48 protein-coding genes and 6 pseudogenes (1 of these 54 running past the window's edge) are annotated in these 57,305 nt (G+C 67.3%); 28 read left to right on the top strand and 26 right to left on the bottom strand.

Features of this window, described 5'->3' with window-relative positions; genetic code table 11:
• From IE118_RS32340 to IE118_RS32330, 3 genes are all read left to right on the top strand, one after another.
• Nucleotides 1-749, top strand: the 3' portion of a protein-coding gene (locus IE118_RS32340) for a cytochrome P450 family protein (protein WP_229847053.1). Its footprint begins 457 nt before the window's first position; only the last 749 of its 1,206 coding nucleotides appear in the window; its start codon lies off the left edge, out of view; its stop codon occupies nt 747-749.
• A gap of 191 nt (nt 750-940) precedes the next feature.
• Nucleotides 941-1,597: a TetR/AcrR family transcriptional regulator gene (locus tag IE118_RS32335; RefSeq protein ID WP_189561662.1), complete on the top strand. Its 657-nt coding sequence runs from the start codon at nt 941-943 to the stop codon at nt 1,595-1,597.
• Between the two features lie 91 nt (nt 1,598-1,688).
• Nucleotides 1,689-2,186, top strand: a complete 498-nt coding sequence (locus tag IE118_RS32330) for a hypothetical protein (protein WP_189561661.1) — start codon at nt 1,689-1,691, stop codon at nt 2,184-2,186.
• Nucleotides 2,187-2,218: 32 nt separating this feature from the next.
• Here IE118_RS32330 and IE118_RS32325 read toward each other — a convergent pair.
• A pseudogene (locus IE118_RS32325) lies at nt 2,219-2,702 on the bottom strand (transposase); the annotation flags it as partial.
• Between the two features lie 222 nt (nt 2,703-2,924).
• A complete protein-coding gene (locus tag IE118_RS32320; protein ID WP_189561660.1) occupies nt 2,925-4,271 on the bottom strand; it encodes a hypothetical protein in 1,347 nt (448 codons plus the stop codon).
• A 596-nt stretch (nt 4,272-4,867) separates the two neighbouring features.
• Here IE118_RS32320 and IE118_RS32315 point away from each other — a divergent pair.
• Nucleotides 4,868-5,164, top strand: a complete 297-nt coding sequence (locus IE118_RS32315; protein WP_189561659.1) for a hypothetical protein — start codon at nt 4,868-4,870, stop codon at nt 5,162-5,164.
• A gap of 162 nt (nt 5,165-5,326) precedes the next feature.
• Here IE118_RS32315 and IE118_RS32310 read toward each other — a convergent pair whose 3' ends face one another.
• Nucleotides 5,327-5,635, bottom strand: a complete 309-nt coding sequence (locus IE118_RS32310; protein ID WP_189561658.1) for a hypothetical protein — start codon at nt 5,633-5,635, stop codon at nt 5,327-5,329.
• 702 nt (nt 5,636-6,337) lie between these two features.
• Here IE118_RS32310 and IE118_RS32305 point away from each other — a divergent pair.
• The 3 genes from IE118_RS32305 to IE118_RS32295 all read left to right on the top strand — a co-directional run bounded on the left by IE118_RS32305 (nt 6,338) and on the right by IE118_RS32295 (nt 8,176).
• Complete coding sequence (locus tag IE118_RS32305; protein ID WP_189561657.1) at nt 6,338-6,643, top strand: WhiB family transcriptional regulator; 306 nt, start codon at nt 6,338-6,340, stop codon at nt 6,641-6,643.
• A gap of 42 nt (nt 6,644-6,685) precedes the next feature.
• Nucleotides 6,686-7,237 (top strand): YciI family protein, encoded by a 552-nt coding sequence (locus IE118_RS32300; protein ID WP_189561656.1) that lies wholly within the window; start codon nt 6,686-6,688, stop codon nt 7,235-7,237.
• Between the two features lie 315 nt (nt 7,238-7,552).
• Complete coding sequence (locus tag IE118_RS32295) at nt 7,553-8,176, top strand: hypothetical protein (protein ID WP_189561655.1); 624 nt, start codon at nt 7,553-7,555, stop codon at nt 8,174-8,176.
• Nucleotides 8,177-8,286: 110 nt separating this feature from the next.
• Here the strand turns inward: IE118_RS32295 and IE118_RS34285 are convergent, their stop codons facing one another.
• Nucleotides 8,287-8,454 (bottom strand): dihydrofolate reductase family protein, encoded by a 168-nt coding sequence (locus IE118_RS34285; protein WP_229847061.1) that lies wholly within the window; start codon nt 8,452-8,454, stop codon nt 8,287-8,289.
• A 397-nt stretch (nt 8,455-8,851) separates the two neighbouring features.
• On the bottom strand, nt 8,852-9,655 hold the full coding sequence (locus IE118_RS32285; RefSeq protein WP_189561654.1) for an alpha/beta fold hydrolase: 804 nt from the start codon (nt 9,653-9,655) through the stop codon (nt 8,852-8,854).
• A gap of 139 nt (nt 9,656-9,794) precedes the next feature.
• Between IE118_RS32285 and IE118_RS32280 the strand changes: the two genes are divergently transcribed.
• Nucleotides 9,795-10,403, top strand: coding sequence for a TetR/AcrR family transcriptional regulator (locus IE118_RS32280; RefSeq protein ID WP_229847052.1), 609 nt, complete (start codon nt 9,795-9,797; stop codon nt 10,401-10,403).
• Between the two features lie 670 nt (nt 10,404-11,073).
• Nucleotides 11,074-12,132, top strand: a complete 1,059-nt coding sequence (locus IE118_RS32275; RefSeq protein WP_229847051.1) for an esterase-like activity of phytase family protein — start codon at nt 11,074-11,076, stop codon at nt 12,130-12,132.
• A 266-nt stretch (nt 12,133-12,398) separates the two neighbouring features.
• On the opposite strand, the gene arsM is transcribed toward IE118_RS32275, so the two are convergent.
• Entirely contained in the window at nt 12,399-13,292 is an 894-nt protein-coding gene (arsM, locus tag IE118_RS32270; RefSeq protein WP_189561652.1) for an arsenite methyltransferase, read from the bottom strand.
• Nucleotides 13,293-13,397: 105 nt separating this feature from the next.
• On the opposite strand from arsM, the gene IE118_RS32265 reads away from it, so the two are divergent.
• From IE118_RS32265 to IE118_RS32230, 8 genes are all read left to right on the top strand, one after another.
• Nucleotides 13,398-13,772 carry an ArsR/SmtB family transcription factor gene (locus IE118_RS32265; protein ID WP_189561651.1) on the top strand — a complete coding sequence of 125 codons (375 nt, stop codon included), beginning with the start codon at nt 13,398-13,400 and terminating at the stop codon, nt 13,770-13,772.
• Nucleotides 13,769-14,503, top strand: a complete 735-nt coding sequence (locus tag IE118_RS32260) for an aquaporin (protein ID WP_189561650.1) — start codon at nt 13,769-13,771, stop codon at nt 14,501-14,503. Before IE118_RS32265 ends, IE118_RS32260 begins: the two co-directional genes overlap by 4 nt.
• A gap of 30 nt (nt 14,504-14,533) precedes the next feature.
• A complete protein-coding gene (locus IE118_RS32255; protein WP_189561649.1) occupies nt 14,534-14,956 on the top strand; it encodes an arsenate reductase ArsC in 423 nt (140 codons plus the stop codon).
• A 51-nt stretch (nt 14,957-15,007) separates the two neighbouring features.
• Nucleotides 15,008-15,373, top strand: a complete 366-nt coding sequence (locus tag IE118_RS32250; protein ID WP_229847050.1) for a hypothetical protein — start codon at nt 15,008-15,010, stop codon at nt 15,371-15,373.
• Nucleotides 15,374-15,386: 13 nt separating this feature from the next.
• Nucleotides 15,387-16,469: a hypothetical protein gene (locus IE118_RS32245; protein ID WP_189561648.1), complete on the top strand. Its 1,083-nt coding sequence runs from the start codon at nt 15,387-15,389 to the stop codon at nt 16,467-16,469.
• 2,017 nt (nt 16,470-18,486) lie between these two features.
• Nucleotides 18,487-18,720, top strand: a complete 234-nt coding sequence (locus tag IE118_RS32240; protein ID WP_031051338.1) for a hypothetical protein — start codon at nt 18,487-18,489, stop codon at nt 18,718-18,720.
• A gap of 118 nt (nt 18,721-18,838) precedes the next feature.
• Nucleotides 18,839-21,397 (top strand): tetratricopeptide repeat protein, encoded by a 2,559-nt coding sequence (locus IE118_RS32235; RefSeq protein WP_189561647.1) that lies wholly within the window; start codon nt 18,839-18,841, stop codon nt 21,395-21,397.
• Between the two features lie 169 nt (nt 21,398-21,566).
• Nucleotides 21,567-21,923, top strand: a complete 357-nt coding sequence (locus IE118_RS32230) for a hypothetical protein (protein WP_189561705.1) — start codon at nt 21,567-21,569, stop codon at nt 21,921-21,923.
• 18 nt (nt 21,924-21,941) lie between these two features.
• Here IE118_RS32230 and IE118_RS34805 read toward each other — a convergent pair.
• Nucleotides 21,942-22,040 (bottom strand): annotated as a pseudogene (locus IE118_RS34805) (transposase); the annotation flags it as partial.
• 202 nt (nt 22,041-22,242) lie between these two features.
• Between IE118_RS34805 and IE118_RS32220 the strand changes: the two are divergent.
• On the top strand, nt 22,243-22,944 hold the full coding sequence (locus IE118_RS32220; protein ID WP_189561645.1) for a hypothetical protein: 702 nt from the start codon (nt 22,243-22,245) through the stop codon (nt 22,942-22,944).
• 94 nt (nt 22,945-23,038) lie between these two features.
• On the opposite strand, the gene IE118_RS32215 is transcribed toward IE118_RS32220, so the two are convergent.
• From IE118_RS32215 to IE118_RS32200, 4 genes are all read right to left on the bottom strand, one after another.
• Complete coding sequence (locus IE118_RS32215) at nt 23,039-23,581, bottom strand: hypothetical protein (RefSeq protein ID WP_189561644.1); 543 nt, start codon at nt 23,579-23,581, stop codon at nt 23,039-23,041.
• Nucleotides 23,582-23,852: 271 nt separating this feature from the next.
• Complete coding sequence (locus tag IE118_RS32210; RefSeq protein ID WP_189561643.1) at nt 23,853-24,302, bottom strand: excalibur calcium-binding domain-containing protein; 450 nt, start codon at nt 24,300-24,302, stop codon at nt 23,853-23,855.
• A 226-nt stretch (nt 24,303-24,528) separates the two neighbouring features.
• Nucleotides 24,529-25,758: a hypothetical protein gene (locus IE118_RS32205; RefSeq protein WP_189561642.1), complete on the bottom strand. Its 1,230-nt coding sequence runs from the start codon at nt 25,756-25,758 to the stop codon at nt 24,529-24,531.
• 1,321 nt (nt 25,759-27,079) lie between these two features.
• The gene (locus tag IE118_RS32200) at nt 27,080-27,919 is read right to left on the bottom strand and encodes a patatin-like phospholipase family protein (protein ID WP_189561641.1); all 840 of its coding nucleotides are present in this window, start codon (nt 27,917-27,919) and stop codon (nt 27,080-27,082) included.
• Nucleotides 27,920-28,058: 139 nt separating this feature from the next.
• Between IE118_RS32200 and IE118_RS32195 the strand changes: the two genes are divergently transcribed.
• Nucleotides 28,059-28,715, top strand: a complete 657-nt coding sequence (locus IE118_RS32195; protein ID WP_189561640.1) for a TetR/AcrR family transcriptional regulator — start codon at nt 28,059-28,061, stop codon at nt 28,713-28,715.
• Nucleotides 28,716-29,009: 294 nt separating this feature from the next.
• On the opposite strand, the pseudogene IE118_RS34660 reads toward IE118_RS32195, so the two are convergent.
• The 4 genes and pseudogenes from IE118_RS34660 to IE118_RS32180 all read right to left on the bottom strand — a co-directional run.
• A pseudogene (locus IE118_RS34660) lies at nt 29,010-29,153 on the bottom strand (IS982 family transposase); the annotation flags it as partial.
• 262 nt (nt 29,154-29,415) lie between these two features.
• Nucleotides 29,416-30,357 carry a hypothetical protein gene (locus tag IE118_RS32190; protein ID WP_189561639.1) on the bottom strand — a complete coding sequence of 314 codons (942 nt, stop codon included), beginning with the start codon at nt 30,355-30,357 and terminating at the stop codon, nt 29,416-29,418.
• Nucleotides 30,358-31,103: 746 nt separating this feature from the next.
• Nucleotides 31,104-31,484: an antibiotic biosynthesis monooxygenase family protein gene (locus tag IE118_RS32185; protein WP_189561638.1), complete on the bottom strand. Its 381-nt coding sequence runs from the start codon at nt 31,482-31,484 to the stop codon at nt 31,104-31,106.
• Between the two features lie 34 nt (nt 31,485-31,518).
• Nucleotides 31,519-34,062, bottom strand: coding sequence for an MMPL family transporter (locus tag IE118_RS32180; protein ID WP_189561637.1), 2,544 nt, complete (start codon nt 34,060-34,062; stop codon nt 31,519-31,521).
• Between the two features lie 153 nt (nt 34,063-34,215).
• Between IE118_RS32180 and IE118_RS32175 the strand changes: the two genes are divergently transcribed.
• Both IE118_RS32175 and IE118_RS32170 read left to right on the top strand, forming a co-directional pair.
• Complete coding sequence (locus tag IE118_RS32175) at nt 34,216-34,812, top strand: TetR/AcrR family transcriptional regulator (protein WP_189561636.1); 597 nt, start codon at nt 34,216-34,218, stop codon at nt 34,810-34,812.
• Nucleotides 34,813-35,249: 437 nt separating this feature from the next.
• Nucleotides 35,250-36,131, top strand: coding sequence for a phosphotransferase family protein (locus tag IE118_RS32170; protein ID WP_308431863.1), 882 nt, complete (start codon nt 35,250-35,252; stop codon nt 36,129-36,131).
• Between the two features lie 169 nt (nt 36,132-36,300).
• On the opposite strand, the gene IE118_RS32165 is transcribed toward IE118_RS32170, so the two are convergent.
• Entirely contained in the window at nt 36,301-37,176 is an 876-nt protein-coding gene (locus IE118_RS32165; protein ID WP_189561635.1) for a DUF3800 domain-containing protein, read from the bottom strand.
• Nucleotides 37,177-37,348: 172 nt separating this feature from the next.
• On the opposite strand from IE118_RS32165, the gene IE118_RS32160 reads away from it, so the two are divergent.
• A complete protein-coding gene (locus IE118_RS32160) occupies nt 37,349-39,442 on the top strand; it encodes an ATP-binding protein (RefSeq protein ID WP_229847049.1) in 2,094 nt (697 codons plus the stop codon).
• A 540-nt stretch (nt 39,443-39,982) separates the two neighbouring features.
• On the opposite strand, the gene IE118_RS32155 is transcribed toward IE118_RS32160, so the two are convergent.
• Nucleotides 39,983-40,588 carry a hypothetical protein gene (locus tag IE118_RS32155; protein WP_189561634.1) on the bottom strand — a complete coding sequence of 202 codons (606 nt, stop codon included), beginning with the start codon at nt 40,586-40,588 and terminating at the stop codon, nt 39,983-39,985.
• A gap of 167 nt (nt 40,589-40,755) precedes the next feature.
• On the opposite strand from IE118_RS32155, the gene IE118_RS32150 reads away from it, so the two are divergent.
• Complete coding sequence (locus tag IE118_RS32150; RefSeq protein WP_189561633.1) at nt 40,756-41,943, top strand: helix-turn-helix domain-containing protein; 1,188 nt, start codon at nt 40,756-40,758, stop codon at nt 41,941-41,943.
• 42 nt (nt 41,944-41,985) lie between these two features.
• Here IE118_RS32150 and IE118_RS32145 read toward each other — a convergent pair.
• Nucleotides 41,986-42,163, bottom strand: a pseudogene (locus tag IE118_RS32145) (transposase); the annotation flags it as partial.
• A 38-nt stretch (nt 42,164-42,201) separates the two neighbouring features.
• Nucleotides 42,202-42,393 (bottom strand): annotated as a pseudogene (locus tag IE118_RS32140) (SAV_6107 family HEPN domain-containing protein); the annotation flags it as partial.
• A 441-nt stretch (nt 42,394-42,834) separates the two neighbouring features.
• On the opposite strand from IE118_RS32140, the gene IE118_RS32135 reads away from it, so the two are divergent.
• Together IE118_RS32135 and IE118_RS32130 are read left to right on the top strand one after the other, a co-directional pair.
• Nucleotides 42,835-43,065 carry a DUF8691 family protein gene (locus IE118_RS32135; protein ID WP_189561632.1) on the top strand — a complete coding sequence of 77 codons (231 nt, stop codon included), beginning with the start codon at nt 42,835-42,837 and terminating at the stop codon, nt 43,063-43,065.
• Between the two features lie 110 nt (nt 43,066-43,175).
• Nucleotides 43,176-43,331 carry a DUF6131 family protein gene (locus tag IE118_RS32130; protein ID WP_086173352.1) on the top strand — a complete coding sequence of 52 codons (156 nt, stop codon included), beginning with the start codon at nt 43,176-43,178 and terminating at the stop codon, nt 43,329-43,331.
• Between the two features lie 461 nt (nt 43,332-43,792).
• On the opposite strand, the gene IE118_RS32125 is transcribed toward IE118_RS32130, so the two are convergent.
• Together IE118_RS32125 and IE118_RS32120 are read right to left on the bottom strand one after the other, a co-directional pair.
• On the bottom strand, nt 43,793-44,614 hold the full coding sequence (locus IE118_RS32125; protein ID WP_229847048.1) for a hypothetical protein: 822 nt from the start codon (nt 44,612-44,614) through the stop codon (nt 43,793-43,795).
• Nucleotides 44,611-45,153, bottom strand: coding sequence for a SigE family RNA polymerase sigma factor (locus IE118_RS32120; RefSeq protein ID WP_189561631.1), 543 nt, complete (start codon nt 45,151-45,153; stop codon nt 44,611-44,613). Before IE118_RS32120 ends, IE118_RS32125 begins: the two co-directional genes overlap by 4 nt.
• A 177-nt stretch (nt 45,154-45,330) precedes the next feature.
• Here IE118_RS32120 and IE118_RS32115 point away from each other — a divergent pair, with 177 nt between their 5' ends.
• Nucleotides 45,331-45,888, top strand: a complete 558-nt coding sequence (locus IE118_RS32115; RefSeq protein WP_229847047.1) for a hypothetical protein — start codon at nt 45,331-45,333, stop codon at nt 45,886-45,888.
• 153 nt (nt 45,889-46,041) lie between these two features.
• On the opposite strand, the pseudogene IE118_RS32110 reads toward IE118_RS32115, so the two are convergent.
• The 3 genes and pseudogenes from IE118_RS32110 to IE118_RS32100 all read right to left on the bottom strand — a co-directional run.
• Nucleotides 46,042-46,570: pseudogene (locus tag IE118_RS32110) on the bottom strand (IS6 family transposase); the annotation flags it as partial.
• 220 nt (nt 46,571-46,790) lie between these two features.
• A complete protein-coding gene (locus IE118_RS32105; RefSeq protein WP_189561630.1) occupies nt 46,791-47,843 on the bottom strand; it encodes a tetratricopeptide repeat protein in 1,053 nt (350 codons plus the stop codon).
• A gap of 96 nt (nt 47,844-47,939) precedes the next feature.
• Complete coding sequence (locus tag IE118_RS32100; protein ID WP_373303258.1) at nt 47,940-54,011, bottom strand: DNRLRE domain-containing protein; 6,072 nt, start codon at nt 54,009-54,011, stop codon at nt 47,940-47,942.
• Between IE118_RS32100 and IE118_RS34280 the strand changes: the two genes are divergently transcribed.
• Nucleotides 53,971-54,294 carry a hypothetical protein gene (locus IE118_RS34280; protein ID WP_229847045.1) on the top strand — a complete coding sequence of 108 codons (324 nt, stop codon included), beginning with the start codon at nt 53,971-53,973 and terminating at the stop codon, nt 54,292-54,294. The two genes, IE118_RS32100 and IE118_RS34280, sit on opposite strands and share 41 nt — an antisense overlap.
• 1,004 nt (nt 54,295-55,298) lie before the next feature.
• Here the strand turns inward: IE118_RS34280 and IE118_RS32095 are convergent.
• Nucleotides 55,299-55,871 (bottom strand): hypothetical protein, encoded by a 573-nt coding sequence (locus IE118_RS32095; RefSeq protein ID WP_189561629.1) that lies wholly within the window; start codon nt 55,869-55,871, stop codon nt 55,299-55,301.
• Nucleotides 55,872-56,135: 264 nt separating this feature from the next.
• Entirely contained in the window at nt 56,136-56,345 is a 210-nt protein-coding gene (locus IE118_RS32090) for a DUF6207 family protein (protein ID WP_189561696.1), read from the bottom strand.
• Nucleotides 56,346-56,628: 283 nt separating this feature from the next.
• Here IE118_RS32090 and IE118_RS32085 point away from each other — a divergent pair, with 283 nt between their 5' ends.
• The gene (locus tag IE118_RS32085; protein WP_189561628.1) at nt 56,629-57,294 is read left to right on the top strand and encodes an HNH endonuclease family protein; all 666 of its coding nucleotides are present in this window, start codon (nt 56,629-56,631) and stop codon (nt 57,292-57,294) included.
• Nucleotides 57,295-57,305 lie beyond the last annotated feature (11 nt).

Below are 57,305 nucleotides of genomic sequence, written 5' to 3'. Positions count from 1 at the left end.
GCGTACCGGACGTGGACCGGGATGTCTTCCGGGCGTGGTCCACGAAGGTGGTCGCCCTTGACGATGCGGAGCAGTCGGCCCGCGCCAGCCAGGAGATGGCCGCGTACCTCGCAGGGCTGGCAGAAGAGAAGCGGCGGTTTCGGGACGCCGCGGAGAGTGATCTGCTGCATGCCCTTGTCCGCGCGCACGACGGGGACGGCGGCGACCGGCTCACCCCGGAGGAACTCCTCGGAATGGCCTTCCTGCTGCTCGTCGCAGGGCACGAGACCACCGTCAATCTCATCGCCAACGCCGTCCACCTGCTGCTCGGCCATCCCGAGCAGCTTGCCGCCGTCCGTGCCGACTCCGGGTTGCTCAAGGGTGCCGTGGAGGAGACGCTCCGGTTCGAGTCGCCCGCGCCGGCGGGCACTTACCGCTACGCCGCCGAACCGGTCACTCTCGGCGGCGTCCGAATACCGGCGGGTGCGCGTGTCGTGCTCTCCATCGCCGCCGCGAACCGCGACCCCGCGCGCTTCCCCGCCCCCGAACAGTTCAACATCCGCCGCGATCCGACCGAGACCCGTGCTCACCTTGCCTTCGGGTACGGCCTGCACCACTGCCTTGGCGCCCCGCTGGCGCGGCTGGAGGCGGCTCTGGCCCTGCGCATCCTGCTGGAACGCTTCCCCCGCCTGGCCTTCGACGGTGACGGCACACCACGGTGGCGCCCGAGCCTCATGCGGAGCCTGCGAGAACTACCGGTCCGCTGGTAGACACGGCCCCGCCTCCGAGCACGAACAAGGCACGCGCCGATCTGCGCACCAAGCCTCCCTTGCAACGCCGGATGCCCTCGCGCCCACAGCGCAGCTTGCAGGGGATTCCTGCTCACCCACCCGATCGTCGGTAGCATCCGTGCCGGAGAGCACTCTCCGGCACGACGGCGGACGAGCAGGAAGGAGACCCGATGGGCGGCCATGCGCCGGCGGGGCGCCGCGACGCGGTGCGCAACCGGGAACTGTTGAGGCAGTCGGCCCGTGAGGTCTTCGCCGAACAGGGACTGGACGCTCCGCTCGACGTCATCGCTCGGCGCGCGGGGATCGGCAACGCGACCCTCTATCGCCACTTCCCGACCCGCGCCGCACTCGTTGACGAGGTCTTCCAAGACGCCCTCACGGAGACCATGGCCGCCGGAGCGCAAGCACGTGCCACTGAGGACGCCTGGACAGGGCTGACGCGCTACCTGCACACGGTGTTCGCGACGCTTGCCGCAGACCGCGGCACCAACGACCTCATGACCACGAGTCTGGAAGGCGTGACCTCCCTGGACGCCATCCACGCTCATAACCGCGAGACGATCGCAGACCTGCTCCGCCGCGGTCAGGCCCAGGGCACCGTCCGTCCGGACCTCACCACCGAGGATGTCCTCCTCACCCTGGCGGCGCTGGGCCGGGTCGTGCCTGCACTGAGCACCGTCGCCCCGGGTGCGTGGACCCGCCCGCTTGCCGTGCTTCTCGACGGCTTCCGCGCGAATCCGGCCATGGCCACCCTGCCTACGCCCAGCTTGACCTCCGCCCAACTGGGCAACGTGCTCCTCGAGCTCGGCCCGCACCGGCGGCATTGAAGTAGTCCCCAGGGAAGATCGGCTGAGTCACCCCCGGAAGCGACCCGCCCCTGTACGGCGTCGGCGCGTTCGGCATCACCAGCCGGCCGCCATGGGCGACATCGTGCAGCACTCGCCCCGGTTCCTGCTGGCAGACTGCGCCGACGCGATCGCGGACTTCAGCGAGCTGCTGGACCGGCACCTGCAAGCGCGGCCGGGCGACTACCTCGCGACCTTCCGCGATCTGCTCGCGGCAAGGGAGCAGTACCACTGGAGTGCCGCCCTGGGGGACTTCACGGACGACTTCTACCACCTGGCCTGCCCCCACTGCGCCGTGGAGGTGACGATCGCCATCGGGGACCACGGGCGGTACTCGGCGATCCGGGACTGGCACCTGGGCGACGTGGCCCGTCTCGGTCTGCGGCCGGCGGCCCACGAGGAGCTCTCCGGCATCGGCCGGTGGATGCATGAGACTGCCGTCCGCGACGGGCACGGGGCGCTCGCCGACGGTATCGCCCACCTCTTCGGTGAGGCCGAATGCCCGCGCTGTGCGAGCGTGTTCAACATCGCGGACGAGTACACATCCGCCAACTGCCCCATCCTGCGGTAGGCCGGGGCGAATCAGAAGTCAGTGGGAAGGGCTCAGGAGCGAAGCCACAGCCGGATCCCGGTGACGGTCACCGTGCCGTGGAAGACGTAAGCCCGTTTGGCAGATCGAGTGGCCCCAGCGCGGGAGCCTTCGAGGGCGTTGATCGTTCGTTCGCCCTGGGGCCTGCGGGCATATCGAGTTCGGTCGAAGCCGACGGGCCGACCGCCCTTGCTGCCGTGCCTTTCTTCTGTGGGCCCGCTGCTCGCGGCGCTCGGGGATGGTGTGCCTGATGTGCCGGCGTCGTAGATGGTGACGGTTGCGGCTGGTGCTGTACGCCTTGTCGTCACTGAAGTGCTCTGGCCGAGTGCGAGGACGCCCGCCTGCCGGGCGGGGCACACGGAGGCGCTCCAGCGCCGCCGGGATCAGCCGCGGCCCATCACCCGTCTGCCCCGGTGTGATCAGTACGGCCAGCGGACGCCGCCCGCCATTACCCACCAGATGGATTTTGGTGGTCAGCCCTCCCCAGGAGCGGCCCACACCAGTCAGGTTTCACGCGACCCCTCGGACAGCACACCTAGTCCGCACCGGGTGCGTCGTGCTGGTCCTAAGAATTCTGCGCAGGTCATGATGCGTCGTTCTTGCCAAGCACGTATGACAAGTGGCTCGGCTGAAGAAGCTGTGTGAGACCTCCATGACGTGGCCGGGGCGACTCGAGCTAGAGCGCCCGTCTCACGACGCGAGCTCGGCCGCGCTGCGCGATCAGAGGCGGTGCAGGGGAGCGGTGCAGTCGGTCCAGTGCCAATTCACCGGTTGCCACTGCCGCTTGAGGAGAGTTCGTTCTTTGGCATAGGAGCGCAGCGCGTCCTCCACCACCTGGCCGAGGCCGCCGAGAGAGGCGGGGCAGGGGAGGCGGAGCATCAGGTGCTGCGTGCGGTGAACCAGGATCAGCTCACCCGCAGGGCTGCAGTCCACGAGCCTGAAGTGCTTGAGCAGCTTGTACCGCTTGTCCTCCAGGTCGAGGCGTTGGGCGCGCACGCCCGTGGCCGTCCAGGCGAACAGCCCGTACCGGTTGAGGTGGTAGATCCGCTCGCGTGCGGGGTCAGCGGCGATCTCGAAGCAGAAGCCGGTGAAGGGGCTGTCGCGGTACAGGTGCATGCCTCCGAGCTGGCCGACGATCTCGCCCTTGTCGTTGACCAGGACGAAGGCGAACCGCTGGCCGCGGCTGCCACCCCGGAAGATGTGCCCGAAGACCGGGACGACGAACAGGTCCTCCCGCACCACTGCGGGCCGACCGAGCCGGGCGTTGCGCCAGTCCCACTGATGCGCGGTCTGTTCGAGCTCGGTGAGGTGCTCGGTCAGTGAGGGCCGCGGCCGGTGGTCCATGCCGACCGGCTCGCCGTTGAACAGGACGTCCGGCCGCAGGTCGGCTTCGGTGTGCTTGACGGGTTCCGCCTCCATGGACGCCAGGGCCCGCAGCGTCGGCTTCGAGGTGGGGGTGAGGGGCTCGTCGGTGATCGACACGATGTTGTCGAGCAGGTTGGCGTAGTTGTAGAGCCCGTACTCGCCGGTCGTGCACAGCATGCGGCCGGCCGGGGTCGTGCTGATCCAGGAGGCGAAGGGGTTGCGCGGGCCGTCGTCGTAGCTTCTGAGGGGCATGCGGTGGCGGGCGGTCACCGCCGTGAGATCCGCGGTGATCAGATGGGTCTGGTCCCCCGGCCCGGTGGCTGCGAGTGTTCCGTTGGGCAGGACGCACAGGCCCTTGGCCCACCACAGGTCCTCGCCCAGTCCGGTCGTGGGGCCGCCGAACGTGGCGTCCTGGCGCAGGTACTCGCTCTGCCCCGAGACCGCGGTGGCGAGCGGAGTGCCGTCGGGGGCGTACCTGGTCAACAACGAGTAGCCGAAGTGCGCCTTCGCCGGGTCGGCTTCATCATCAGCCACGCCGTAGGTGTGACGGTGGACACCGTAGAGGGCGTAAATCTCACCTGTGGACGTGGTGGTGACGTCGTCAACCGCCACGCCCCAGCCGTCGGTGTTCTTGCGCTTCAGGTCGACCGCATGGTGATCGACGAGCGCGGACGGCAGCGGCACGGGTATGGCGTGAGTCATCACGCCATTCTCACAGGCTCCACTGACAACAAGTGCTGACTGGGGGCAGGCATGTACGGGCAGGTCAGGGCGAGGATCGACCCATCTGAACGTCGTGAACAGCATCAGCGGCTCCGAGTCTTGGGCCGTGCCGGCCGTGACGGACAAACAGCATCAGCAGGCGTGGTTGCGGTGGGTGGTGGGTCCCGCCGCCCGGCCCTAGGGGTCGGACTTCCCTGATCGGAGGTTCCGTTCTGTGACTGAGGCGTCTGGTGGCGGCGCCGCATTGCGGCTGGCAGCGTCCATCAGCTGGTGGGCGAGACTGGACCACACCCGTGAGGCCCGGCTCGTTACGGAGGCCGCTGTCGACCGGGTACGCGACACGTTCGGCCGAGGCATCATCGGCCCCGCCGCGGTCATCCGCCGCGCCTGCTGAGTCCCGACCACGACCGTGTCGTCGAGACGGGCCGACCGCAATTGCGTTCCGGCACTGAAACAGACTGCGGCAGGCTGCCCGGCTAAGCGGGGCGCGAGCAGGTCGGTGAGCAGGTGCAGGGTGAGGCGTACAGCCAGATACTCGTTGAAGGTCGCGTGCAGAACTCGTAGGTGGCGAGTATGTGGCCGTCCCGCACGGACCGGGCTCGCTGGACGAAGAAGAAACGGCCGAGGGCCGTTTCGGCGGCGGTGAGCGGGGTGCAGAATCCCGGTGGCCGTACCGGTTGCCTGCCCAGTACGGCGGTGAGGTCTTGCTCGAGTTCGTCGGCCGATACCCACTGGCGGCCCCGGTTCAGCTGGGCGAAGGCCACGAGCGACAGGCGCTGCAGTTCCTGCTCGACGAGGGCGGCCGTGGCCTCGTCGGGGACTGCGTGAAGAGTCGGCTTGCCGACTTCGCGCCGAGCGAAGCCCGCCGATGACGAAGCGCGGGTCGTCCGCCGTCAGCCGGTCCGACCCGTACCGGCCGGATCCCGACGGGCGGAACGCCCATCGGCGGCTCCGGTCGGATGAGAGAGCCCGGCGCCGGGACGCGGCGTTACAGGTCCCCGTGTCGTCGGCTGGATCGCCGTCGCCGCGGTCGGTCAGACTGAGTGGCCCCGCGACCGCAGCCAGCGGTGCATGGTGTCCTTATCGGCCGGTGTGATCCGGACGTTGCTTTCGACGTGTGGGCCCTCGTCCTCGTTGAACGCCGTGTTTGTGACGCGTGCGGTGACCCACGTGGCCAGGTCCTGTGCAGCCGGTTCAGACAGGGAGCCTTGCTCCCAGCCGGCACGGGCCTCGCTGGCGGCGTCATGGTCATGATGTTCGGTCTCGGCCAGCCATGCCCTCACCAGCCGTTCCACCGTCCCGCGCTGCTGGTCGTCACTCTGCTGGCTGTCATTGTCATCCATACCGTCCCGAGTGCCCACCCTCGCTGCCGCCTCCCCTGTGCATTCCGGATGTTCCCTCACGAGGCGTACCACCCTGTCACCACTGGATCCCTGGTACTGGGCACGCAGTGCGTCAGCTGCCCTCCAGGGGCGACGCTATCGAGGTGGTTACCGGTGACGGTTAATGGTCGGGGTGGACGGCTTGGAGGCGGGTGCCGGCGCAGGCCGTAGGCGTCAAGGGCGAGCAGGTACCGGCCAGCGGGGTGAGCGGGGGAGGGGTGGGCGGCGTGGATTGGTGGACGGCGGCCCGGGAGTACCGAATCGCAGCAGCTCTGTGGCGGTGACCGCGGCGTCGGTGTCGAACGCCTCGATGTAAGCGTCAGGGCGACGTCGACGCCGACTCCACCACCAGCTCGGGCTCCAAGGGCGTGCCCGTCAGCGTTTCCCGGCTGCCCACCCGGCGAAGAACGACCGTGGTGCCCGCTCGGGGCTCCGCGTGTCGGGGCGGCCGGGCCGCCCCCGCGGTTGCACCGGCGCGCTCGACGGCCGCCCGGCCGACTCCTTCCCCCATGGACATGTCCACGATCAACCATGTTGCCGGGAAAATCCAGGTATAGCCACGAGGCCATCTCCGGCATTAGCATGGCGCTCACCTCTGCCGGGACCGCGGCTCGTGCTGCCGCGGGCGACACCGACGTGCCGGTCGGCTGCTGGAGGTGCGGTATGGCGCGCTCACTCGCGTCCTGGAACGTTGATATCGGCTGGCACGCGCAGGCGTCGTGCGTGGGCGAGGATCCCGAGCTGTTCTTCCCCCTGGGGGAGACGGACACGGCCGCGGCCCCGGCCCGCACGGGGTGCAGACGCTGCCCGGTGCTGAACGACTGCCGCGACTGGGCCGTCCGCCACGGTGAGACGGACGGCGTCTGGGGCGCTACCACTCCCAGCCAACGTCGTGCGCTCCGCCGTGCCGTCCTTGCGGCATCCGCACGTGCCCTGCTGGAGCAGGCCGCCGAGCAGCAATCGCCATGAAACCCGCTCGACCTGGTCACCTCCTTGCAGAGATCGTTGGGCATGGAGTTTTTCTGCTACCACCGAGACCGGCCCGCGTCCCTGCCACTGCGCTACGAGCTGGTGGAAGAGCATTGGTCCTACATGGACCAGTACGCGAAGGAGATGATCGCCAGGGGCCCGACTCTCGCCGACGACGGCGACACACCCACCGGCAGCGTGCACATCCTCGACCTGCCCGGCCCCTCTGCCGCCCGCACATTCGCCTTCGACGAGCCCAACTACCAGGCCGGCGTCTACCGGGACGTGCTGCTACGACGGTGGAGCAACATGCTGGGGCGCACGATGTGGGACTTCCCCGGCGGCCGGACCGGTGGGAACCGGTATCTGGTGATCGGCCTCGGCACGGGACAGGCCGCCGACTGCGAAGTGCCGCCCGACCGGGATGAACTGATCGCCTACGGACCGCTGCTGTCCGACAACGGCGCCACCTGGCTGGGCACCGCGGCGGTGGTCCGAGCGCCGGACTCGGATAGGGCACGCGCCATCCTGACCCCGGACCGGTACGCCGACATCGAGGTGCACAACTGGCAGTTCGGCGGGCGACCGTCATAGCCAAAAACCTCCGGCCCACGTCATCGCCGAGAGCCCTTCGGAGCGCCCAGCAACCTCGTGCTTCCCCGAACCCACGAATGCATCGGCCTGACGCACACCGGTGACATCCGTGGGTTCGCGCTGAAGAACGCCGTCCTGAGCCGGGCAGTCTGCAGCGATCTCTGCCTTCTGCCCCTCGTGGTCGACCTTGAGGGCGTTTCTCTCAGTGCCGCAGCGTCTTGTCATGGAGCTTGGCATAGAGGGTGGTCATGGTCGGCGACATGTGATCGAGCAGGGTCGGGAACCGCGCGCTCAGGGCCGCACGTCACCCCGTACATGCTGTACGTCCTGGGGATACTCTTCGCCGTCGCGCCCGCCGTCGTCTGGATGACGATCGCCCGCACCCGCCCTGTCGGCTTCGCGATCGGCGGCACACTTCTCGCTGGCGCCGGCCTGCTGATCAGTGTCCAGCAGGGATGGATCCACGCCCCCGGGCCCGACGCCCATCTGCTGTTCACGGCCCTGGCGCCTCTGCTCATCGCCTGCGGCGCGGGACTGGAAGGCCGACACGAGAACTCCCCTCCCGCGGAATGGGTGCCCCGCCGCAATGGAGCGATCGGCTTCCTGGGGATGCAGTTCGCCCTCACCCTCGTCGTCGGTCTTCTGTATGCGCTGATGCTCAGCGAAGGCTCGGACGCCCCGCCGTCCGAGGCCCTCCCCTCAGTGCCGCAAGGCATCAGCATGGTCGACGAGGGCATCGGCTGCGGTTCCGGTGGCTGCTGGCGTACCGCGACGGTCATCAGCACGGACGGCCTGTCCCGCCCGGAGATCATCCGCGAACTGGGCCTCCAGCAGGAGAGCTGCCGCTCCAGCGGCTGGCTGCTCGACTGGCGTGACGTGTGCGTCGGAGCCAGGGACAATGGCAAAAACGTTACCGTTTACGCCAGCTGGGGATACTAAGAGGCCGCTTCCGGTCGGTCACGGCAGTCCTGAATGAGGACCTGTCACAAGCCGCCTGCCTCGCTCGTGAGGAGTGCGGCAGTTACGCCATGCGGCGTCGGGGTTGGACTCTAGGACGGTGTGATGCGGTCTGTGAGGTGAGCGACCTGGGGGTAGTCGACCACCCGTGTGGGTTCGCGACCGAGACCGGGTGAGACGCCGTCGAAGAGCCGGACGCCCGAGCCGAGTATGAGGGGCGCGAGGTGGGTCTGGAGTTCGTCTAGCAGTCTGGCGTCGATGAACTGTCGTATGGTGTTTGCGCCGCCGGAGATCTGGACGTCTTTGTCCCCTGCGGCGTGACGAGCCTGGGTCGGTGCGCCGTCAATCCCCTTCGGTCATGAAGGTGAAGGTAGTGCCGCCTTGCCGGACCCATGGTTCCCGTGGGGCGTGGGTGAGGACGAAGACGGCGGCGCGGAAGGGCGGGGGGCAGGCCAGCCGGCCCCTCCTTCGGCCCACATCTGCCGCCCCACGATGCAGGCGCCGGCGCGTGAAGAGTTTTCCTGGACGATGTCGTTGTCCTGGTTGGTCTGCCCGCCGTGGTGCGCGTTCCGCCGTCACCGAGTGGGTTGTCGGGACGGGAGTTTAGGCCGGCGATGAAACCGTCCAGAGACATGCCCAGACTGGCGAAGACCTTGCTCACACCTGCTTCCCGGTGGTGAAGAAGTCGGTCAGGACGGGGGCGAGGAGCTCTGGGGCGATGTTGTGTTCCTGGCCGGAGAAGAGGTGCAGGGTGAAGTTGTCGCCCAGTGCAACGAGTTCCCGCGCGCCGGTGAGCATGTGCGGGGCTCCTGCGTCCCCGCAGCCGACGAGGACGGGGACGGTCACGGACTGCCAGCGGTCGGTGGGCAGCGGGCGGCCGGACATGGTGTCGCCCATGATCTGGCCGTCATAGGGCAGGGTGCGGGCGGTGGATTCCATACCGGCCCAGAAGGGGGCCTGCCGCATCCCGGCGACGGCCTCGGCGGGCATGCCCACGGCTGCGGTCATGAAGTAGGCCGCAGCGTCGCCGTAGGCCCCCTCCTTCACGAGGTTCGTCAGGTGGGCGACGTAGTCGTCGGGCAGCGGTGGGCGGCTGGAGTCGGTGATGAAGGGCGGCTCGTAGACGGCCAGTCGGGAGACGGCGCTGCCCCGGGCGACGGCCTCCAGCGCCAGTACGGCGCCGGAGGACATGCCGAAGACCATCGCCTCGCCACCCACGCGTTCGATCAGGGCGTCCAGGTCCTCGACCTCGCGCAGTACGTCGTACTTGGGGCTGTCCCCACTGTCGCCGCGGCCCCGGCGGTCGTACGTAAGGACGGTGCAGTGCTCGGCCAGCAGGCCGGCGAGTGCGGCGGAATCGCCGCGCGTCATGAAAGCGCCGCCGACGAGCACCACCGCGGGGCCGGAGCCCTGCTGCTCGTAGGCGATGGCCGTGCCGTCGGCAGAGAACACCTTGTTCATGAGCCACTCCCTGTGTCTGCGGGGTGCGCAGGGCCGGAAGCCCTGCGCTTTGGAACTGGACGGTACAGTACTCATACGAGTACTGGTCAGTCCAGTACTCTGCTGGGGAAGGGACAAGCGGATGAAGGAGGAGTCGGTTATGGACAGCCGTTCAGCGCGCAAGCACGAGGCGATCCTGGAGGCCGCGACCAGCGTTTTCCTGGACAAGGGGTACGCGGGAACGAGCATGGACGACATCGCGAAACTGGCCGCGGTGTCCAAGCAGACCGTCTACAAGCACTTCTCCGACAAGGAGAAGCTCTTCGCTGACATCGTCCTGGCCACCACCGAGCGGCTCGACACCACGATCGACCTGCTGGCCGACCTCCCCACCGACGACGCCGGCCTGGAAGAGAACCTGACCCGGCTCGCCCGTCAGTTTCTGACCGCCCTCACCGCCCCCAGAGTGATCCAGTTGCGGCGCCTGATCATCGCCAACGCTGACGTCTTCCCCGACCTGGGAACCGAGTGGTACGAGCGGGGCTTCCAGCGAGGGCTCGCCACGCTGGCGGCGACGTTCCAGCGCCTGGCCGACCAGGGGCTCCTCCGCATCGACGACGCACTCCTGGCCGCGAACCACTTCTCCGGACTGCTGCTGTGGATCCCGGTGAACAAGGCCATGTTCACCGGCCGCGCCCAGCACACCGAGGCCGAACTCGACCACTACGCCGCTGCTGGCGCCCGCGTCTTCCTCGCCGCCTACCGCTGACCACCGTCCCTCCCACCGCCGGCAGCCCCGAGACCATCACGTATCGGTGTGCGTTGACGAGGCCCCCGAGGGCTCGGGTGCGCGGCAGTTTGTGCGGCCGTTGTCTGCAGCGGTGGGCTGTTTGTAGGTTTCGGGCGCTGGCTGACTACGTGCCTGATGGTGCCGATGCTGGTCGTGGCCATTCTGCCTCCTACATTGACCACAACGCCCGTAGCGGAGGCGATCAGGTGGCGGTCAAGTCTCTCGGTCCTGGTCACAGGACCGGCCAGAGCAGGGGCGATGTCCTCCGACAGTTGCCTTGGGGGCAGCCAGCGCTGAGCCGGAGCCCGTCGCGTCGACTGAGCAGACCAACTTTTCGAGCCGAGCCGACCTGACGAGAACAGGACAGTCCACCGGGGGCATGCGTCCGGGCTCCGATCTGAAGTCGATCAATAACCGGTCTGCGCTCTCGCTCATACCGCATCTGGATAGTCATGCCGATTTGCTCGGGCGCGTTAGGTGCGGCCCGGAGCCCCACCCGATTGGGTGACTGCGCTCCCAGCCCGCCACGGGCCAAGATCTTCCGGTGAGTTCTTCTCTGACGCGCCGCGCGTGCGCTGTAGCCCTGCTTCTGGCCTCAACCCTGGCCCCCACCGCGGCTACCGCTCAACCTGGCGACCCAGCACCGGGGTTGGGCCGAGCCGTACAGGCCCGCCTGCTCGGCGAAAAGACCGTTCCGCACAAATTCGCTTTCCAGGCCACCACGGTCGGCGGGCTCTCCGGCATCGACCGCAACCCGTGCACCGGCGAGTACGTCTTCATCAGCGACGACCGCTCGTACCTCCAGCCCGCCCGTTTCTACACGGCCAGGCTGGACGTGGACGCCAGCGGTGTGCACGCCGTCGACTTCACCGGCACCCATCCCTTCCTCCAGCCCGACGGTTCGCTCTACCCGGCCCCGACCCTGGACGACGGCAAGGCCGTCGACCCGGAAGAGATCCGGGTCGACCCGCGCAGCTGCACCTACTGGTGGGCGCAGGAGGGCGACCGGCCCAAGATGGCCGGCCCGCCAGTCATCCAGCCGTCCATCCAGTACGCCTCCCTCACCGGCGGCTACCTCGGACAGCTGCGGCTACCGGAGAACTACGAGATCACGACGGAAGAGCGCGGCCCGCGGCGGAACCAGGCGATCGAGGCGATCACCTTCGGCTCCAAGGGCAAGGTGGTGACGAGCGCGATCGAGGGCCCGCTCCTCCAGGACGGCCCGGAGCCCGACGTGAACAACGGCGCGCTGATCCGTGTCACACAGCACAACCGCGACGGGCGGGTGCTCGGACAGTTCGCCTACCCGCTGGAGAAGATCTTCGCAGAGAACGACCCGGACAGCCCGTGGGGACCGGATACCGGAGTTCCGTCCATCCTCGCCTTCCCCGACCAGCCCAACCGCTACCTGGTGCTCGAGCGTACCTGGGTCGCCGGCGCGGGCTACAAGATCCGCCTCTTCGACGCCACCACGCGCGGGGCGACCGACGTGCAGGCGATCGACTCCCTGGCGGGACGGCCCGTCGTGCCGATGCGCAAGAAGCTCGTGGCGGACTTCGACACGTTGGGCCTGTCCGCCGTCGACAACACCGAGGGCATGACGTGGGGGCCTGACCTGCCCTCCGGCGAGCGGCTGTTGATCCTCGTCAGTGATGACAACTTCGCCCAGGAGGCGATCACCCAGATCGTTGCCCTCGGCATCCGCTGACCGCAGTCCCAGCCATCCGTCCCACCCGCCGCCAAAGGGCGCAGATGTGCCCTTGGAGGTCTCGGTCTGCCGTGGTTTGAGCGGTGGCTGCGCCATCAGATCATCCGAGCCACCGCAGCGCGCCGCCGGTAGCCGCTGACAGGGAGACCCCGGCCTCGAGGGGTCCGGGGTCTCGCTGTCGGCTGGGGTGACTGGCGCCGCGCTGGTCGGCGTGCCGGGCCGTGATGGGCAGGGCTCGTGGCGTGGCACCCTGTTCTCGCGTGGCTTTAGTGCTGGCAGCCGCAGCCGGATGCCGTCTTGGCCTCGGTGATGGTCAGGGCGGGGTCGGCGGAGGTTTCGCCGGGGGTGCAGCAGGCGTTGACGCCGCAGCACGCGTCGGCCGACTTGGTGGCCTCGGTGGGTGGCTCAGGGGTCGTCGGCTTGGTTGCTCGGACGATGGCGGAGTGCATGCCGTCGGCGACCTGGTGGGTGGGGGTGATCTCGACGTCCGTGAAGCCGGCTGCTTCCAGGCCCTGGCGGTATTCGGCGAAGGACAGGGCGCCTGCTATGCAGCCGACGTGGTCACCGCGTTCGGCCCGCTGCTCCGGGGTGAGGCTGTCGTCGGCGACGACATCGGAGACGCCGATCCGGCCGCCGGGCCTGAGGACGCGGAAGGTTTCGGCGAAGACGGCGGGCTTGTCGACGGACAGGTTGATCACGCAGTTGGAGATCACGACGTCGATGGTGTGTGCGGGCAGCGGGATGGATTCGATGGTGCCCTTCAGGAACTCGACGTTCGTCGCGCCCGCCTTGGCGGCGTTGGCGAGGGCGAGGGCGAGCATCTCGTCGGTCATGTCCAGCCCGTACGCCTTGCCGGTGGGTCCGACGCGGCGGGCGGAGAGCAGGACGTCGATGCCGCCGCCGGAGCCGAGGTCCAGAACGCGCTCGCCTTCGCGCAGTTCGGCGACGGCGGTGGGGTTGCCGCAGCCGAGGGAGGCGGCGACGGCTTCGGCGGGCAGGACGTCGCGTTCGTCGGCGGCGTAGAGGGTGGAGCCGAAGTTGTCGTCGACCTCGACGGTCTGCGGCCCGCAACAGGCGGTGCTGCCCTCGGTGACCTTCATGGCCGCCGCGGCGTAGCGCTCGCGGACGGTTTCCCGCAGGTCGGTGGTCTGCTCGCTCATGACTCACTCCTGGGTGACGGGGCATGGCGGTGCCCCGGAACGGCTTGTATTGACGTTCTTTGATGCAACCTTGCGCCTTGAATCGAAAAACGTCAACATAGAGGCATGTCGAAACAAGAGCTCGAGGTGATCGGCCAGGGAGCCGACGGCTGCTGCGACGGTCTCGCATCCGCGCCGCTGGACGATGAGCGCGCGGCACAGCTGGCGAAGGTGTTCAAAGCCCTCGGGGACCCGATCCGGCTGCGCCTGCTGTCGATGATCGCCTCGCGGGAGGGCGGCGAGGTCTGCGTGTGCGAGATGACCCCCGCCTTCGACCTGTCCCAGCCGACGATCTCCCACCACCTCAAGCTCCTGCGCCAGGCCGGCCTCATCGACTGCGAACGCCGCGGAACCTGGGTGTACTACTGGGTGCTCCCCGGCGTCCTGGACCAGCTGGCCGCCTTCCTGACCACGCCGCAGACCGCAGGAGCCACAGCGTGACCGCATCCCCCGGCCGCCGCGCCGCTGCCGAAGCCCTGGGGAGCGGGTTGCTGGTCGCGGTCGTCGTCGGCTCCGGCATCCAGGCCACCGAACTCACGCGGGACATGGGCGTGCAGTTGCTCGCCAACTCCCTCGCCACCGTCTTCGGCCTAGGCGTGCTCATCCTGCTTCTCGGCCCGGTCTCCGGCGCGTACTTCAACCCCGCCGTGACCCTCGCGGCCTGGTTCACCGGCCGCCGCACCGCGGAGGGCCGCACTCTGCGGGACGTCGCCGCGTACGTGCCCGCCCAGGTCGCAGGGGCGATCGGCGGGACGATCCTGGTCGACGCGATGTTCGCGAAGCCGCTGGTGAAGCTCTCCACCCACGACCGGTCCGCCGGCCACCTGTGGCTGGGCGAGGTCGTCGCCACAGCCGGGCTGATCCTGCTGATCTTCGGCCTGAGCAGGATCGGCCGCGCCGCGCTCGCCCCGGCCGCGGTGGCCTCCTACATCGGAGCCGCCTACTGGTTCACCTCCTCCACATCATTCGCGAACCCGGCAGTGACCATCGGCCGCGCTTTCACCGACACCTTCGCCGGAATCGCCCCCGCCTCCGTCGCCCCGTTCATCGCGGCCCAACTGCTCGGAGCTGCACTCGGACTGGGCGCCGTTGCCGCGGTCTTCGGCCGCCCAGCTCCCGCCCGGGACGAGGTCGTCGTCCCGCACGGCGAACCCGCACCCGCCTCCTCCTGATCCACCCGACTCTCCGGAAAGACTCCTGCCATGAGCGCTCCCGCCCTGCGTGCCTCGGTGCTGTTCGTCTGCGTCCACAACGCCGGCCGCTCCCAGATGGGCGCCGCCTTCCTCACCCACCTCGGTGGCGGGCAGGTCGAGGTCCGCTCGGCAGGCTCCGCGCCCGCGAACACCGTCAACCCAGCCGTGGTCGAAGCCATGAAAGAGGTCGGCATCGACATCTCCGCTCAGCAGCCGAAGATCCTCACCGTCGAAGCCGTGCAGTCCTCGGACGTGGTGATCACCATGGGCTGCGGGGACACCTGCCCCGTCTTCCCCGGCAAGCGGTACCTGGACTGGCAACTGGACGACCCGGCGGGCCAGGGCGTGGACGCCGCGCGACCGATCCGGGATGAGATCGAGCGGCGTGTGCGCGGCCTGCTCGCCGACCTCGGCATCCCCGCGGCGACGTAACCACTACGACGACGGACTCCCCGGCCTTCACCACCGACGCCGCCGGGCAGCGTGCGCTGGCTCCAGAAAGGATCTATAGCCGGAGCAAGATGGGCGCTGCGGCTGTCGTCGAGCGCGCTGGAGGAGCGGGTGGAGGCGCTGGAGCGGTACGCCGAGAACACCCGCGCGGCGGACACGGCGTACCGCGAGTGGGAGGCCATACGGGAGCTGGAGCAACTCGGCGAGGACATGCACGAGCTGGTGGTGAACACGGTGCGGGACGAGCTGGCCGTCGCCGAGATCGAGGGGCTCGCCGACCGGTCCCGGCTCCAGGACCTGCACCGGATGCTGGACGAGGCGCGGGAGGCGGGGCTGCTGGCCACGCGGTTCGCCGACGAGCCGGCCGACCGCCGGTCCGGCGACAGCGGCCGGGTGTGAGGGGGAGGACGACATGACGCAGACATCCCAGCCGAGACGCGAGTTCCACTCCGGCCGCGGCAGGAAGACCTTCGATCGGATTCCGGGTGGGTTCTACCTGGTCGGCGCCCTGGTGATCCTCTTCGAGGTGGTCATGCTCGGCGCGGTCGGGCTGGCCCTGGCCGTCGGCGACCCGAGCGACGACGGGGCGTCCCCGGACAAGGAATCCCGGGGGGTCGAGGTCACCTACATCGCGACGGGCGATCACCCATCGGTGGACCTCACCGTCGGGGAGACGCACAGCCACGTGCCCTACGGGGTCGTCATCCTGCCGTACCGCAAAACCGTCACGCTGGCGGCGGGCGTCGACTTCTATCTGGACGTCAGAAGCCGCGAGGACCAAGAAGGGGGCACCCTCACGTGCACCGTGCTGGTCGACGGCAAGGTGATCCAGCAGGCGCACAACACACCGGACTCCTCGTCCGCCACCTGCGCAGGCAGCACCGCGAACGCCCCCCAGCGGGGGATCCCGGTGCCCACTCTCACCCCCGGCGCCTCCCCGCTGCCCAAGGAGCGGCGACTCACCGGGACCGTCAAGGTACGGGACTACCCGGGCAAGGGCTCGCCGGTCATCGGCACCGTCACGGACTCCTCCCTGCAGTACGCGGAGCTGGGCGGCACGTGGGACCGGAGCAGGACGCTGGATCCGGTCTTCGACGGCTTCACCCGCAAGCAGGAGGGGCGCCAGCGCGCACTTGTGAAGTCCACGCAGGTCGACGAGGACATCATGGCCGCGGCTGGCGGCACCGGGGAGCTGCGGGGCGTGGCGGGCGCGGTGATGGACGAGCGGCGCCGCTACGAGTACCCCCGTGACCAGGCGATTCTGGTCGACGTCGCCTCACAGCCGCTGAAGGTCGACGGACACGACGCCTGGCTGCTGGTCAGCGAGATCCACTTCCACAAACGCGGGGTGCCGTCCACGATGGACCTGAACGCGGTCCTCGTGGTCGACACCGGGCGGGTCCGCCCCTCGGTGCTGTGGGTCGTACTGCCGGAGACGAACAAGAAGCTCTGGCCAGACCTCAACACTCTGGTCGCATCCGTCCAGGTCCGCTGACCTGCACCGATACGGGACGGGCCCCCGGGCGCGCGACGCGTCCCGGGCCCGTCCGGTAGAGCGCGACGCTGTCCGGGCACGGCATCGAGTCGGCGGCGACCAGGTCGACGAGCGTGCGACGCGCGGGCGTGGCGCCAGATGATCGTGCAGTGGCGCGAGCGGAGCCACTGCTCCACGGGCTCGTACGTGGTAGCGGTGGCTGGCCATTCGTGGAGGCGCGCGACGTTCAGGCGCAGCACCAAGTACTGCCTTTGCACCCCAGCGGACGTGATGCCCTTCTTGAGGAAGCTGGTGTCGCCCTGACGACCTGCGCAGCACCCGCGGCACCGACGAACGCCACATCGAGGTCAAGGGCAAGGTCGAACGCAAGAAGCAGCCCAGCGTCGGCTACATCTCCGACCCCAAGAAGCGCAAGGCCATCGAGGAACACGCCGCCGCCCACTACGAGCAGCAGGGCTGGACGGTCGAAAAGCTCGGCAAGCACCACTGGCGCCGCCACCAACGAGGTCCTGCGCGCCCGGGACAAGGACAGCACCGTCGGCCTCGGTTCGTCAGCGACGTCAAGGGCGACACCTCCACCGACGCCTGCACCCCCAGCGGCGGCACTGTCTGCACTACCGCGGCTGGGAGCCGGCCGGGAGAAGGACCTCAGGCCCCGCAAGTTTAAGTACCGCCTCCCCGACCTCCCGGTCTGAATATATGATTTCAGGCTGCGAGCTCTATTCAGCTCGCTGGCTTAAGGACTGACGCTTAACTGTTCCCTAGCAGCTCCTCCGCTGTTGTCGGATTCTGTTTGTGCAGCGTCGTGGAGGCCGGACTCCGGCCACGGACACCGCCCTCTTCCCATCCCTCAAATATGCAAGTAAGCTTCCCTGAAGGGTCGGAAGAGGGCGGTACCAGTGCCTGGTTCCTGAGCAGACCGCCCCCAGGAAAAGTTCCTTGCTTTCGCGGCGCGAGGCCAGGTAGAATAGATAGCAAGCACGACGGATCAGTCGGGCATCCGATGTCTCAGCAGGCCTACATCCTATTGACGATCGTAGGCCCTTACTGCTAGACTATAAGAGTCAGGCAGCGCAACACCACAGACGAATCAAAGCTCGTTCAACCGAGTTTTCCTTGCACTAAGCCGGAGGGCAACGCCCCTTCGGCTTTCTTGTACCTAAAGGAGGGTCCATGCGTAGTCGAACCGGCGTAGTGACTGCTCAGCGAGCGCAGGAGGCCAGCTGGCGGAGCGGCCTCAGCAGCGAACAAGGCCGCGCCACTGTTAAGGATGAAGGGGGGTAGATAGCGGATATCAGTGCTGCCTGCGACCTCTCACGACGTGAGGGGTTCTTTTTATGCTCTCGACAGGCCTCAAGCAAGGGAAGCTTTTAAGGTGATCGAAACACCACACATTAATAGGAGTAGAAATGAAGCACGTTCGTTTTATTTGCATCAATTACCGTAGTAGCCTCGCTGCTGTTCTCTTCTACGCTCTGGGAATCGTTGCTGCCGTAACGCAGAATGTCCCCTTGGTCGTGTTCCTTGCAATTACTGGAGTGCCGGCCCCAAGGGAAATTGTCGACGAGTTCCGTGCGGCAAACCGTAGAGCGGCGATGCACTTCAGCTGTGTCCATTGTGGAGAAAACCCATTCGAGAGCAAGCAGGTCAGCGATTCTGTCTGAACGCTCGCGCTACAACGTGTTGAACACAATAATTATGTACCAGGCCGATGTCCTGTCGGCGGCCCCGCCGGCAGCGGGCCGCGCCTTCTAGGACCAACTCGCATATCCGCAGGTCACCTGCGGTTTCATCGGTGGTTAGGGGGCCGACATCCCCTTTGGCGCACCCCCTCGTGCTTGGCACTCCCCTTTGGCGCATCACCTCGCGACGCCCGAACCAGGAAAGAAAGGTGGGAAGGGCAACGGGCAGGGCGGGGTGGGTGCGCCGTCGTGGGAGGGTGCCCCTGTGTGTGTGGTCAAGGTCGAAGGCCAGTACGTTCGTGTGGTTGAGGGCGGGCCGAGCCGTAGGGGTATGTATGAGTGATAGCCAGGTCACGATCAAGCTCACCAGTGACGAGGCACTGGTGCTGTCGCACTGGCTGGAGAAGCTCCAGATGACGGACCTCAGCCAAGTTGTTGACGATCCGGCGGTCTGGGCGCCGATCCATAGGATCGCCGGAACGCTCGACAAAACGCTTCCTGAGCTGTTCGCATCCGACTATGACGAGCGGCTTGAGGCGGCTCGTCAGCGGCTTCGGCCGGAGGACTGACGGAAGGTATGACGCCCGAGATGGGGCAAGTTGCTGGCTGGTGTGCTGCTGATGGGCCATAGTTGAGGACTCTCACCGTGGTACAGGGCCGGGTCGGGGGACTGGGGGCGGACTACCTGTGACGGAATTCGACCGGATCTTCGAACCGCAGTTCTCCGCGACGGAGTTGTTCACCAACCGGGTGAACGAATACTCCGCATTCTCGAACTTCCTACGGCTGCATTCCGCCCGCGTCCGTGACGGATCCGCTGTCCTGGGGCAGAGCGCTCGCCGCAACGTCATGTCCTTCTACGGCATCGGCGGCATCGGCAAGACCGAACTGTCGCGACGCCTTGAGTCCTGGGTGAGAAGGGAGTTATCCGACCCCGGCGACTGGCGGGAGGACCCGCCGTCAGGGGAGGCACTCCATTCCGTGCGGATCGACTTCCACGGCAGCCGCGTCGTCAACGCGGTCGACGTCGTGCTGCGGCTGCGCGCTGCCGTTGCGGGACGACGGCGCCGCTTTCCCGCCTTCGATCTCGGCCTGACGGCCTGGTGGTCCCTGGCTCGTCCGGGAACAGCCCTGCCGGACCTGTCCACAGGCGGTTTCGACGTGCGGGGACAGATCACCGACACGCTGAACGAGACCCTCAGCGATGCCGGAGCCAGCTTCGGTGTCGGACCGCTGACGGTACGGACCGGAATCCGCATCGTGGAGGATGTGCGGGCCAACCGGCTGCGCAGCCGCACCCTGCGTCAATGCCAGCCACTCGTTCACATCATGAACCAGACGCAGCAAGATCCCTCGGACTATGTCGCCGCGACGCTCGCCGGTCTGCTCTCCTGGGACCTGGAGAACCTGCCGCTCAACAAGAGGCCCGTCACGGTGGCCTTCGCCGACGCCGCCGAATACGTCCAAGGCGACGACCGCGCCCAGGAACGTCTGTTGAACCGCATCGTCCACCTCACCCCCGGCGTCCTGTGGGTGATCACCTCACGCAACCGTCTCGACTGGGACTCGCCGCATCTCCATCAACTACTTCCCGCGACAGGACCTCGGACCTGGCCAGGGCTGCGGCTGGAAGCGCAGGAGGATCCCCGACAGCATCTCGTCGGCGACCTCTCCGACACCGATGTCGAGAAGTACCTCCGGGCGGCATCGGACACAGCGGGGAACCCACTTCTGACGCCAGCAGTGATCGACAGCATTTGCCGTGGTGCCCACGGTCTCCCCCTCTACTTGAGCCTGTCCCTCTCCATCGCTCGTGCCACGCAGGACCAAGGGCTTTCCGCCGACGCCTTTGGTGGTCCTCTTCCGGAGCTGGCCACCCGCGTCTTCGCCAACCTGCCGGAGAAGGAACGCGAACTGGCACGTGCGGCCAGCCTCGTGCCCCGCTTCGACGAAGAGCTCATCACCCAGGTGGCGGGCGCACTGCTCGGTGACGCGCACCGACTGTGCCGGCGCACTCTCGTCACCCGCGACCAGCATGCGCTCTTCCCTTACCGGCTGCACGACGCCGTCCGCGCGGCCATCGCACACGAATCCGTCGCCGAACCCGGAGCCTGGGCACCGGCCGACCGCACCGCCATGGCCCGGGAACTTCTCGAAGCCCTGCACCAGCGCAGCAACCGCCTGCTGCATGACAGCGAACGTTGCCTCGACGTCCTCGAAATTGCGGCCGCGCTCTGCGTGGACCACGACCTCACGGCGGTGTGGCTCGCCGACGCCCTCAGCCACCTGCCCGGATTCAGCAAGACCGCGCAGCGGCTGCCGCCACCCGCATCGAACACCTGGATCGGACAGGTGTCCGGCATGTTCGAACCGTGGCGTCATGGAAACCAGGGCCCTCAGCGGATCGCGTGCCTCGAAAACCTCCTCTCGGGCCCTCTGCAGCCGGACATCCGCAGACGAGGCCGTATCCGCCTGGCCTACCTGCATCGGACCCGCGGTGACTGCGAACCGGCGCTACAGCTCCTGACCGAACTCCTGGCGGAGAACCCCGAATCCGACCTGCTGCGCTACCAGGTCGCTCGTACCCTGCACAGCATGGGGAGGTATGCGGAACTCGAGCAGCATCTGTCTGCCTGTCCGCTCAGCGACCCCACCACAGGACTGCGCATCAGCAGCGACCTGGCCTATGACCGTGGTCTCCTGGACGAAGCCGTCATCGGCCCGGCCACACGCGCGGCGTACCTGCGGGAGAAGGGCCGACACCGGGTCGCGCTGGAGAACGAGGTGGCGGCCCTGTGGCGGAGGACCCTGCAGGGCCGCAGTACCACCACGGATTGCGAGGCGGTCCTCGAAGACGCCGATCACTTCGGCGAGACACTGTGCATGCGCACGGCACTCGCAGCCATGGTCATCTGCGAGGCCGACGACCCTTCTGCGGCTCTGAGGCTGATCGCCGACGCACAGAGCCTGGTACGTGCGACGGGGGGATTCCCAGGCTGGCGCGAATGGACCTCCCAGCTCGTGTTCGGCATGCGCCACGCCGACCGCCCCTACATCGACCAGGTCCGTCAGTCCTGGCTCGCGGGCACCACCAGGTGGTCTCCGAGCCAGCAAGTCGTCGACCGCTTCTTCGTCTTCTCCGGCTATCCAGCCCGATTCCCGCAACCGCAGCTCGTCGGACTCGAGGATCCAACGGAATCCGACCGGCGATGGAACACCGTCATCACGCTCCTTGTTGATCCATGACGGTCAGCAGTGTTCCTCCACAGGCAGCCCCTGCTGATGTGCCCCCGCTCTCGGCTGCGCCTCCACACTCGGCCGCCATGCGCTGGAACTGCCCTCAGCGCAAGCCAGGGCGAACGTCGGTGGCGCCAGGGCGCTGGGCGACGCCGGATGGGCACGGGCCATCAACCGCATGATCGACTGGCTGAACCGCCGTCTCGACGCCGAGCAGGAGGCCGACCTGCTGCTCGCCGTGCACTACCCCACCAGCTGGGATCAGTTCTTCATGGACCTCATGACATCGCGGACCCGCTACCGGTATGCGACCCAGCACTTCGTGTTCCATCTCCGGCAGCTCACACCGACCGTTGCGGATGAGCTTGACCGGCCGCCGACCCCGGGGCGGCCGATGGCAGGCGCGCCCCTGTCACCCATCTTCTCCAGGAGATCAGGGAGCGGCTACACCGGCGGCTCAAACCTGCTGGTCCCTACATCAACTAGGGCCGTGTCTAGGCCGACCGGCCTCCAGAACACACCGTCCAGGGCGTAACGACAGAAGCGGGTGTACACCGTAGCGTTCGGGCAAGTCACGCCAGGAGAACCTGGTGCGGATCTTGTAGACCATCCCGTTGATGACCTGCCGGACGTCCACCCGCGGGCCGGCCCGTGACAGCCCGTGGTATCAGCGGAGCGAGTAACTCGAGTCCTGATCGGTAAGTTTATGGCGACGTATCACCCCGCCATAATCCACCATCCGATGATCTTTGAAGACGGACCCTAGTCCCAGTTGATGCGCAACGTTTCGGTCCTAGGCGGTGCTTTACGGTGGGCGCCATGCAGTGGCGCTTCTTCGGCGGTGAGGAGGGATCGTGGAACGGCGGGACACGATCATGGACATCGATTACGGCCACTTCTACGTCACTGAGCGAGTGGAACACCGTTTCGAGCGGCTTGATGGGGAGCCCGACTTCGCCAGTGGCCGACCGGTGCTCCTCACCCCCGGGAAGGTGACGGTGGTCAGCTGCGTACAGTCCCCCTACGCGCCGGTGATGCTGATCGGCACTGAGTCGGAAGAGGACCTGCCGAAACTTGGCGAGGGGTGGGTGCTGCTGGACACGGTGGAGTACCGGCCGCTGTACTGCGGGCGGATGGAGCTGTGGGGGTGCACCACCGGGCAGTCCAATCCGTCCGTCCATCTGGATCTGCACACCTCACGCACCCACCAGGTGCGGGTGTATGCCAAGGGCCGGGAGGACGCCGGTCAGCGGTTCGTGGAAAGCCTGGACAGGGACGAGGTTCTCCATGAAGGGCTGGAGGAGTACGCGATCGTCTTCACACCTACGGGCTGGCAGGAGCCGCCACAGCCGGATGAGGAGCTGCTGCGGGATCCGTTCCTGCTGGACCCGCGTACCGGTCGACGCAAGGTGGGCTCCGCATACGAGCAGGCGGCCCGGGAGTACGCCGGGCGACAGTCGTCGGCCGAGGCACAGACAGGCGAGCTCAGTGCGGACGCCGCTCTTAACTCGGGGACGCCCAGTAAAGGGTGGCGACTGTTCCCGTTGTGGGGCTGAGGAAGCCTGGCGGCGATCTGCTGGTCCATGGGGCCGGGGCTTGAACGATGCGGGGGCTGAGCCCTCGCGCGTTCCTCGAGCCGGACTCGGCAGGTCACCCGTCCCCGTTGAGATGAGCGCGAGCCGCCTTCACGAACCCCGAGAGTCCGACCGAGAGCCGCCCGTGCGCGGCAAGCAAGTGGGCATGATCTGCAGGTGACGAGAAGGGGCGCCGGGCCGTCATCCAGATCTGACGAGCAGCTCCGAGCGCGATCATGGCGAAGGCCGCGATGTCCTCCGGGCCCTCCAACTCGACGGTTGCACCTGTCCGCATCAACTCGTCCACCGAGACAGCTGCGATGAGGAGGCGGGCACGCTCCTCGACGTGGTCCGCCAAGCCCGGGCCCGGCTGGACGCCAGCAGCGTGCGCGTCAGTCATGGCACGCTCGTAACAGGAGTCCCACTTGGTCGCCGCCTCATACGCATGGAGTGCCGCGACGTAGGCGGCGTACGCGTCGCGCTGGTGTTGGCGGCGGACCGCGTCAACGGGGCCCCGCTGGGCTCCCCGCGCCTGCGCCCGGCCTGCGGCGTACGCGCCTACCGCAGCGATCACAGTGAACGGTCCGGCGATGAGCGCGGCGGTGACGGCGGGGTCCATGGCGCCATCCTGCCGCATCCTCCACCGAGGTCCTCACGAGCAGGACAAGCGCCGCCACTCGACGGATTCAGCCCCGGTTGGCGTCCTCGGCCGACGGCAACTCCAGTGGTCTGTGGAGGCTGTGTTCCGCGCCTGGCTGCCGCGACATGGAGGCGGTGCCTCGACGGAACGCAGCAGCCTCGCGGCAGTCTGCCAAGGCGGCGGACGCCGGTGGACGAGGCCACTGAATGTGTCGTCACTGGCGCGGCGCGCATGGCGTTGTGTTGGATGGTCAGCCCCAGTCGCAGCCGGTGCCGTCGTTGTCGCGGTCGAGGTGGGATCCGTAGCCCGGATCGCCGCGGTGGACGGGTGCGGCTCCGGCGGCCCGGGCCGCGGCGCAATTCTCGTAGTAGACGTTGCCCCCGCCGTTGCTGTCGTCGTCGCTGTTGCCGTTGTCCGCTGCGGGTTGGGCAGTCACGGTCTTGGTGATCTCGACTTCCACTTCTACGGTCTTCGTCACGGTGGGTGCCGGTTCGGGCTGCGCGGTGGCGGTCATGGTCGCGGTGACGGTTGCGGTGGGCTGTGCCTTGGCCGCGGCCGGCTTGGCATCGTCGTTGGGCTGCGCGTCGCTGGCGCCGGCTCCGATGCCGAGGAAGAAGGTGAACCCGAGGGCGGGCAGGACGTAGCGCTTGCGCGCCCACTTTGGTGCGGGCCGGCTTGGCGCGGTGTACGGGTTGGTCATGTCGCCCCCCAGCTGTTGTTGAAGCGTTGACGATAGCGATCTGATGGGGCGTTTGGTCTGCGCTGGAGGAGGATTCACCGATTCGTGACGCTCGGATGCCTTGTTGGTGAGGTGAAGACCGGCCGCCCCTTCCTTACTCCGGCCGCTGCCAACCGGCAGGCGGTGCATGATTGGGGTCGCAGGACAAAGCCTTCGCCGTGCGAGGGCAGGGCGCGGATAAGAGCACTTACCTCCTCCCAGCTTCCGGTCTTCTCGCTGTGGAGCATGCGGCGGACGTCGTGGGCGCTGATGAGGTGGCCGGTCGCGACGGCGACGCTGTGGGGGGAGGGGCTGGCCGCGCGCTGGTAGAGGGTGCGCAGTGCTCCAGCGAGTGTGGTGCGTCTGGTTCTTCTGGCGGGGAAGGCTGGCCGAGGGCGGGGGCGCGATCGGCGTGGGGATGACACGGGTATCGGCTGGTGCTGCGGGTGGTGCCGTTGGCGTTAGCCGGGGTTGGTGCGGTGTCCTCGGTCTGGAGGTGGTTCTGGCCGTGGAGGATGCTGGTTTGTGTTGAGCCTGTCGTGAGCGGGGTGCTGTCCTCAATGAAGAGTTGTAGTGCGCCGTGGTGGTCTTCTGCTTGTGCTGTGGCGGTTCCGCCGAGTTCTCTGACTTGCTGGATGGTGCGGTCGAAGTATCCTGCGTAGCCGGTTTCCAGGGTGCTGAGGCACAGGTCCTGGTAGTAGACGCGGACGACTTGCTGCTCGACGCGCAGGGTGACGGCGAACTCCTTGTCGTGGGTCCGCTGTGCGAGTGCTTCTCGTGCTCCGGGTTCCCAGGACGTCCAGTGACCGATGAACCCGAGGATCTGCTTCGGGTGGACGGCGCGGGCGCAGTCGACGGCCATCTTCTGGAGGTCTTCCCACCAGGGCAGCATCAGCCGGGGTCCGCCGATCCTGTATTCGGTGCCGTTGGCGCCCCGCACACGGTGGGCGGCGTCTTCGGGGTCGTCCGGGTCGTATTCGTCCTCGTCCCATTCGTCGCGGTGACACGGCGTGATGCCGACGAACGCGTGGCATCCGAGCGGCCGGTCCGTGAGGGTCGCCAGGCTGCGCAGGGCTGCGCCCAGGGAGACCAGGTTGCGGTCGTACATGTAGCCGAGGTGGCGTTCGAAGTGCGTGCCGCCGTGCCAGGGAGGCGCGGCCACACTGATGGCGTGGGGGTTGTAGTCGTTGTCGGGCCGGGGAAGGAGCTGCACCGTGACGTGCAGCCGCTCACCCTCGAGGGTGAGCGGCGCGGGCGACGGGTTCCCATTCCGTTCCTGCCGTTCGGCGTCGAGGAGTTCGCGCTGGATGAAAGTGTTGAAGGGCTCGAGGGTGTCGTCCCACAGGCCGACTCCCAGGGCGAACTTCGGTTCTCCGGCCGGGATCATGAGCATGCCCGTTGCAGGATTGACGGTGATCGACTGGGGCGTTCCATCCACGGATCCGGTCCCTTTGCGGCGGAGCGGTCCGTGTGGGGCGTACCGCGATGTCTTGATCGTCGGCGAGCAGGATACCGACTGACCTGCGGTGGGCCGGCTGGCAGTGCCCTCAGCTCTGCCGAGCCGACCAAACACCTGGCAGCCCCATCGGGGGGCAGGCGGTCGATTGGAGCGGGGGTAGGCGACGGCTTCGTAGCGCTGAGAAGCGGTATCTGCCCTCCCGTTCTGCTGCGATCAAGGGGGGTCGCCTGCCGCACCGGCTGCTGGAGGAGGGGACAGGGTGGACTTCGCCGTGAACCTACGTCCTGATGAGGGTTCACTGGTGATCACTACGGTGCGCTCGTAGTCCGCGGCGGTCAGCCGGTTCCTACAGCAGGGAGACCAGCACCGCGAATACGGCTACGGCAAGGGCCAGCGCCGGCAACACCCCGGGCGCTATGACAACGGTCAAGCCTGCGACGACAGCCCCCAGGCTGGCGGTGACGAGGATATGAGTGCGGTCGGGTGCGGGAGGCATCCGGACTCCATGGCGGCTGGGCGGGTGAGGTGTGCGCGCCTGGAGTCTCATAGGGCGGGGAGGGGCTTCAACGGCGGTGTGGCCGGGCTTGGTTGCCGTTGTCGGTGTGGGGTGCCGCGTCACAGTCCCGACCACAGCCTCTCTCGGGCACTGAGCAGCTGCAGTGGACCAGGGGCGGTTGGCAGTTCCAGCGGTCGCGCTGTGCCGCACAGGTGCGACATCTTCGGTGCGGGCGAAGGCGGTGCGGAACTCGGCGGCCAGCTCGGTCACGCCGGTGACGAATCCGCCCCCTGCCGCCGGCCTTCTCCGCGGTGGGATCGGTGACGGCCCGCTGGACCTCTTCGGCCAGGCCGATGTAGTCCACGACCACACCCTGCATCTTCACGAACCTAGTCTTCTGCTCCTCCTCCCGGGCTTCGAGAGCCGGCCGTATGGCCGGGTCTTTGTCCTTGTAATCCGAGACGGAGATGTTCACCGCGGCGGTGATCCGCTTGTGCCTGGCGACCTCGGTGAGCACCTGGGAGGCCCGAAAGCCGACCAGCAGCGCGTTGATCTTGTCTGTGTACGTGAAGGCACCTCTCCCAAGGGTGAGCCGGCTCTCTGCATGAGCATGCCCTGCCGCTGAGCCGCTTCCAGGCGGCACAGGCAGGGAGCGGGCCTGTCGCCCGGTGCGAAGGCGACGGTCGGCAGCCAGGCCGGAGCCTCCGCTCGAGGCCGCAGCCCGCTCGCACTGCTGCCCGTACACGTCCTGCAGACAGCTTCAACTTCCCGCGGTCAAGGGGGCAACGTGCGTTTTGACGCACGTCACCCCTGCCAGACGTCGGCGACCGCAGGGGCCAGTGCACTGGCCTGGGCGTGGCCCGCGCGGGCGGCAGCCGGCTGGCGTGTGTCGTCCGCCAGGTTGCGGCCCATCGCGCGGCGCGCGGCGTGGTCCGGGGACAGCAGGATGACGCGCGCCCCGTCGTCGGACAGTTCCGCGGCCTGCTGTGAGGCGCTCGGATGCGGCCCGGCCGCCCGGGGGACCGGCACGACCGCCAGGACCCGGCGGTACCCGCGGGCGAGCTGGAGGTTGGCGGTCGAACGACTGCCGCCGTCCATCCAGCGCCCGCCCGCCACGGTGACTGGCGGCCACACGACGGGTACGGCGCAGCTCGCCGCGACCGCTTCGAGGAGCGTCACTCCGGAGTGTGAGTCGAACACCTCAAGTCGTCCGGTCCGCGCGTCGACCGCGGTGATCTGCAGCTCCCGCTCGGGCCAGTCACATACGTTGCCCAGGAGCACGCCGACCGTGTCGAAGACGTCCGATTCCGGGCCGGTCCGGGCACGTAGCGCCGCCCGGGCGAGGCGTTCGACGGACCGCTGAGGATCGCGGGAGCCGAGCGCCGCCCAGAGGAAGCGCGCCGTTTGGCGCGCGGTCACCGGCAGACGGACCGCGTCTGCTCCGGAGAGCTGACGCTCGTACAGATCCGCAGCCGGGACGCCGGACCGGATCCGGGAGCCGAAGACGGCACCGGCGGAGGTGCCGATCACGACGTCGGCGTTGCCGAGATCGATCCCAGCCTCGGTGAGCCCGGCGAGCACCCCGGTCAACCAGGCTCCGCCCACCGGTCCGCCGCCGCCGAGCACGAGTGCGGTGTCGGGCATGCTTCCCCCTCCCCGTGAACGACCGCGGATGCCCCTACCCGCGGCAGGCAAAACGGGGAATGGTCCCCGTTTGCTGGGTCGATAGTAGCATCCGTACCGGGGAACGCTCCCCGGTACGGGGCGGGAAGAGGGAGACACAATGGGCGACCGTCCGCCGACAGGGCGCCGCGATGCGCTGCGCAACCGGAAGCTGCTGACGGACAAAGCCCGCGAGGTCTTCGCCGAACAGGGCCTGGACGCCCCACTCGATGAAATCGCCCGGCGGGCGGCCGTGGGCAACGCCACCCTCTACCGCCACTTCCCGACCCGCGCCGCGCTCGTCGACGAGGTCTTCCGAGATGCGCTCTCGGAGACCACGGCGGCGGGCGAGCGGGCGCGGACCGCCGAGGACGCCTGGGCAGGGCTGACCCAGTACCTGCGAACCGTGTTCGCGGGCCTGGCCACAGACCGCGGCACCAACGACCTCATGACCACGAACCTGGAAGGCGTGACTTCCCTGCAGGCGATTCACGCCCACAACCGCGAAACCATCGACGAGCTGCTCCGGCGCGGTCAGGAGCAGGGAACCATCCGCCCGGACCTCACCACCGAGGACCTGCTCTTCACGCTGGCAGCACTGGGCCGGGCTGTCCCCGCGCTCACCACGGTCGCCCCGGACGCCTGGCTCCGCCCGCTCGCCCTGCTCCTCGACGGCCTGCGCACCAGCCCGGCCGCGCCCCTGCTGCCCGCACCGGCCCTCACTTCCGACCAGCTCGGCAAGGTGCTGCTCAATCTGGGCCCGCACAGGCGGCGTTGAGAGGCCCCTGACTCACACGGTTGTCCTGTAGGCCGCCCCCTCACCAGGAACCTTGCCGCCTCGACATCGCGATCAGGTGGGAAAAGGCTCAGTGCCTGGTCGGTTCCCGACCACGGCCCTGACCATGGTGGTGGTCAGCGGTGTCGGCTATGTACCCCGCCCACCCGTGGCCGGTTCCTCTGGAGGCGCAGGACGAGGTCCCCCGGGGGATCGAGCAGTGGGTGGAGGAACACCAGGAACGGGACGGGCGAGGGGAGCGAGGAGCCGACGGCCACGCAGTGACGCCCACTTCCGAAGGGCCCCTCGTTCGTCGGCCTTGGCTCTCGTCAGGGCGAAGGCGATGGGCAGCCCTTGGAGCCTGCGCATCAGGTGCAGGCGCAGACCCTAGAAGAAGCGGCTGTGGCTGGCGCAGTAGCCGTACCGCAGCAACCCGGCTACAACAAGCGGCTGCGCAAGGCCGCCGAACTGCTACGTCGCATCACCCGAAGCCTGGCCACCATCCCACATGGAGAGCCTGTTCGGGTGCGCGGGGGAGCCGGCGGCGACGCCCCCTGGGGCCGAACGCCGTGGAGTTCGCTGTCGGCCCGAACACGACCTCGCGGTCCACCACTATCGACATCACCTGAAGCCGGTCGCCGCATGAATTTCTGTCGCGAGGGTGTCCAGGTTGTTCGTCACATAGCGATCTTGGGCGGGTCGGCTACGAGTTCGATGACACCAGCCGCGTATGAACGAGCGTTCGTAGCATCGAGGCGCCCGCCCCGACCGCTGCGAGGTGCAGGACTGCCGCGAGCGCGAGGTTTTCCGGCAGGGCTGCATCGGCCGGTTGCGCGACTGCCAGGTACAGGGTGAACGGAAGCTTCCAGCCGCTCCAGGCGAACAATGAGCCCGATCCGAGCCAGCCGAAGACCATCGGGCCCCATCGGGGGACTCGTGCGGGCCGGCCTCGGACGGCAGCCCAGATGGCGACGGACGCCACGAACGCCCAGAGCCCGAAGACGCCGGACAATACATGCCAAGCGAGGTCCCGCTCGCCGCGGTGGGCGATCCCTGCGGTGCCGCCCACCGCCCAGTACAGCCAGATGAGACCGACCGCGGCGCCGACCACCGTCATCCGTGGCAGCGCGCTTGGCGAGCCTTCCCCACGGTCGCCGAGCCGACCCGCGAACGCCTCCGGCCAGCGCCGCCGCAAGTACGTGGGCAGCGCGATGGCCAGACCCAGCCCCATACCCACAAACCCGATCTGAACCAGCGCGGCCTCCCAGACCGGCATCGACGGGCCGGCGTCACCCCCGCTGCTCGAATTTCCATCCTCTGAGCTCAGCAGCGAACTGAGGACGGCGTACGGCAGCACCGGGACGAGGAACCCCGTGCCCACCCAAGCGCAGAACGCCAACGGTGCTGCCGGTATGCGCATCCCCCACGGCCGCACCAGCGCGAGCGCCACCGCGATTCCGATCCCTGCCATACCGATCGTGGCGCTGTTGAGCACCACCCACTCCGCCTTGCCGAATCCGGCCCCTACCGGCAGCAGCCCCAAGAGCGAACCGACCACCCACGACACCTTGATCAGCAAGTAGGGCGTCAGCGCCAGCGCTGCCCCATACGCCGCGACCCGCCCAGCCCGATCCCATCGATCCACTTGAACTCCCCATTCAAGCGACGGAGTTCAAGTCTTATTCACCACTGCCCCCACGGGCGTCAACCGCTGGGCGCATCCACGTCATTACTCAGGAGGAGTGAGAATCAGCCGACGGGAGCATAGTGCAGAGCCACTCCTCGCTCTGCGGTGCTGTTCAAGGTCGCCGAGAGAGGCGGGGCAGGGTCATCCGCCGCGTCTCCTGAGTCCCGACCACGACTGCCAAGAGGTGACCTACGAGTCGGCCTCGTAGGCGTCGGCCTGACCATCACGGTGAAAGGCATCTGCCATGACGTGGACTCGGCCGGACGCGATGCTGACCACGCCTGTGCCCGGCTCTGACCTGCCACCCGGCGCGGCCGCCCAACCTTAAGTGGGACGGCTACCGAGCCCAACTCGCCCGCTACGCCGACGGTCGGGTGCTGCTGCGCTCGAGGCAGGGCACCTCGCTCCCGGAGATCTTCGACGCCTCGCTGGGTCGGCATCCTGACGGTCCGTACTCCTGGCGTTGCCCAGGGAGCGATTGAATCGTTCTCTAGGGTGAGGCGCCGGGTCCGGGGCCAGCAGTTTCTTGCGGGACCGCGGAAAGGACAGGCCGGTTTCTCGGAGTCACGGGCAGTGACTCCGAGGGACCACCCTTGCTCGACTCGGCGGTCACCGCTGCCGCAGTGCGGTCAGGAGGCGCTGGCTGCGTCATCCCGCGCGGCTCGGCCGCGCGAGTATTTCCGGCATCCTCGGGACCAGAAATGTCAGACCTGCATGACCGCTTCGAAGATCATGACGCCGTTGTCGTCGGAGAGCGAGTGGGTGGGGTCGGCGTGCGCGGCGCGGGATGCCTCCGACGAGGTGTAGGCGGTGAATGCGGCGTCGTCCTCGAAGTCGAGGGCGGCCAGGTAGCGGTGTGCGCCCTTGCGGGGACGCAGCAGCCGTGCGTTGCGCAGCCCCGGCACGTCGGTAAGGGTGGCGTGCATGCTGGCGGTGAAGTGGTCCTCGAATGCGCCCTGGGCGGGCGCGGCGACGGTGAACTCGGTGACGGCGGTGATCACTTCTGTCTTCTCTCGGTTGTTGGCGTGATGTCGGTGGCTGTCCCGCCCGGCCGAGGCCCGCACGGCGATGGCGATGATGTGCACCGCGTGTCCGATCGAGTCCCTCTGCGGGGTGCGGTTACAGGGCTGGAGTTGGGCTGGGGGCCGCGGTCGGCTGAGGGAGCCTGCCTGTGCGGCGGGCCCAGATTTCGAACGCGACAGTCATGAACGGGGGTACGGCGGCCAGCAGGGCGAAGATCGTGGTCCGGCCCAGCCGCCACTTCAGCCGGATCGCGACCAGGACGGTCAGGGACACGTAGACGATGAAGGCGGCGCCGTGGAGGGTGCCGAAGATCCGTACGCCGAGTTCGGTGGTTTCGGGAATGTACTTGAGGTACATCCCGGCCAGCAGACCTGCCCACGTGCACGCTTCGATGACCGCGATCCAGGTGAATGCGCGCAGCAGACGGCTGTGGCCGGTCTCGGTGGCCCGTGCGGCCGGCACGTCGGCGGAAGGCGGTGCGGAGGTGGGTGTGGAAGGCGTCTGCGGGGTGCCTGGGCGTGCGGGCCACAGGGCGCGGTCGCCGAGCATGCGGACGATGGCGGGGACCAGGAGCGGGCGGATGAGGAAGGTGTCCAGCAGGATGCCGCAGGCCATGGCGAAACCGAACTGGAACAGTTCGCGGATCGGCTGGGTCATCAGGACGGCGAAGGTCGCCGCGAGGATGAGGCCCGCGGAGGAGACGACGCCGCCGGTGCGTGTCAGGGCGGAGGTGATCGCCTTCGCCGGGGGCTGGGTGCGCAATTCCTGCTTGAACCGGCTCATGACGAAGATGTTGTAGTCGACGCCGAGCGCGACGAGAAAGACAAAGATGTACGCGGTGACGCGGTTGCCGATGCCGTCGTCACCGAGGACGGTCACGGTGAAGAAGGTGGTGGCGCCCAGGGTGGCCAGGAACGACAGGACCAGGGTCGCGGCCAGGTAGAGCGGGGCAAGGAGCGAGCGGAGCAGCAGGACGAGGACCGCGGTGATGATGGCTAGGACCAGGAGCACGATGAAGGTCGTGTCGCGGTCGAGGGCGGAGCGGATGTCGGCGTTCTGCGCGGTCTCGCCGCCGATGAGCACCGTGGCGTCCTGCACCCCGGCGGCCTGGGCTGCAGATTGTGTGGCCTGCTTGAGGGGACCGATCGCGTCGAGTGCCTTGGAGCTGTAGGGGTCGAGGTCGAGGACGACGTCGTAGAAGACGGTCTTGCCGTCCTTGCCCATGCGGGGGTCTGCGACACGGCTGACGTGATCGGCATCGGTGAGTGCGGTGGCGATGTCGGCGGGTGCGGGGCCGGAGCGCAGGTTTTCCTGGGAGCGGACGATGACGGTACTGGGGGCGATCTCGCCGGGCCCGAATTCCTCCTGGATGAGGTGTTGCCCGTGCTCCGACTCGGTGGCGGCGCGGAAGCCGCTGAGGGTGTTGAAGCTCTCCTGGTAGCCGAGCAGTCCCGCGCTCAGCACCACGAGGAGTGCGATCACGGCCGAGGCCACCTTGACGGGGGCCCGTGCGACCAGGGCGGCGATGCGGTGCCAGATGCCTGCGCCGCGACTGCGTTCGGCGGCCTTGCCCACGCCCCCGGACCAGAAGACGCCCCTGCCCAGCAGGAGGACCAGGGCGGGGATGAAGGTGAACGCCACCAGCGCCATAACGGCCACGCCCAGGGCGAGGTACGGTCCGAAGCCGTGAAGTGCCGGGGAGATGGCCACGAGCAGGGCGAACATGGCGAGCACGATGGTTGAGGCGCTGGCGAGGACGGACTCGGCGGTGCGGCGCACGGCGGTCTGCATGGCGCGGGCGCCGTCTGGCTCGTCGAGCAGGGTCTCGCGGTAGCGGGCGGTGATGATCAGCGCGTAGTCCGTGCCCACCCCAAACAGCAGCACGGTCATGATCGAGGCGGTCTGGGAGCTGACCGTGATGACTCCGGCGTCCGCGAGAATCGCGCCGAGCGTCTCCGCCACGCGCATAGCCACGCCCACGGCAAGAAGCGGCACGAGCGCCATCAGGGGCGAGCGGTAGATCGCCAGCAGGATGATCAGGACGAGCACGATAGTGGCCAGCAGCAGGACTTTGTCACCGCCGCTGAAGACCTTCACGGTGTCGGTGGCGATCCCGGCGGGGCCGGTCACTGCGACGTCGGCGGGCCCGGCCCGGTCGGACGCGAGGGCACGCACCTCGTCGACCGCGTTTTGGAAGGACTCGTCCGAGGGGCTTCCCTTCATGGGCACGATGACCAGCTGAGCACCGCGGTCCTGCGAGACCAACTCGGCCGCAGCGTCGGGAGCGGTCACCGTGGAGACCACGCTCACGACATGGTCGGGTCGGCTGATTCCGGAAAGGGCCGAGGTGATGGCGGCGACCGCCTGTGTGGTGCTCGCCGCGGCGTCGGTGCCCTTGCCGCGGACCACGATGACCGCCGGCGTCGCGTCCTGGCCCGGAAGCTGGGCGCGGACGAGATCACGGGCCTTCATCGAGTCCGAGGCGGCGGGCGGCAGGTTGGCGGACGCGTTGTCCTCGACGGATTCCAGGGCCGGGGCGACCCCGGCGAGGAGGCCCGCGATCAGGACCCAGAAGGCCGCCACCACGGCGGCGCGCTTCTTCGATCCCAGGAGACATCGGAGCAGAGCGGGGGAGTTCATCGGTTGCATCGGGCAGCCTTCGGCAGGAAGCACGGACAGAACTTAGCGACAGGGTGTCTCTAAGTTGCGTCAAGCTAACACGCTCTCTCGGCCTCTCGGGCGTGGGGGTAGGTTGGCGGGAGACGGCACAGTGTCCGAGGTGAAGCGGAGAAAATGCCCAAGATTGAAGCTGGCAGTGTCCGGGAGCACCGGGCCCAGCGGCTCGCGCGGCTGATCGATGCGGCCGAGGAGCTCCTGGAAGAGGGCGGCGTCGAAGCCCTCACAGCCGGAGCGGTTGCCGCGCGAGCCGGGATCGCCCGCAACAGCATCTACCGCTACTTCAACTCCATCGACGACCTGCTGGAACTCGTTGTCACCCGCGAATTCCCCGCCTGGATCGACGCAGTGGAGCAGGCCATCGCGAGCGAGACCACGCCCGCCACCCAAGCTGCCGCCTACGTCAGGGCCAACCTCGAACAGGCGGCTCGCGGAACCCACGGCTGGCGGGCCGCGCTCTCGCGCGGCTCGCTCTCTCCCTCGGCGCGGGAGCGGGTGAGGAATCTGCACATCTCGCTACATGAGGCGCTCGCCCGGGTCGTGCGCGAACTGGGGCAGCCACAGCCCGAGCTGACCGTGGCGGTGGTCCAGGCAGTTGTCGATGCATGCATCCGCAGAGTCGACCAGGGCGACGATCTGACGACCGTGTCCAACTTTGCGGTGGAAGCGACGCGTCGACTGCTCGCGGACGACGACTTGCCGCATCACCCGTGACGTACCCCGACCGGGCGGCCCGCAGGCCCGTCGATAGTGAAGCCCCGGCAGAACGAGCCCGATCTTGAGGCGCCCAGGACCGTGACGCAGACCGCTGTCTGCCCGAGCCCGCCGGCATCGGGCCGTCCCTGCTGCACCACCTGCCCCTAATCAACAGCGCGTGACCCAGCACACCACCACTACAGTGGAGGCGCGCCCTCACGGGCGCTCCTTATGCACTCAGAGGACACAGGCGAATGCGCGTGATGCGGCGACGAGCGCCCGGCGTCGAGCTGGAGCACTGAGACAGCGGAACCTCCGCTTCTCAGCCCCGACTCGCGGTCCGGCTCGGCGCGCACCCCCTCACCCGCCACCCGTTTCCCGGACCTCTGAGAGCTGCCCCGATGCCTGCACCGCCCACCAGCGGCCGTCTGCAATAGACCGACGTCCCCACGCCCCTGCGCGCCCGCCTCGAAGACGCCCTCGGAGCACCCGTCACCGACACGGTCACCCCCGGCGGCGGCTTCGGCCACCAGCTCGCTGCCGCGCTCACCCTGGCCGACGGCCGCCGGGCCTTCGTCAAAGCAGCCCCCGACGACGACCCGCTGACCGCCGCCAACGTCCACGAGGCCGCCGTCCTCGACTCGCTGCCACCCGGCGCCCCGGCCCCGGACCTACTCGGCATCCACTGCGCGGCCGGCTGGACCGCCGTCGTCATCGCCCACCTGAACGGCCCGCACCCCGACCTCTCCCCAGCCTCCGGCGACGCCGAACAGACCTGGACCCTGCTGGACAAGCTCACCTCCAGCCCCGCCCCGGCCCTCTACGCCGCGGCGGTGAACGGCACGCCCTCCACCACGGCGACCCTGCACGGCTGGAACAACCTGCTCGCCGATCCGCCGGCCGACCTCGCCCCCGCCGCCCGCGCCCACCTTCCGCAGCTCACCGAACTCGAGGCGGCCTGGCCCGCCCTCGCCCACGGCGACCGCATCGTCCACGGCGACCTACGCGCCGACAACATGGTCCGCGACCACCACGCTGGCGTGACATTCGTGGACTGGGCACACGCCAGCCTCGGCCCCGCCTGCATCGACGCCGCCTCCCTCGCCCCGCAACTCATCCTCGCCGGACACACGCCCGCAGACATCGCCCGCCTGCTCCGCGACCACCCCGCCACCGCCAACAGCCCCGACACCACCACCGCATTCCTCGCCGCACTCACCGGCCACTGGCACCGCAACGCCCGCAAGCCCACACCCCCCGGCGCCCCCGGACTGCGCGCCTACCAACACCGCGCTGCAGCTGCCGGCCTCGCCCTTCTCGGATACTGCCTGAGCTGAAACCCGCAGATGTGTCCCTCTCGTGTCAGTGGCCGGGTGGGGCTGTGGCAGGGGATCTAGGCGCGGTCAGCCGGTCGTGCGCCAGCCGGGACGGAAGTTGCAGGCAAGCGCCGGCGCTGTCCTCCGGACGTTGGTCCCACCGAACGAAGCAGGCGGCTCACTCCTGTGTCTAGTTAGGGTTCGGAGCATCGAGTCCACTGTTGCTCGCGAAGATCCATCCAAGATGAGGTAGCCCCGTGCCCATGGAACTGGCGGTTTCCGGGAGGACGTACCCGTCTTCGCCCAAGGAACCGAATACCCAGTAGGCGAGATTGATTAGCGCCCTTGAGTTGTACGTAGCGCTGGGGATGAACTTCAGCCCTGTCCCGCCCACGTAGCCGCGGTAGTTCTTCGCGAGCAGTTTGTAGATGAGTTCCTTGTAGGGAGTGGCGGCGGGGGCGCCGGCGATGAGGGCGGTGGTGGCGGCTGCTACAAGGTCCGCGAGCTGCAGGTGGTCCACGTGGTCAGAGCGTGTGGTGATGATGGGCAGCAGTATGTGCTTGTCGGCGGGCTTTACGTACTGGGTTCCGTCGGTGTCCAGCGCAAGGGCATCGGCCAGCCAGCGAGTCTCGTCGGGGCGCCCTCCGCCCGGCTGATCAGCGATCATGATGCCCTTCCCCTCACCGAGCGTGTAGGTGACCCGCTCGTAGAGGTACTCCAGCATTTCGCTCTTCAGGTCCGTCTCGGACCACCCCGGCATCAGCTCAGGTGCACATACGACGACGCAGGCCCGCACTTCGAGCTCGATGGCTACTTCCAGCATCCGCACCCGAGCGGTATGCAGATCGGTCCACTTCTTGTGAAGAGGCCCCCCGTCCGGTGACCACTTGAACTCCGTACCGGCCGGAACGCCCAGCTCCTGCCGCAGCCGGGCGAGCTGCTCGCGATAGGGCTGAAGCGACTCCTGGGAAAAGATCACCGCCCCGTAGGCGTGGAGGGCTCCGAGACCCTCTCTCGGGACGTCCTTTCGCTTACGTGAGCTGTCGTCCATGAACGCGAAGTACATGGTGGGAAGCCTAAGACCGACCGCATGGATCAGGTTCAGGCTTTGGTATAACTCTGCACCGGTAGACCGCAGCTCGGCCACACGTCGGCTGCTTCACCGCTGCGAGTGGTGACGAAACCCCATTACGCACGGCGATGTGTACCGCTCTGTGCGCAACCGGTACGGTCACCGCATGTTTGGGGAGCACAACACACAAGGCGCCGCCCGTACGGAAGTGGGCCCGGGCGTGATCCGCACCGAACTGCCGACGCAGAGCGGACCACCGTTGACGGAGTTCGAGCTCTCGGTGGGCGAGCGCAAGATCCTCCAGTTCAAGAAGAGGCCCCAGATCACGGCAGTCGCCGAACTGGTATGGAACGCCCTGGACGCCAACGCCACCGAGGTCCGCGTCGAACTGCGCCGCTCCAGCATGAAGGCGATCACCGACGTCGTGGTGACCGACAACGGTCACGGCATGACACCCGAGCGAGCACGCACCGCCTTCCAGGCCTTCGGCACCACCTGGAAGACCAGCAGGACGCACACCGAAGGCGGGGAACGTATCCTGCACGGCCGCAACGGCGAAGGCCGCCTCTTCGCCTTCGCTCTGGGCGACCAACTCACTTGGGAGTCCACTGCCAAGGTCGGTGATGCCTTGGCCGGGGTCCAGATCCGCGGTAACGCTGACCACGCCACCATTTGGCAGGTCGAAGAGACAGAGCCAGCTAGAGAAACGCCTGGCACGACAGTCCGTATCTCCGTGCCCCAGGGCAAGCCTTTGAGCAGCCTGGAGCGCGACGATGCCGCCGCCAACCTCACTGCCAAGCTGGCGTTTTATCTCCTGGCCTACCCGCACGTGCGCGTCACGTTCGACGGTAAACGGCTCGACCCCAGCGACATCATCGTCGGCGAACCCATCGATCTGACATTGGACCTGTCGGAGGAGTACGCCGACGAGGACCCGCCCCCAGTCGTCACCTTCGTCGAGTGGAACAAGCGGATGGGCGACCGCAAGATGCTCATCTGCAACGCCGATGGCATCGCCCTCGGCGAGCACGGCCCCGACTGGTCCGACGGCATCATCAGTTTCACCCCCTACCTGCGCGCCAACCTGTTCAACGGCCTGTCCGTCGATGACTTGCACGGACTGACCATGGCCCACTCCGGGCTCCTGGACGCGGCCATCAAGGCCGTCCAGAAGCACCTGGCCATTCGCGGAGCCCAGATTTCCGCAGAGGTCGTGCGGCAGCTGAAGACCGAAGGCATCTACCCCTACGACGACCAGCCCGTGACCGGAGCCCTGGCCATAGAACGCCAGACCTTCGACGTCGTCGTCACTGCCGCCCGCCACGCACTTCCCGCCAAAGGGGCTGCGCGCAGCCTCTCCGTCAACCTCATCCGCACGGCGTTGGAGAGCAGCCCCGGCGACCTCCACGCCATCCTCGAAAAGGTCCTGGCGCTAAGCGACGACGACCGCCGGCACCTGAAGAATCTCCTGGACAGCACCGACCTGACCCACGTCATCGGCGCGGCCACCACGGTCACCAACCGCCTGAACTTCATCCAAGCCCTGCGTAAGATCCTCGCCGACGATCACCTCCGCAAGAACCTGCGCGAGGTCGACCAGCTCCACCCCATGGTCAACCGGAACCTGTGGCTGTTCGGCGAGGACTGGCACATGACCAGGAGCGAGCTGGGACTCACCAACGTCCTCCAGGCCCACCTGGAAGACCACCTGGGTGAAGAAGTCGCCCTGGAGCACGAACTCGAAGCCGTGCCCCAACCGGACGGGCGCAGCGGCCGGGTGGACATCCTGATGTTCCGCAGCCGCCGGGACGACAACTCCACCGAGCGCCTCGTCATCGAGCTCAAGCGACCGACCGTGAAGGTCGGCCCGAAAGAACTCACTCAAATCAAGAACTACGCCCGGGCCATCATCGACGACCCCCAGTACAGCGGGGTCGGCTGCAAATGGCGCTTCTACCTCGTCACCTACGACTACTCCGACAAGATCCTCCGTGACATCCGGCAGAAGGACCGCCCCGCTGGCCTCGCCGACGTACAGGACGACTACGAGGTCTGGGTCAAGAGCTGGGGCGAGATCCTCGACGCCGGGGAGAGAAGGCTGCGGTTCTTCCAGGAACAGCTGAACTACGAGGCGACCGACGACCGCGTAACCCAGCACCTACGCGAGAGCTACTCACACTTCATTCCTGACGCCCTGACACCGCCGCAAGGCGAATCCGAACAGACTGAGCCGACTGCCACCCCGGAACAAGAACAGTGAATAGCGAGGCCCCGAGATCGTGTCCCGAGGCCTCGCGCGGGTCGACTCAATGGCCGGACGGGAGCGGCGTCCTGCCGAGTTCCCGCAGCGCCTTCATCTGCTCCGCCCCTGAGCCGGCCCCCCCTCGATGTTGTGTTCGAGACCCACACGCCCAGCTTCACGGTCCCCGGCACAAGGCTGGCGGCATCTGGTTCTCCCGCTTCCATACCTAACACTCAGGCGCTTTTCCGCTGTCATCTGCTGAACGTTTGGACTTTAGGCAGCGAGGTTGGGTTGGGTAGGTACCACAGCAGCATGCGCTCCGCTAGGCGAAGGAACGTCTCAACATTCCTTACGAGGTCCTGTGCGTTTCGCAGCGACGCTGCCCTTCGACACCTGCCGTAGAGGCCTTCTCATTTGGCGAGTCTGCGGTAGCAGATGAGGGTGCAGGCGATGCTGGTGAAGGCCAGGAAGTGGTCGCCGCCGGCGGAGCAGGTGGGCTCGTCAGCGGCGCGGCCGGGTTCCGGCCGCGCCGCTGACGAGCTGTGGTCAGCCCGCGGGTCAGTGGAGCTTGTTGACGGCGGTCTTCGTCGTGGTGCGGAAGGCGGTCAGCGGGGCGTCCTCGAGGTCGCCCATCTGGCCCCAGCGGACGAGGGTGACGGTGCGGCCGTCGCGGCCGACGGAGAACAGGTGGATGTCGGAGATGCCGATCTGCGGGTCGGCGGTGTCCAGGCTGTAGACCCAGGCGCCCTCCTCGACGGCGAGCTTGCCGTGGGAGGCGCTGACGGCCTGCAGGCCCGGGTTCTGCTGCTCCAGCAGGGGGCCGCAGCCGGCGAGGGCCCCGCGGAGGGTGTCGACCAGCTTCACGGCGTCGGCTTCGGTACGGGCGACGGTGGTGACCTGGACGCCGTTGGTGTCGAGCTCGGTGCTGAACTCGCGGTAGCGGGTGTTCTGCGCCGGGATCTTGTAGGGGGCGCAGAGGACGCCGCCGTTCTCCGGGACGCCGGTGAAGACCTGGGTGGCGGTCCACGGCGTCGACGACGGCGGCATCTGGGAGGCGGCGAGGAAGGCGGGCTGGGCAGCGGCCTGCGCCGGGGCTGTGGCGAGGGCCGCGAGGCCCAGTGTGGCAGCGGCTGCGGTGGCGAGTGCGGTGCGGAGCTTGTTCATGGTGGTGGATCCCCCGTCGGGTCGTTCGTTCGGTCAGTGCTCGACCAGCGTGGGGCCGGCGCCCGCCGACTGCAACGATCACGCACCCACCAGCCGTCCCGGAACCATTCCACCCCCGCTGACGTGCAAGGACGTGAAGGATGGGACGCAGGGTCGAAGGGGATGGAATGCCGAAGGACGCCGCCGTCGAGGAGTTCGCGGGGCTCGTGCGCGCGCTGAAGGCGCGGGACGGGAGGAGTTACGAGGCGCTGGGCCGGCGGCTGAGCGTCAGCGCGTCCACTCTCCACCGCTACTGCTCGGGCGCGACCGTCCCGGAGGAGTTCGCCATGGTCGACCGCCTCGCCCTGCTGTGCGGGGCGGACGAGGAGGAACGGCGGGCCCTGGAGGCGGCCTGGACGGAGGCGGACCGCGCCCGCCGCCGAGCGGCCTCACCCCCGCCCACGCCTGTGCCGGCCGTGTCGGCCGCGCCGGAATCGAACCCGGAACCGTCCGCGCCGGACCCGTCCGCCGCGGATCTGTCCGCGCCGGAGGCGCCCCGCGCCCGCCCCCGTCGTGGCGCCCCCGCTCCCCTTCTCGTCGCCGCCACCGTCGCCCTCCTCGTCGCCCTCGTCGTGCTCGCCCTCGCCGCCGCCCTGCTCGGCCACCCCACCCATACGGCTTCCGCCCCCGCTCCCGCTTCCACCGCTCCGGGGCGGACCGCGGCCCCCCTCCCCTTCACCTGGAGCATCGGTTCCCAGCTCTGGGAGGGCGGCTGCGGGCACACCTACCTCGTGGACCGGGCCCCCCGCGCGGTCGCCCCGCCGCCGGTCACGGCCGACTCCGGGGCGTGGGCCGGGACGCACGGTGCCGTGCACGGCGGGGAGGCGCTGATGCGGATCACGGTCCAGGGCCGGTCGCCGTCCGACGCCGTCGTCCTCCATGCCCTGCACGTGCGCGTGGTCGACCGCGCCGCACCGCTGCCGTGGAACGCGTACCGGATGGACAACGGCTGTGGCGGCGCCGTCACCCCGCGCCACTTCGCCGTGGACCTCGACCGGCCGCGCCCGCTCGCGAAGCCCGTCGACGGCCTTGACGCCTCCGGCGCCGAGGTCCGGAAGATCCCGGCCGTCTCCTTCCCGTACAAGGTCACCTCCTCCGACCCCGAGGAGCTGCTGGTCTCCGCGCGGACGGCGAGCTGCGACTGCCGCTGGTACCTGGAACTGGAGTGGAGCGCCGGGGGCCGTACCGGGACGGTGCGGATCACGGACGGCGGGAAGCCGTTCCGCACGAGCGGGACCAGGGGGAGGCCGACGTACGTGCACGACTCCGCCGAAGGGCGCTGGATCACAGACTCGGACTCTGGACAGACCGGATGACCGATGAGTAACTGGTGAGGCCAGGAAGTGGAACGACGCGGAAGGCAACTGCTGCCAGGCGCAGCCCGACGTGGCCACGAACACGATCGCGGCCAGCACCTCCCGGTCACCGTGCCCGCCGCCGGCCACCACCTTGCGGCCACGACGGCGCCTCCGGCACCACCCGCTGGAACAACTCCCACAGCTCGTCCGGCACGAGCCGCTCAACGATCCCCACCATGACCCACGCAATACCGGTGTAGGCAAATGAGATGATCTCTTAGCGCGAGCCCTCACCTTGGCCTGTGATGCGAACACCGACGCCCACGAGCTGAGCTCCGGAGCCACCTCTGGCAGGACCTCCCAGGCTGAACGAATGCGCACGGGCACGGGCCTGACGGACTTCTTCGAGCGGCCTCGTGTCGCTAGCACCGCTGCGGTTGTACGCAGTGCTGCGAGACGCGCTGTGGCTGTTGCACACCGCGGCCGGCGTGAACCCGGCCGTCTTCGACCTCTCCCGCCTCCTGCCCGACACCGCAGGTCAGCCCTCTACCTCGCGTCCGGCCCTCCAGCCCCGCCCCTGACCCGCTGGTGGTCAGCATCTCAGGCTGATCGCCGTGGCCGGTGAGGAACGCCAGCAGTGCGCACGGCAGGCGGGCCTCCGTCGGGTTTCAGCGCGCACGATGTGTTCAGCCGACACGCTGCCAGGTGGGCGTGGAGAGCCCGTCGCGGAGGGTGAACGGCCGGCGCCGTGGCGACGGCGGGAACGCCCCGCATCCTGCAGGGCATCCGGGGAGGTTCACTCAGCCCAGTCGCCGGTGGGACCGGTGCCGGCCCGCACACCCGGTGCGGGTGATGCCCTCAGGCGGGGGCCGGGGCCAGCATGGGCTGGTCGCTGTAGGAGGTGAGCGTATGCGTTACGAGTTCCGGGTCCACGGTCCTGGTCCGGCCAGCGCAGCGGAGGTGTTCCCCGAACTGGAAGCCGCGACGCTGGGCGAGGACACCATCTTGTACGGGGCCGTCATCGACGAGGCGCACCTTTTCGGTCTCCTGGCCCGCTTCCGCATGCTGGGCGTGCTGGTCACGAAGATGCGGCAGGTCCCCTCACCCATCGACGGTTCCCGGGCACCCCTCATCGATTAGCCCTGGCGCGGCCCATCTGCCCTGGTCGTGCGCTCAGCCACACTGAGACTTCCCTGACGGGGCGCTGCGGTACATAGTGAAAGCAGTACTCCTGCGCAACGGAGGCGGTCATGCTCCTCCTCGGCATCATCCTGCTGGTCGTCGGCTTCGTCACCGGCATATCGATCCTGTGGACGATCGGAATCATCCTCGCGGTCATCGGCGCGATCTTGTGGATCATGGGCTCCATGGGACACGCCGTCGCCGGACGCCGGCACTACTGGTGACCTCCCGGAACACGAACTGAACCCGGCGACGGTCCCAGGCCCCGCGAGGCGGGCAGGTACCCCGCCGATGCCTGCCAGCCCCGCGCCCCCACCGCTCGGCCTCCCACCAGTGCCAGGGGAAGGAACGGGCGGAGCGTGGTGGAGGCGCAGCCGGGAATCGGGGCGGATGGCGTCCTGCCTTCCGCAACGGCGCGCCGCCGGCCCCGCGCCGACCCTTGCCAGCGCCGTGCCGCCCGCTGGCAGCCCGCGCGTCCGCTGAGTTCTCCTGAGCGGCAAGCAGCTGCCGTTGCTCAGCATCGAGTTCCTGGACAGGCGTACCCGCAGGTGCCGGTGCCAGCTGGAATTTCGCGTGCCCTTCTCGATGTCCTGGTGCATATGAACGATGCACTTCGTAACGTACTGCCCGTCGGGGTTGTTACCGTAGTTCTCCTGCCCCTCGGAGCGTTAGCCTCCCGCTTGATCTACTTCGTGACCTTGATCCCCTCCAACTCGGTGGACTTCGGAGCCAGGATGGCGAACCAGTCGTAAGGGGAGTGCTTGGGGCTGTGGATGACCGGAACGTCGGCGTTCGCCTCGGTGTCCGCGGACGTACGGCCGACCTTGGTAGACGTGCCGTCCTTCCAGGTGCAGGTGACCTCCCGGGCGGTCTTGGCGACCTGGCCAAACACCAGGCGCGGGGTGGCCGTGCCGTTCCCTGGGAGCAGCGGGAGCGAGACGGTCCCGTGCTCGCCGTCGGTGAGGACGTCGTCCTCGGGTAGCACCAAATTCCCGATCTGAGTGGTCTTCGCCTCTTCACCGGTGACCCGGTGCACGAAGTGTGCGACCTTGCCCACCAGTTCGGAGGCTGTGGAGACGTCCTGCGGGTGCTCGCCGAACTTCGCCATGGCCGCCAGGGTGGCCTGGGCCTCCGCCGTGTCCGCCGGAGCCTTCCACACGTCGATGTACACCCTCCACGGCACTCCCGCGTCGGTGCCGCTCGCCAGGGTCGTCCGCATGTGCGGCTCGGATGCCTCCGCGCTGGCGACCGGCTGGCTCGCCGACGACACCCCCCGTTCCCCGTCACCGGACAGCCCGTTCAGTGCCAGAGCCCCCGTGGAACCGGCCACGACCAGGGTGGTGGTCGCCATGACCGCCCAGCGACGGGCCCTGCGGCGGCGACCGCCGCGAATCAGCGCCTGGGCGGGGGCTGTGCCGATCCTCACCTCGTCGGCGGCTTCGGCCAGCAGGAAGGCGATGTCGTGCTGTGTCATGTTGTGGCTCGTCTCCCAGTCCGCGCTCTTCACGTTCGTCCTCCCTGCGTCACTTTCTCCGCCAGTCCCGGAACGGCGCGCAGCTTCGCCATCCCCTTGGCTGCGTTGCTCTTCACCGTGCCGACCGAACAGCCCATCGCCTCGGCCGTCTGTGTCTCAGTGAGGTCCTCCCAGTAACGCAGGACCACTGCTTCCCGCTGCCGTGCCGGCAACTGGGCCAGCGCCTTCAGCAGCGTGTGACGGTCGTCGGCCTGGGCGATCCGGTCACCGATGTCGGCCACCTCGTGTGTCAGGCCCGCGTCCCCCCTCCCGGGTAACAGGACCTCCCGCAGCTTCCTTCGATATCTGCGGGCATGCGCGTTGATCATCACTCGTCGCACATACGCCTCAGGGGCGTCGGCCAAGGCGACCCTGTGCCAGGCCACATAGACCTGCTCCAGCGTCGACTGGACCAGATCCTCCGCAGCGTGCTGCTCACCCGTGAGCAGAAATGCCGTGCGCATCAGGCGCGGCCAGCGACCGACGACAAAATCGTGGAACTCTCGGTCCCCGACCTGCTTTCGAACCCCCATGAGCACCTCCCTCCTAGATGCTCAACAGAGTCCATACGAAGGCGAGACCGTTGCCTCACCACGGAATCTTCTTCCACTTCGCACCCCCGCAATCCGGCCCTGCCGGGCGCGGACATCCGCATCGACTACGCCCGCTGCTCCACTCTCGGGTCACCGGGTGAAGGTGCGGGAGGGGACATGGTGGTGACGCAGTGGCAGGAGCGCAAGGCGGTCGGGGACGCCCATGAGCAGCGCGTCGCAGCGGCGCTCGCGGCGCAGGGATGGACGGTCGAACGCTGCGGGCAGAGCGCCTACCCGCCTGTGATCCGGCAGGCCCTGGCCGGCACCACCTCGGCACTGCGCTGGTTCCCTGACCTGATCGCCGCCCGCGCCGGCGAGATTGTCACGATCGGCGCGAAAGACTGCATGCCCAGCAGCTCCTCCGGCCGGTACGCCGTTGCCGACGAAGCTGTCCACGTCGGCCTGCAGTTCATCGCTGCCAACCGGCCGACCCCGCTGTCCTACGTGTTCGGGGACCTGCGCGTTCTGACCCGGTCGAGGTCTTCCACTACACCGGCCACGCCGAACGCCGTCACGACGGCGCCTACTGCCTGGTCAGCACCCGCCAGGCGCACTCCTTCGACGCGTCTTCGGCTGCCGTCTGCCGTTGCGCGCGGCGGGCTGACCGTCCATAGAGCCGCCCGCGCAACGCCAGCAGGCCCGCGTCGCAGTCACCCCGGGCGGGGGAGTGTCTAATCGACGGCGGATCTGATGATCAAGGAGATGCGTCTGATGACGGAGACCGCCGTGGAGAACGAGCAGTCCGAGCAGGTGCAGGCGGTGCTGTCACGTTGTTGGGTGTGCGAGTGCCTGTCGGCGTGTCGTGTGTGGTGGAGCCGGGTTCCGGGCTCAGGCCTCGGCGGGCCGGCCGACGACGCCGGTGACCTGGTCCCAGATGGCGAAGCGGACGGTCATCTCGGCACCGTAGTCGTGTGCGGTCATCAGGTGGCGGCGGGGTCTGAAGTGGGGTGAGATGCCGCTGAACGCGGCCAGGAAGCGCTGCGCCCCGCCGGTGCTGCGGAAGCCTTTTATGGCGTCTTCGCGTTGTCGGGTGGGCTGGTGGCTGTTCTCGGCCCGGTTGTTCAGGCCCTTGTGGCAACGGTGTTCGACCGAGGGCATGACCTCGCGGTGGGCGGCGCCGTAGGAATGCAGCTTGTCGGTGACGGCCACCCGCGGCACCGCACCGGTCCTCTTCGGCAGCCTGCGGAAGAAGCGCCTGGCGGTGGCCGCGTCCCGCCGGTTCTGCAGGAGGATCTCCAGCACGGTGCTGTCCTGGCCGACGGCCCGCCACAGGTACTTCCGCTCTCCTGATCTTCACGAACACCTCGTCCAGATGCCATTTTTTGTTCCCGGGCCTCGGCCGGCGGCGGCGCAGTCCGTCGTGGACCTGATGGCCGCCCTGCAGGAGTCCGTGCAGAAGGCCAAGGCCTCCCGAGGCGAGGATGCAAACGTCCACGACCTGCCGACGACCACCACTACCGTGCGCGCGGTCGGCGAGGGTATGCGACGCCTCGCCGGTGGGTACTACACGTTCCTCACGGGCACGTCCGAGTAACTGAAGGCCCTACGCGAGACAGCCTCTTACTAGTTCCGTCTGCTCAATCGATCTCTTCATCGTCATCTTCATCGATCATGTTCTGATGCATTATCCAAAGTTCGGCGACCTCCACAGCCGGGCATCCCAAGCGGTCCGCTTCACGAATGACGGCTGGTACCTCATCAAGCCGGTCCTCATCGGCGAGGAATCGAGCAAGGCTGGCAGCGGAGGTTGGGTCTCCAGACTCAACTCCCGCTCGCAAGTAATGTTCGGCTTCCTCTTTCGAACCGAGATCATCTAGGGTTATTGCGATATTTAGATACGCATTTTCCTCGCCAGCGGCAATGGATTTCTGATACTCAGTCACCGCGTCAAGTTTTCGCCCCATGCTATTCAGCCAGTTTGCGTAATAGAAATGCGCCTCTGGTGATTCTTCGACGGCCGCCTTGAATTCGCCCTCGATTGATTCCTTCTTGTGTTCGACCTGATCGGGGAATCGCGACAAGAAGAGCGCATGGGCTAGATGTGCGCCAGCGTGATCTTGGGCAAGTGAAATGGTGACCCAACGATCTGCTTCTGCTTGATTTCCCAGCTCCATGTGGGTGCGCGCCAGGTAAGCTGTTGCTCGGGAGTTACCATTTTCCGATGCTTTGGTCAGGTATGTCAGGGCGTCTGTGTAGTTATCAAGGTCGAAATAGTGCTTACCCAGATTACCCAAGGCGAGTGCATCACCTTCTTCCGCCGCCGCCCTGAGCATTTTTTCGGCCTCTTCAGTTCGTTCTTGGTCCAGCAGGAAGCACCCGTAATTGTTCAAGGTGCCGGGCAGATTCATTTTGAGTGCCTCCTTATACCACTCCTCCGCCTCGCCTGCACTCCCGGGCGATTCGCTCAGAAGATCAGCGAGTTCCAGAAATACGCCAGTTCCGCCTTTCTGGGCGCACTCCCGAAGTAGCTGCACAATGTCCTCTTGCTTATCGTCCTCCTGGGCTAGGTCCAGCAGGGTCAAAGCGGCATGCGAGTCTCCGCTGCGAGCCAATTCCTTCAGGAGGCTTATCCCCCTCTCCTCTGCGCCACCCTTGATCAGAAGTTCTGCCCATCTCGCTTTGATTGTCATTCCGGCTCCTAATATTCCAACCAGTCTCGGGGTCGCCCACCCGCAATAGAGCGGATGGGCGACCCCGAGGTCAGACCCTAGACTACGTGCGGGCTGTCAGCGCCACGCCCAGCGTCCACCCCAGAAGCTGTTCCACGGCTTCCAATTGGGGTGTCCTCGTTTCTTGTTTCCGCCATGCCTGTCAGCGTTTTCGTGCTTGTCCTTGCTCGACTTGCTCTTCCCCTTTTTGTGGGGTTTCCGATTCTTCTGTGACCAGGTGTTTCGCTGCTTCGGTTTGCTCTTCTTGCGCCAAGCGGTGCGTATTTTGGGCTTGCGGGCGATATAGCGAACCGCTATCCATCCGCCTCTGACAGCCCACACCCAGCGGCCGTCGAGATCATAGTTGTTCTGCGGGTCTGCGAGCCCGTACTCGTAGGCGTTGGCGCTGCCGCCGTAGACCGGGTCGATGGTCAGGAACCGGCCGGTAGCAGGATTGTAGAGGCGGACGCCCATCAGGGTGAGGCCTGTGAGAGTCTCAGTGGAACGTTGCTTGGCGCCAAGCCAGTTGTAGCGGGTGATTTGCTGTTCCGTGCGAGGGTTGCCGTATTCGTCGCCATCCAGAGCGGTGGGCGCCTTGCTGGTGTCCAGCGGCAGTTGCAAGGCGACATCGCCGTGGATATTGGCAAGCTGCAGGACAGTGTCGCCGCTCTTGCTGGTGGTGACGGCAAGGTCCCCCGAGGTGTCCTCGACATTGCGGGTCAGGGCCCCTGAGGTGGTGTCCTCAACGATCCACCGAGGACTGTCGCTGTCATTGCCGTAGTGGTTGATCTTGGATGCGGTCTGCGTCCAAGTGGTTCCACTGCCGGTTTCGACCTTCCAGGAGCGGAAGCGCAGACCAGCGTCGAGCTGCCAGGTTTGACGCTTGCCGTTTGAGGTCTGCTGGTAGGCGAGGTCGTTGGTGTAGTAGCTGATGGTGCTGCCTGGCAGGGTGGTAGTGCGGCTGAACGCGTCGTAGCCGTAACCGGAGTTCACGAGGCGGTCGGCACTGTCGTAGGTGTAGCTGGTGGTGGTTCCCCCCGCGGAGGTGCAGGCACTGCCCGATGCGGCTGTGGCCGTCGTCAGACTCTTGCGGTTGCTGCGTTGGTCGAAGGTGTAGGTACGGCGGGTGCAGACCTCGCCGAGAGTGTCGTCGGCACCTGTGAGGCGTCCGACCCGGTCGTAGGTGTACTTCTGGGCGGACCAGCCCTGGTGGCTGGTGGTCTGGCCGTGGATGTTCTCGGTGACAGTGTCGGTGTAAACGCTGGTGTTGTCGCTGTTGCGGGTGTAGGTCCGGGAGGTGGTGGCTCCGGTGGTGTCCTCCGTGACGTTCAGGGTGTAGCCGCCCGGGAGTTCCTCGGTGGCGAGGGACCCGTCGGCGTCGTAGGTGGCGGAAAAGTCGCCCGCGACGGAGTCGCTGGTCTTGGTCGCTAGGCCGCGGGGTTCAGCGGTGTGGTCGTAGGTGTAGGTCACCGTCGAGGGAACGGTGTCGCTGGTTTTGACTGGGCGGTCCAGCCTGTCGTACTCGGTAGTGGTCTTACCACCGTCAGCGTCGGTGTAGGAGATGAGTCGGCCAAGCTTGTCGTAGCCCTTGGTGATGGTTCCGCCGGTGGGCGATGTGATCTTGGTTACTCTGCCGGTAGCCGGGTCGTACTCTGTGGTGGCATCCGGAACGGCCTGGCCGAGAGTGCCGGTGACGACGGTCTTTTGCGGGCGGCCCGCTGTGTCGTATGTGGTGGTGGTGGTGCGACTCTTGTCATTGGCCGTGTCCACGACCTGGGTGGGCTGTCCCCAGTAGTCGTATTCGGTGGAGGTGTCGGGCAGGTTGGCCGGGTTGGATCCGCCACCGGTGATGGTGCCGGCCGGCCCGCTCCAGCACACCTGGTCGGCCCACTCGGGGCGTCCCTTACACCAACCAGTGCCGTCAGCTGCCCAGTACTCGGTGATGCGGCTCGCGGCGTCGTTACCGGTAGAACCGGGCAAGGACTGCGAGGTGACCCGGCCTTGGGCGTTGTAGCCAGTTGAGGTGGCTAGGTTCAGGCCGCCAGCGTCCTGGATGGTGAGAACGGGCAAGCCCTTGGCCCAGTCATACTGAGTCTCAGTGACGCGCTTCTCACTCATGATTGAGTAGTAGTCGCGTACACGGGCACCGATGATCTCCAGGGTGACCTGGTCTTTGATGATGGCGGTGCCATCCGTGGGGCGGCCGGTGTCGTATTCCTTGACGGTCCAAGCACGGGCGGGCACGGAGGTGCCAGCCTCGACCAGGACAGTGCTGCCTTCCTTAAGGTCCTCGCTCAGATCCACGCGGTGGATCGGCCCGAACTCCTCCAACTCGCGTGTGCCGGTCTCGTTGTAAAGCGAGGTGGTCGACAGCAGGTGAGCCCGTTCGGACGAGGACTGGGAGACGATGCCCAGGTCCGTCAGGGTGTTTCTATGTCTGTCGGTGGTGCCGAGGGCGAGCTCGCGGTTGCCGGCAGTCAGTTCCCGGATGGTGTTGCCAAACCGGTCGTACTCAGCCGTGGTAATCGACTTGCCGGGTGTGGCGGTGTTGACCTTGCGGCCGGATGCGTTGAGGTAGTGGATGGTGGCACGGGTGTAGCTGTCGGAAGTCAGGGTGGTTGCGTCATGGGACTGTGGGATCGCATCGGCCGGGAAGACGGCCGTTGCGTCGCTGGGAGCGTCGAGTTGGCCCCAGGCAGCGATGCTGGACGCGCTCATGGTGTGCGGGGCCTTGGTGCCGGTCAGCGGGACACCATAAACGATGCTGGTGACGGCCTCGCCCTCGATGGTGTCGGTCGTTCCCTGCTTGAGTGCGGGACGGGATACCTTCAGCAGCATGCCGTCGCCGGGAGCAGTGCCGCTACCGACATTGCCATAAGTGAAGGTGTAGGGCAGTTCACCGGGCGGCTGCATCCAGGTGACGCGGCCCTCATGGTAGGCGTACTGCGTCTGGGCTTGCTGCCCGATACGCGGGTCCCAGGACTGGCGCAGCCGGCCCAGGGAGTCGTAGCGGTAAGTGGCCACGGCGGTCGCGGTTGCGGCCGCGGCGCCGGGAGCAGTGGCCCACAGCCGGATCTGCTTGACTTGGCCGGTAAAGTCGCCGAACTGAGCGTCGGTATCGGTACCGGTGGCGGTGGTGGAAGTCGCGTAAACGAACTCCAGCACCCGACACCCCTTGGCCGACGGGGTGGCTTCACAGACTGACGCGGTTGCCGCCGAGGTCGGGGCGATGATTCGCTTGGGACGGGCCAGCGCCTTGCCATCCACGGTCACCGTCTCCGAGACCACCTTGGTGGTGGAGTTCGACAGGCCATCCAGCAGAGTGCTGGAGACCTGCCAAGTGGTGGCCCCGGTGGGCTTGGTGAAGGTGGTCACCATTCCCTCGGTGTCGGACAGGGTGAAAGTGCTGCTCACGTTGCCCTTGAGAACCAAGCCTTCCTCTCCAGGCTCGGAGATCCAGCCAGTCTTGGCGGCATTGGCGGTGAAGTTGATGGCATCGCCTTCAACCGTTTCCACGGCCACTGCGGTGTCGGAGATCTTCCGCAGATGGCTGAAGTCCGAATCGGTCGTTTCCGCTACGGTGCCCGACACCCACTCCTTGCCGAAGATCGCAGCCTGGCCTTCCTGCTTGGCCCCCTGGTCGGGCGTGCGGGAGGAAGCCATTCGGCTCACGGACATGTCGAAGAACGACGCATCGGTCTCCGACAAGGTGTAGTTGCCGGTGAGCAGGTTCACCGAACCGGGGCCGGCTTCGGTGGTGGCTGCGCCGTCAGCGTTGCGGTCCACAACCACGGTCAGTGGGGCAGTGGCAGAGGAGGCGGAATTGGGGCCGGTGAAGTCAGCCTTGATCTGGATTGTTCCGTCCGGGGAGACGGTGCTGGTGGTGTTCCATACCAGCGGGGCGTTCTTCCCGTTCGTGAGCGCAACCGGCCAGGCACTCAGCGCGGTGCCATCGGAGGTGACGTCACCTACCGGGATCTTCACCCAGGTGTCGGCCTCCGAACGGCGCCAAGAGAAGGAGACCTTGTCGTACTTGCCTGCCTCAGCTTCCGCGACCAGCGGCAGTCGGCGTGCGGTGCGCTCACCCTCGGAGGGCTGGATGAAGCCGCCCGAACCGACGTGGAAAAGGTACTCCAGCGCCTCGGACTTATTGTCGGCCTTGTCGGCTGAGCGGACCCGCAAGGTGTGGGTGCCGTTGCGCGGCGGCGTGACGCTGATGCTCTTGACGGTACTCGAACCGCTGGTGGCGACCTTGGTCCAGGTCACTCCGTCCAGTGACCACTCCAGCCAGTTGTGGTCAGCTGCCGGCGGGGTGACGGTGAACGTCCCGGCCTGGCCGGCGCCCTTGACCCACTGCCCGGACGGGTAATCCGTCGAGGCGACCTTCGTCGGAGCGGACGGGGCGGAGGTGTCGACGGTGAACGTCTTCCATGCCGACCAGCCGGTGTTGTAGTGCGTTCCGTCGTATGGGCTGGTGCGGAACTTGTAGGTCTTGCCGTTGACCAGTACCCCGGACGGAACCGTCACCGAGGCAGCTGAGCCGGAAGCCACGAACTTGGAGACCATGTTGGTCCCGACCTGTGTGGTGCCGGTGGAGTCATACACCTGAAAGGTGCCGTTGACCTTGTCACCGTCGGTGTCGACGAAGGTGTCCCGCAGCGTCGGCGTGGTCGTGCTCACCTGGTAGGCGCCGCTGTAGGAGAAGAACGGCGGCCCGGCTTCCTGCTTGGTGCCGGCCTTGGGCCGGAAGTTGTAGTTCACCACCAGCTTCGGCGGGTTGGACGCGGCGTTGGCAGAGTTGACCCGCTTCCACTGCGCGACCACGGACTCGCTGGAAGCCTGCAGGCCCATGTGGCCGCGGCTACTCTTGGCCGACGCCCACTCCTGCACCAGTGAGGTCACATCCGCGTTGATCCAGCCATCGGGCTGTGCCGAGCAGGCAGTGTTGCCGCGAGTCTCGGTCGAGGTGGCCTTTTTCGCGGTCATCGTGGGGCGGTTTGTCCACCGGCTGGAGGTCGAGGCCGCCCCGGAAGACCACACCTCCCACGGGTAGAGCTTGCAGTCGGTGTTGCCGGAGTGGAAGTTCCACAGGGACAGCTTCGCACTGGAGACCAGCGCGTCCTGCAGGCCCGCGGTGTTCCAGGTGATGAAGGACTGCGCGGTGCGCGGTGTGCCGTTGCTGTTCGTGGTGCCGGGGTTGCCGAAGTTCAGCTCGGTGTCGGTGGACAGGTCGACGGTCTCGCCCTGCTGCACATAGGTGTCGAAGACGTTCGACAGCGACGACGTCGACGGGTCGATGGTGACCGGATACTTCGTGTCCGGATCCGTCAGGAATGTGGCGTCCGGAGTGACGACCAGGTCCACTCCGTCCTTGGTCTTGACGACCTTCATGGCGACCCTGGCCCGGTTGGTGTGCTCACCGGAGCGCTTGTCGACGCCCGCGTCCCACATCACGGGGGCGGGCATGACAGCCCGTTTCCTGCTCTTCTTGTCGGTGAAGAGCACGCTGCCATCCTTGAGCTGTTCGGCCTTCAGGCCTTCGGCTTTGAGTGGCAGCGTGTAGGAGTAGCCGTCCGTGCTGGGGCGCTGCTTGAGCTCGACGTACTGCTCGAACCCAGTACGGGTCGCCTCCACCACGACGTCGGCACCGGGTACAGCATTGGTGTACTCCGCCCGCGTGCCGTCCAGCTTCGGCTTGGGCAGACCGCCCTTCCATTGCAGCGTGATCTGCTCGTCCCCCTCGCCAAGCGTCACCAGATCGACGGCCTCGGCCTGCTGTGCCGCCTTCAGTGACTTCGCCGGCGTGCCTGTCCGGCCTGCCATTCGCAGCTTGTTGGGGTGGGCTACGGGAGCCACTCCGCCGTCCGAGGCGCGCAGGTTCACATCCACATTGACCCAGGTGCTGTCCCGCTTGAAACGGACCGGGCCTGCCGAGAGCTCTGTGGTCAGACTGCCGTCCTTGTTGGCCCACGTCGTCGACGTCTCCGTGCGCTCACTCAGAGCCTCCACCCGCCGCCCCGACAAACGAGCCGCGACCTTGGCCGACGCAATGTCCGACGCAGCGGACACTGTCTGGCTTCCCTTCCTCTTACGGTCCGCGTCGGCTGGGGTGGCCGCCGCAGCCGCCCCCTCCAACACCGTCACCGACAGGAGAACAGCAAGCCCGCCTGATATCCAGCGCAAGCTCCTACTTTTCTCACTCCACACCCACCCTCTCTCTTCAGGAGAAGGCATCGCCACGTCAGGTCTCACGAATCCATTCCCATCTTTCATCTGTAAGGAAAACGTGAACGACTCGAAAAGTAGCCAGGGACACAAGATCACCAAGATCGCCAAAAGTGCAAGTTGGACAATCTCTCACTCCTTTACGCGCGTGACCTTGATCACAGTACGTAATGTAGTGAATGCGGAAGCGCTTCTTCCGCTGGATTGATTCAGCCAAATACGAAAAGAACAGGCCAACTTCACTGGCTGAAAAAGGGCCCACCTCTAGCTCTTCACCAAGAATCTCCTCGTCGGCTCCAGCGGGGTCGTCGCACCGACCGTGTACCCATGGGTAGGCTTCCCGTGTCGGCGCCCCTACCAGCGACTTCATCATCGGGCTACCCCCCTCAATGCCCTCAGTCTGAATCAATAGAGAGATTATCGGAAAGGCGTCCGCGTGAGCCCTCGCATGCCACTTATCTGCACCTATACCTTCGCCGCGTTAACTCACGCTGCAACGCTTTATACGCTGGTGAGGTATGGCACGCGAATGGCCTTCAACTTCACTGTCCCTATACTCGGGTCACTCGTTGCAATATGTCTCACCCGTCATGGAGCGCGCCTTCATGGGAACAAATCCGAGAACGCTAAGCTTTCCACTCCCTCGCAGCGATTTCCTGCTGCTTGCGCAGATGGTGCAACTTGCTCTGAAGGGGTTAGTGAATCACCTGTAGACTCCCGTGCTGTCGCGTCTGCTCGGTGAACCTTTTTCGCTCAATATGAGCTAGCCAGGTGTAGGCATATTCGTGCGCGGCTCTCGAGGTCAGCAACGTCTCGGCCAGTCCCAGTTGCGAGCGGCTCACACTCTCGTTGCTCTGGCCGCCGTGGGTCCTGATGGGAGGGAAGCCGTCCGTGTCGCTGTGAGGGAGTTGGAGCGCTGCGGTTACCTGTTCCGGGAACGTCTGCGGTGTGCGGACGGCACGCTCGACCCAGCCCTGCCTCAAGCCCTCCCCGCCGTCACCGCCTATGACATTAGGAGAGGTCGTCTCAACTGGCTTAGGAACTGGGCTGACCGTCGGGATGACCATGATGGAGCGGTGGTGATCTGACCATCGGCAGTCGCGGACCGGATCGGCTGGCATGAGCGGCTCGGTCCGGTTCCACATCGCATTAGTGGTCACTGATCGGGCAGAGATTTGCGATCAACTGACCAACTGATCAAAGGGGCGCGCTTTAGTAGTTCGGCTGCTCGTGATCGTCGATCGTCCCGTCTCCGTTGTCGTCGTGCATGTAGTTGTATGCATCGTCGTAGTTGTGCCGGTAGCGCATGCACGTGCCTTCGGCGCGCAGTTCGGGCTTGCCGGTGTAGGAGTTGAGGTGGAGGGTGACCCGGATGCCGTCGTCGAGGGTGGCGGAGATGCCGTTGTCGACCTTCTCGACGGTGCGGCCGTCCTTGCGCCAGGTGGCCTTGAGGGACGCCAGTGCCGCGCGGTAGTCGTCGTTGCTGGCGAAGTCCAGGTCCCAGGTGAAGATGGGCTCGTTCCGGCTGACGCCGGTGTCGTCGAAGCCGAGGTCGTCCTTGCATGAGGTGCTGCCCTGCCGGGAGGCGTACGGCTCGCCGGCTGGTGCCGGGGACAGTGCCCGGTAGGCGCCCTCGCCGGCCCGGGTGGTGGCCCGGACATGGTCACGGAACTCCACGATGCCGTGAACGGGGCCGCCTTGTAGCGTCTGGCATCCCTTGGCCGTCAGCCCGAGGAGAGCCACCAGGGCGACAGCGAGCACGGGCATCACGATCTTCGACTTCATACTGTCGATCAACGCCGCCCAGGCGGGATGCGCGGCAGCGCTCTGCTACTCAGCCGGTCTGAGCAGCAACGCCCAGACCGGGTTGACCGGCGACGGCAGAGGGCTTGTCGTAACCGCCGCTTCCAGAACGGCCTGTCACCACCTGACTCGAAGCAACGCCTCGCCTTCCACCGGATTTGGCTCTCCCTCGGCCAGCGCCATGTCCGCCCGACTGCAGCGGCCTTCCGGCAGCGTTCATGGGTCACCCCGAGTTCCCTTACAGGTCTACACGTCGGGCGGTTGCCGCAGGTCTAGGAAGCAGCGCAGCCGTACACCCGGCTCGCCGGGCTCGTGGGTCGTGTCGTCAGCGGGGGCGATCGCCCACTGTGAAGCGAGCAGTTCTTGGATGGCGAACGCTGTGTTGTCATCGGCGGCCGCGACCTCCACCACCGCGAGTCCCGGCTCCGCCACGTGCGCCTCATTGATCGGCTTCATAATCAGCACGACGCAGCGACGCTTGCACAAGTTCGTGCCTTCGGTCTGTGTCACCCGTCCGTGCGCGGTCGGACGTGCGTGCTGATTTCGCCGCGCTGCCGCGTGGTCTGGGGGAGGCTGCAGCGATCCTCTCCTTCTCCAGGCGGGGTGGAGGGGAGGTGTTCGAGGGTGAGGTGCTGTGGGAAGGCGGTGTTGCCCGGGCCGGTACGACCATTGCGTCCATACGGGCGGCTTACTCGAGGAACGCCTGATAGCGCCCCGTGGGAGCCGTTATGAACGGCTCATGCTCACGCTCACTGTCGTAGTGCGCGGCCTGGCAGCCGCCTCCCTCGCCATCCTGCCCCTCACCATCCCCGCGCCCGCCCACGCGGCCGAGACACTGCCGCTGGCCGAAGCCGTCACCAGCCTGCCGGTGGACAGCGAGTCCCGTGACGGCTACAACCGGGACGCCTTCCGGCACTGGAACACCGGGGACGACCCGTCCGACGGCTGCAACACCCGCGCGGAGGTCCTGCTCTCCGAGGCCGTCGAACCCCCTCTGGTCGAACCCGGCTGCCGCCTGACGGGCGGCCGCTGGTGGTCGTACTACGACCAGATGTGGGTGACACCGGCCTCCGGCCTGGACATCGACCACATGGTGCCCCTCGCGGAGAGCTGGGACAGCGGTGCATCCGCCTGGACGGCGCAGCGCCGTGAGGCCTACGCCAACGACCAGGGTGCTCAGGCCAGCCTGGTCGCGGTCACCGCCCGCTCCAACCGGTCCAAGGCGGACCAGGACCCTGCCGAGTGGCTGCCGCCCGCTGCCGGCGTGCACTGCCGCTACGTCGCCGAGTGGGTGGCCACCAAGCTCCGCTGGAGCCTTACGGCCGACGAAGCCGAAGTAACAGCCCTGCGCGAGATGGCGGCCGACTGCCCCGACCAGACCGTGACCTACGAGTTGGCCCCCTAACCGCCACAGCC

Source organism: Streptomyces pilosus, from assembly GCF_014649835.1.
Classification (GTDB): Bacteria; Actinomycetota; Actinomycetes; order Streptomycetales; family Streptomycetaceae; genus Streptomyces; species Streptomyces pilosus.
This window is presented reverse-complemented; position numbering and strand designations above follow the sequence as displayed.

Excerpts from the sequence above, each read along its gene's own strand:
- IE118_RS32300 (WP_189561656.1), top strand. The coding sequence starts at position 6,686 with ATGGAGTTTTTCTGCTACCACCGAGACCGGCCCGCGTCCCTGCCACTG.
- IE118_RS32180 (WP_189561637.1), bottom strand. The coding sequence starts at position 34,062 with ATGAACTCCCCCGCTCTGCTCCGATGTCTCCTGGGATCGAAGAAGCGC.
- IE118_RS32200 (WP_189561641.1), bottom strand. The coding sequence starts at position 27,919 with ATGCCCGACACCGCACTCGTGCTCGGCGGCGGCGGACCGGTGGGCGGA.
- IE118_RS32230 (WP_189561705.1), top strand. The coding sequence starts at position 21,567 with ATGATCGACTGGCTGAACCGCCGTCTCGACGCCGAGCAGGAGGCCGAC.
- IE118_RS32215 (WP_189561644.1), bottom strand. The coding sequence starts at position 23,581 with ATGGACCCCGCCGTCACCGCCGCGCTCATCGCCGGACCGTTCACTGTG.
- IE118_RS32330 (WP_189561661.1), top strand. The coding sequence starts at position 1,689 with ATGGGCGACATCGTGCAGCACTCGCCCCGGTTCCTGCTGGCAGACTGC.
- IE118_RS32160 (WP_229847049.1), top strand. The coding sequence starts at position 37,349 with ATGTTTGGGGAGCACAACACACAAGGCGCCGCCCGTACGGAAGTGGGC.
- IE118_RS32335 (WP_189561662.1), top strand. The coding sequence starts at position 941 with ATGGGCGGCCATGCGCCGGCGGGGCGCCGCGACGCGGTGCGCAACCGG.
- IE118_RS32165 (WP_189561635.1), bottom strand. The coding sequence starts at position 37,176 with ATGTACTTCGCGTTCATGGACGACAGCTCACGTAAGCGAAAGGACGTC.
- IE118_RS32105 (WP_189561630.1), bottom strand. The coding sequence starts at position 47,843 with ATGACAATCAAAGCGAGATGGGCAGAACTTCTGATCAAGGGTGGCGCA.
- IE118_RS32265 (WP_189561651.1), top strand. The coding sequence starts at position 13,398 with ATGTCGAAACAAGAGCTCGAGGTGATCGGCCAGGGAGCCGACGGCTGC.
- IE118_RS32245 (WP_189561648.1), top strand. The coding sequence starts at position 15,387 with ATGACGCAGACATCCCAGCCGAGACGCGAGTTCCACTCCGGCCGCGGC.
- IE118_RS32135 (WP_189561632.1), top strand. The coding sequence starts at position 42,835 with ATGCGTTACGAGTTCCGGGTCCACGGTCCTGGTCCGGCCAGCGCAGCG.
- IE118_RS32255 (WP_189561649.1), top strand. The coding sequence starts at position 14,534 with ATGAGCGCTCCCGCCCTGCGTGCCTCGGTGCTGTTCGTCTGCGTCCAC.
- IE118_RS32120 (WP_189561631.1), bottom strand. The coding sequence starts at position 45,153 with ATGGGGGTTCGAAAGCAGGTCGGGGACCGAGAGTTCCACGATTTTGTC.
- IE118_RS32240 (WP_031051338.1), top strand. The coding sequence starts at position 18,487 with ATGAGTGATAGCCAGGTCACGATCAAGCTCACCAGTGACGAGGCACTG.
- IE118_RS32320 (WP_189561660.1), bottom strand. The coding sequence starts at position 4,271 with ATGACTCACGCCATACCCGTGCCGCTGCCGTCCGCGCTCGTCGATCAC.
- IE118_RS32175 (WP_189561636.1), top strand. The coding sequence starts at position 34,216 with ATGCCCAAGATTGAAGCTGGCAGTGTCCGGGAGCACCGGGCCCAGCGG.
- IE118_RS32210 (WP_189561643.1), bottom strand. The coding sequence starts at position 24,302 with ATGACCAACCCGTACACCGCGCCAAGCCGGCCCGCACCAAAGTGGGCG.
- IE118_RS32090 (WP_189561696.1), bottom strand. The coding sequence starts at position 56,345 with ATGAAGCCGATCAATGAGGCGCACGTGGCGGAGCCGGGACTCGCGGTG.
- IE118_RS32085 (WP_189561628.1), top strand. The coding sequence starts at position 56,629 with ATGCTCACGCTCACTGTCGTAGTGCGCGGCCTGGCAGCCGCCTCCCTC.
- IE118_RS32115 (WP_229847047.1), top strand. The coding sequence starts at position 45,331 with ATGGTGGTGACGCAGTGGCAGGAGCGCAAGGCGGTCGGGGACGCCCAT.
- IE118_RS32095 (WP_189561629.1), bottom strand. The coding sequence starts at position 55,871 with ATGAAGTCGAAGATCGTGATGCCCGTGCTCGCTGTCGCCCTGGTGGCT.
- IE118_RS32155 (WP_189561634.1), bottom strand. The coding sequence starts at position 40,588 with ATGAACAAGCTCCGCACCGCACTCGCCACCGCAGCCGCTGCCACACTG.
- IE118_RS32150 (WP_189561633.1), top strand. The coding sequence starts at position 40,756 with ATGCCGAAGGACGCCGCCGTCGAGGAGTTCGCGGGGCTCGTGCGCGCG.
- IE118_RS32310 (WP_189561658.1), bottom strand. The coding sequence starts at position 5,635 with ATGGATGACAATGACAGCCAGCAGAGTGACGACCAGCAGCGCGGGACG.
- IE118_RS32305 (WP_189561657.1), top strand. The coding sequence starts at position 6,338 with ATGGCGCGCTCACTCGCGTCCTGGAACGTTGATATCGGCTGGCACGCG.
- arsM (WP_189561652.1), bottom strand. The coding sequence starts at position 13,292 with ATGAGCGAGCAGACCACCGACCTGCGGGAAACCGTCCGCGAGCGCTAC.
- IE118_RS32295 (WP_189561655.1), top strand. The coding sequence starts at position 7,553 with ATGCTGTACGTCCTGGGGATACTCTTCGCCGTCGCGCCCGCCGTCGTC.
- IE118_RS32285 (WP_189561654.1), bottom strand. The coding sequence starts at position 9,655 with ATGAACAAGGTGTTCTCTGCCGACGGCACGGCCATCGCCTACGAGCAG.
- IE118_RS32280 (WP_229847052.1), top strand. The coding sequence starts at position 9,795 with ATGGACAGCCGTTCAGCGCGCAAGCACGAGGCGATCCTGGAGGCCGCG.
- IE118_RS32195 (WP_189561640.1), top strand. The coding sequence starts at position 28,059 with ATGGGCGACCGTCCGCCGACAGGGCGCCGCGATGCGCTGCGCAACCGG.
- IE118_RS32130 (WP_086173352.1), top strand. The coding sequence starts at position 43,176 with ATGCTCCTCCTCGGCATCATCCTGCTGGTCGTCGGCTTCGTCACCGGC.